The following is a 57,671-nucleotide window of genomic DNA, read 5'->3' on the forward strand; positions in this document are numbered from 1 at the left end:
ACCCTGCCCAACCATCTCACCGAATGGGAGATCCGCCGCATCAAAAGCATGGGCCGCGCCGCCGTGCCCGAGGCGATGCAGGCTTGGTCGGCCTCGCTGCCAGAAGCCGAATGGGCCAAACCCAGCGAGAAGTTGCAGCGCATGAGCAAAATGGTCAAAGACCTGCGCCAGCAAGAGCCGCAGGTCTCGTTGATTCAGCATTTCGTTGAAGTGCAGATCGCTGAAGCGAAACGCGGATGACGCTTCGCGATTCTCGCCCCAAGGATGGCTTTTACGAACTCAGCGTTTATTGTGTCTATCCACATCGCCGCATGATTCCGGACGATGCGCTTGCATCACTTTCTCGAGGCCACTATGGACAAGACTGCCTTTAAACCACTGCTCCTCGCCGCCGTATTGCTGACCTGCACGCCTGTCGTCCAGGCCGCCAGCACCCTGGTGTACTGCTCGGAAGCCAGCCCTGCAGGTTTCGATCCAAGCCAATACACCAGTGGCACTGACTTCGATGCGTCGGCCGAAACCGTGTTCAATCGGTTGACGCAATTCGAGCGCGGCAGCACGGAAGTCGAACCTGGCCTGGCCACCCGCTGGGAGGTGTCCAGCGATGGCCTGAGTTACACCTTCCACCTGCGCGAAAACGTTAAATTCCACACCACCGATTACTTCACACCCACTCGGGATTTCAACGCCGACGATGTGTTGTTCACCTTTGATCGCCTGCTCGATCCGAATCATCCGTTTCGCAAGGCTTACCCGTCCGAGTCGCCGTACTTCAACGACATGGGCCTGAACACCACGATCAAGAGCGTCGACAAGGTTGATGAACACACCGTGCGTTTCAGCCTGAACAACGTCGATGCCGCCTTTATCCAGAATCTGGCCATGAGCTTCGCCTCGATCCAGTCCGCTGAATATGCCGCGCAGTTGCTCAAGGAAGGAAAGGCCGCCGACATCAATCAAAAGCCGATTGGCACGGGGCCTTTCGTGTTCAAGCGCTATCAAAAGGACTCGCAGATCCGCTACAGCGCCAACCCGACGTATTGGAAGCCGGAGGATGTGAAGCTCGACAATCTGGTGTTTTCTATCAACAGCGATGCCGCAGTGCGCCTGCAAAAACTCAAGACCGGCGAATGCCAGGTCAGCGGCTACCCGCGCCCGCAAGACATCGAGCTGATGGAAAAAGACCCGAACATTCAGGTGCTCAGCCAGCCCGGTTTCAACCTTGGTTTTCTCGCCTATAACGTCACTCACACACCGCTGGATCAGCTCAAGGTACGCCAGGCGCTGGACATGGCCATCGACAAGCCGGCGATCATCAAGGCGGTTTACCAGAGCGCCGGGCAACTCGCGCAAAACGCCCTGCCACCCAACCAGTGGAGTTATGACCCCACGATCAAGGATGCACCCTACAACCCAACCAAGGCCAGGCAACTGCTCAAGGAAGCAGGGATCGCGCCGGGCACCGAAATCAGCCTGTGGGCCATGACCGTACAGCGGGCGTCGAACCCCAATGCGCGAATGTCAGCGCAGATGATCCAGGCCGACTGGGCAAAAATCGGGATCAAGGCCAACATCGTCAGTTACGAATGGGGTGAGTACATCAAGCGCGCCAAGAATGGCGAGCACGACGTGATGATTTATGGCTGGACCGGCGACAACGGCGACCCTGACAACTGGCTCGGCGTGCTCTACAGCTGCGCGGCGGTCAACGGCAGCAACTTCGCCAAGTGGTGCGATCCGGCGTATGACACGCTGGTGCAGCAGGCCAAATTGAGCCGTGACCGCGCAGAGCGGATCAGGCTTTATCAGCAGGCTCAGCACATTCTCAAGGAGCAGGTGCCGATTACTCCGATTGCCAATTCCAAGGTATTTCAGCCACTGCGCAAAGAGGTGCAGAACTTCAAACTCAGCCCGTTTGGCCTGACTCCGTTCTATGGTGTCAGTCTGAATAAATAGCAATCAGTAACACTCTCGCGCTAACCGGGTGCATTTCACACGCCCGGCTGCCCTCCTGCGGTGCAGCGAACTCCTCTGAAAACAACCACGCAAACGATCAAATAGGCACGAACGTACATGAATGCGACATTCTTGTACGCTCGTACCACTGTTTGACGATTCCTTGGCGCCACCATCTTGCTTTGGGTACGGCCCCTGCATAAGTATCGGCAGGATCGACTCACGAGGTCGCACCCTCTATCTAAAAAATGACAACAACATGAGGCCACCATGCTCAAAAACGCGGTCATTCCGTTTCTACTCAGCGCAGGTTTGATTGCCAGCGCTCCCTTCGCCCAAGCCGCTACCAACCTGGTGTTTTGCTCCGAAGGCAGCCCGGCCGGTTTCGACCCAGGCCAATACACCACCGGCACCGACTTCGACGCGTCAGCCGAGACCATGTTCAACCGTCTGAGCCAGTTCGAGCGCGGGGGCACTGCGGTCATTCCAGGGTTGGCGACCAGTTGGGACATTTCTCCTGACGTCCTGACCTACACTTTCCATCTGCGCGACGGGGTGAAGTTCCACACCACGCCTTACTTCAAGCCGACGCGTGACTTCAATGCCGATGACGTGCTGTTCACGTTCAACCGCATGCTCAACAAAGACGATCCGTTCCGCAAAGCCTACCCGACCGAGTTCCCGTACTTCACCGACATGGGCATGGATACCAATATCGATAAGGTCGAGAAACTTGACGACCACACCGTCAAGTTCACGCTCAAGACTGTCGACGCTGCGTTCATCCAGAACATGGCCATGAGCTTCGCGTCCATTCAGTCCGCTGAATACGCCGCGCAGTTGCTCAAGGAAGGCAAGGCTCAGGACATCAACCAGAAGCCGATCGGCACCGGTCCGTTTGTGTTCAAGAGCTACCAAAAAGATTCGAACATCCGTTACACCGGCAACAAGGATTACTGGAAGCCTGAAGACGTCAAAGTCGACAACCTGATCTTCGCCATCACCACCGACCCGTCGGTGCGTATGCAGAAGCTCAAGAAAGGAGAATGCCAGATCACCCTGTTCCCGCGCCCAGCCGATCTTAAAGCGCTCGAAGCGGACAAAGAGCTGAAAATGCCGCACCAGGCAGGTTTCAACCTCGGCTACATCGCTTACAACGTCATGGACAAGATCAAGGGCAGCGACACGCCAAACCCGATGGCCCAGCTGAAAGTACGTCAAGCGCTGGACATGGCGGTGAACAAACAGCAGATCATCGATTCCGTGTATCAGGGTGCGGGCCAACTGGCCGTCAACGCCATGCCGCCGACTCAATGGTCGTATGACACCACCATCAAAGATGCGGGCTACAACCCTGAGAAAGCCAAAGCGCTGCTCAAGGAAGCCGGCGTTAAAGAAGGGACCGAGATCACCCTGTGGGCGATGCCGGTTCAGCGTCCGTATAACCCCAACGCCAAGTTGATGGCCGAGATGCTCCAGTCCGACTGGTCTAAGATCGGTATCAAGGCCAAGATCGTCACGTACGAATGGGGCGAGTACATCAAACGCGCCAAAGCGGGTGAAAACGGCGCGATGCTGATTGGCTGGAGCGGCGATAACGGTGACCCGGACAACTGGCTGGGCACCCTGTTCGGTTGCGACGCACTGAACGGCAACAACTTCTCGAAATGGTGTGACAAACCGTACGACGCCATCATCAAGCAAGCCAAGGCAACCCCGGATCAGGCCAAGCGCACCGAACTGTACAAACAGGCGCAACACCTCCTCAAAGACGCCGTGCCGATGACGCCTATCGCGCACTCCACCGTCTACCAACCTATGCGCAGCAACGTGCAGGACTTCAAGATCAGCCCATTTGCTCTGAACTCCTTTTACGGTGTGAGCGTTAGCAAGTAAGGGTGTTGTCACTGCGCTGTTGTACACGGCGCAGTGACATCCACTTCCGGGACTTATAGAAGCTCAGGTCAGTTGGGTAACTGCCGAATCGGCAGTTACCCACACTCTCTAGGTATATTTCCTACAAGTTCTGAAGCACTCGGGACTATTTACTGGACGGCCTGACGAACATACCTTCGAAGGCTTATGGCTTTGCTATTGGCGAACATAACTGAGTGATCAGAGCACACGTCTGGATCACGGATGTTCCGTCGTCGTTTGCTCGATATTCACGCTGGGGCGAGATCTTCGCTTCCGGCAACGCTATTCCGGCGATTTGATGCCTTGCGTGCACAGAGGCATTGAAGCGTGCGCTAGCCGTGTTCCATCAAGCCAGATCACCCATAAGACTGGCCCTTATAAAAGTAGTAAAGGGAGCTTCATATCGTGAGAAAGACCAGTACCGTTCTATTAGCCGTGTCCGTTACCACCTTGGGCGCCATGGCTCATGCAGAAAACGCCAGCCAGGCGTTCGTCCCGACAACGTTGAGTACCTCCAACGCTCAAGACGGCGCCAAAGGCTTTATCGAAGACCAGCATCTGACAGGATCCACCCGTAACTTCTACGCACGGGAACGCAGTACGCGCGAAGACCTCTTCAGCTATCAAAAAAACGGCCAAAAAGTTCCCACCAACCGTCGTGATACCTGGACCCAAGGCACCATCTTCAACTACACCTCGGGCTTCACCGAAGGCACGGTCGGGATTGGCACTGAAGTCGCCATTTACAACGAAGTCGCGCTTGAAGCGGGCCATGCGCGTATCGCCGGCGGCGGAAACCGTACCCTCACCGATAGCAACGGTGATGCCGTCGACCAATGGAGCAAAATGGGCCTGGGCAACGTCAAGGCGCGTATTTCCAACAGCACATTGACCGCCGGTCGCCAGTCCATGAACACGCCGGTCATTGCCTACATTGGCAACCGTGCGCTGCCTTCGAGCTTCAACGGTTTCAGCCTGCTCAGCGAAGAGTTCAACAACCTGTCATTTCAGGCGGGCAGTTTCGACCGCGTATCGCCGCGTACCGAACAGAGCATGACCCGATTCCGCTCCGAGTACGCCAGCAGCACCGCCACCGCCGACCGCCTGAGCATGGCCGGTGTTGACTACAAACCCTCCAAAGCCCTGACGGCCAGCTTCTACGCATCTGACCTGGAAGACTTCTGGAAGCAGTACTACGTCGGCATCACTCACGACCTGGGTGACACCTCGATCGTGGGCCTGACCACCGGGTTCAACTACTACAAAACCAAGGACTCAGGCCAAAGCAAACTCGGCGCGATCGACAACGACACCTTCAGCCTGTCGTTCACCGCGACTCACCTTGCGCACAGCCTGACCTTCGCGTACCAGGAAGTGGCCGGTAACGAGTACTTCGACTACGCCCACGAGACCAACGGTATTTTTCTGGCCAATTCCCTGCTCTCGGACTTCAACGGACCGAACGAAAAATCCTTCCAGATCGGTTACGTGCTGAACATGGCTGCGTACGGCGTACCAGGGCTGAAATTCAATGTGTACGAGGCTCGTGGCTGGGGCATCGACGGTACTCACTACACCGGCACTGCCTACGACGTGAAAAAGATGGACGGTGAGAAACACCAGGAATACGGGATCGGCACCAGCTACACCCTGCAGAATGGCCCCCTCAAGGACACCACTGTGCGCGCGACTTACACCACCCACCGCGCCAGTGAGAATCAAGTCGACGGCAGCCTGAACGAGTTGCGTCTGGTGACCACGATTCCATTCAACATTCTTTAAATCGTCGATAGCGCCTTGTGCGGCTGAAACCCGGAGCCCTCCGCAATCAGCCGCACAGGCCATCACCGCTCATGTGTTTACGGAGGGTCTATATGAAATTGCTTTCTCTACGAACCTCGATTGCGTTAGCTCTGCTCAGCGTCGCCGTCAGTGTTTCAGCCAAACCCCTGGTGGTCTGCACCGAGGCCAGCCCTGAAGGTTTCGATATTGTGCAGTACTCGACGGCCGTCACAGCCGACGCCTCGGCGGAAACTATCCTTGATCGACTGGTAGCGTTCATACCCGGCACCAGCGATACCGCACCGGGTCTGGCCGAACGTTGGGACATCAGCCCGGACGGCCTCAGCTATACCTTCCACTTGCGCCACGGGGTGAAATTCCAGACCACTGATTACTTCAAGCCGACGCGTGAGATGAATGCCGATGACGTCCTGTGGAGCTTCCAGCGTCAACTGGACCCGAAGCACCCATGGCATGATAAATCACTCCTCGGATTCCCCTATTTCGAGAGCATGGGTTTTAATGACCTGCTCAAAAGCGTCGAAAAACTCGACGACTACACCGTCAAGTTCGCCCTGTCCCGTCCTGAATCTCCTTTCCTGCGCGACTTGGCAATGCCCTTTACGTCGATCTACTCAGCCGAGTACGGCGATCAATTGCTCAAGGCCGGTAAAACCGGCGAGCTGAACAGCAAACCTATTGGCACCGGCCCGTTCATCCTGGTTCGCTACGCCAAAGACGCACAGGTCCGTTTTAAAGCCAACCCTGACTACTGGAAGGGGACTGTGCCCAGCGAAGCGCTGATTTTCGCCATCACGCTCGACAACAATACTCGCCTGCAAAAGCTCAAGGCTAACGAGTGCCAGATCGCGCTTTATCCAAAACCTGACGACATTGCCAGCATCAAGGCTGACCCCAATCTCAAGATTGACGAGATGGAAGCCATGATGACCAGTTACATTGCGATCAATACGTCACACCCTTATTTGAGCGATGTGCGGGTGCGTGAAGCGATCAATATGGCCTTCGACAAAAAAGCCTATATCAGAGCCTTGTTCGGTGAAGGCAAAGCCACCGAAGGGGTCAACCCGTATCCGCCAACGCTTCTCGGCTACGCTGCAGATATCCAGAATCCACCTCGTGATCTGGACAAGGCCCGCGCACTATTGAAAGAAGCCGGTGTCCCAAAAGGGCAGGTGTTCACCCTGTTCAGCCGTAACGGTGGTGCCGTCACCAACCCGAATCCGCTGGTCGGCGCTCAGATGCTGCAATCGGATCTGGCGCAGATAGGTATCAAGGTGGATATTCGCGTTCTGGAATGGGGCGAGATGCTTAAGCGCGCCAAGAACGGAGAACATGACATGGTGTTCGCCGGCTGGGCAGGTGACAACGGTGACCCGGACAATTTCCTGACACCGATCCTCAGTTGTGACGCCGCAAAAAATGGTGAAAATTACGCCCGTTGGTGCAACAAGGCATTCGAAGAAGCTATCTCCAAGGCACGCGCGACGACCGACCCCGCAGAACGAGCCGTACTCTACGAGCAAGCCCAGCACATTTTTCACCAGGAACAACCGTGGATAAGTTTGGCCCACCCCAAACTGTTTACGGCGATGCGCAAGAATGTCGAGGGCTATCACATCAGTCCGCTGACCAATAACAACTTCGCCACCACTCGGGTGAAGTAGATAAAAACACCGGTGCCGCTCGTAACCCGAGCTTCACCGGGGCACGCCTAACCGGCTGATGAGGTACACCAGAAGATGTTTAGTTTTATTGCCCGCCGCGTGGGATTGTTGATACCCACCTTCTTCGGCATCACCCTGCTGACCTTTGCCTTGATTCGCTTGATCCCGGGTGATCCGGTCGAAGTCATGATGGGGGAGCGCCGGGTCGATCCGGAAATGCACGCTCAAGCCATGGAACGTCTTGGCCTGAACAAACCCCTGTATGCGCAGTACCTCGATTACGTCGGCAAGCTCGCCCACGGCGATCTCGGCGAATCGTTGCGCACGCGCGAAAGCGTCTGGACGGAGTTCACCGCGCTGTTCCCCGCCACCCTGGAGCTGGCGACTACCGCGCTGATTTTCGCGGGCATCCTGGGCCTGCTGGCCGGGGTGATCGCGGCACTCAAGCGGGGATCCCTGTTCGACCATGGGGTCATGGGCATCTCCCTCGCGGGGTATTCGATGCCGATCTTCTGGTGGGGCCTGATCCTGATCATGTTCTTCTCGGTATCGCTGGGCTGGACCCCCGTGTCCGGGCGCATCGACCTGCTGTACGACATACCGCCGAGAACCGGCTTCATGCTGATCGATACGTTGCTCAGTGATGAAGCAGGCTCCTTCCTAGATGCCCTGCATCACTTGATTCTGCCGGCCATCGTGCTGGGCACCATCCCCTTGGCGGTGATCGCCCGGATGACTCGCTCTTCGATGCTCGAAGTGCTGCGTGAAGACTATGTGCGTACCGCCCGGGCCAAAGGCCTGTCGCCGGCGCGGGTAGTGTTCGTTCACGGCCTGCGTAATGCGCTGATCCCGGTACTGACTGTATTCGGTCTGCAAGTCGGCACACTGCTGGCGGGTGCGGTACTGACCGAAACGATTTTCTCCTGGCCCGGTATCGGCAAGTGGCTGATCGAAGCCATTGGCGCCCGGGACTATCCCGTGGTGCAAAACGGCATCCTGTTAATCGCCTGCCTGGTGATTCTGGTCAACTTCGTGGTGGACATCCTCTACGGCTTTGCCAACCCACGCATCCGTCACCAGCGCTGAGATCATCCTAATGAGCACACCTACTCCCGTGGTAGCAGTCGATCAAAGCCTGCTGTACCCCTCGCCGTACAAAGAATTCTGGCAAGCATTTGCGCAAAACAAAGGCGCCGTTGCCGGTCTGATATTCATGACCTTGATCGTGTTCTGTGCCCTTTTCGCCCCGTGGGTCGCGCCCCATGACCCCACCGAGCAATACCGCGACTTCCTGCTGACCCCACCGGTCTGGCTCGCAGGCGGCCAATGGCAATTCCTGCTCGGCACCGATGAATTGGGCCGCGACCTGCTGTCGCGTCTGATCACAGGCTCGCGCCTATCGCTGCTGATCGGTTTGTCCTCGGTGGTCATGTCATTGATTCCGGGGATTCTGATGGGCCTGCTCGCCGGGTTCTTCCCGCGTATTCTCGGCCCGTCGATCATGCGCCTGATGGACGTCATGCTGGCCCTGCCATCGCTGCTGCTGGCTGTAGCCATTGTCGCCATCCTCGGCCCTGGCCTGATCAACACCATCATCGCAATTGCTGTCGTGTCCCTGCCTTCGTACGTGCGCCTGACCCGTGCCGCAGTGATGGGCGAACTGAACCGCGACTACGTCACTGCTGCCCGTCTGGCCGGTGCCAATCTGCCGCGCTTGATGTTCATCACCGTGCTGCCTAACTGCATGGCGCCGCTGATCGTACAAGCGACCTTGAGCTTTTCCTCGGCGATTCTCGATGCCGCGGCTCTGGGCTTCCTTGGCCTGGGCGTGCAACCGCCAACCCCTGAATGGGGAACCATGCTGGCGTCGGCCCGTGACTACATCGAACGCGCCTGGTGGGTCGTAAGTCTGCCCGGTCTGACCATTTTGCTCAGCGTGCTGGCAATCAACCTGATGGGTGACGGACTGCGCGACGCGCTGGACCCGAAACTCAAGAATGCCGCCTGAGGAGATTCGTATGTCACTTTTAGAAATCAAGAATCTCAACGTTCGCTTCGGCGACGCCAAGGCCGTGCCGGTTGTCGACGGCCTGGACCTCAGCGTGGAAAAAGGCGAAGTACTGGCCATTGTCGGCGAATCGGGTTCCGGTAAATCGGTCACCATGATGGCGCTGATGAGCTTGATCGATCCACCCGGCGTGGTCTCTGCCGATTCCCTGAGCTTCGATGGCCAGGAACTGCTCAAGCTCAGTGCTCGTCAGCGTCGACGGATCATCGGCAAAGACATGGCGATGGTCTTCCAGGACCCGATGACCGCACTCAACCCCAGCTATACCGTGGGTTTCCAGATCGAGGAAGTGTTGCGCCAGCACTTGAACATGTCTGGCAAAGCCGCACGCCAACGCGCACTGGAACTGCTGGAGAAAGTAGAGATCCCCGGCGCTGCTGCTCGCTTGCACGCCTACCCGCACCAACTGTCCGGCGGCATGAGCCAGCGTGTGGCGATTGCCATGGCGATTGCCGGCGAGCCGAAACTGCTGATCGCCGATGAACCGACCACGGCGCTGGACGTGACCATTCAGGCACAAATCATGGACCTGCTGCTGAGCCTGCAAAAAGAGCAGGATATGGCACTGGTGCTGATCACCCACGACCTGGCGGTAGTCGCCGAAACGGCCCAGCGCGTGTGCGTGATGTACGCGGGGCAAGCCGTTGAAATCGGTCAGGTGCCGGGGTTGTTCGACGTCCCCGCTCACCCTTACAGCGAAGCCTTGCTGGCCGCGATCCCCGAACACAGCATGGGCGCAGAACGTCTGGCGACACTGCCCGGCATGGTGCCAGGACGTTATGACCGACCACAGGGCTGCCTGCTGTCACCGCGCTGCCCCTACGTGCAAGACAACTGCCGGACACAGCGTCCAGGCCTGGACTCGAAAGCCCATAGCCTTGCCCGCTGTTTTTACCCGCTGAATCAGGAGCTGGTGTTATGAGCGTCGTTCTTACCGCCCGCGACCTTACCCGTCACTACGAAGTATCCCTTGGCCTGTTCAAAGGGCACGCTCTGGTTCGCGCCCTTAACGGCGTGTCCTTCGAGCTGGAAGCTGGCAAGACCCTGGCGGTGGTCGGCGAATCGGGCTGTGGCAAGTCCACCCTGGCGCGCGCCCTGACCCTGATCGAAGAGCCCTCCTCCGGCTCGCTGAAAATCGCCGGGCAAGAAGTTACCGGTGCCAGCAAAGCCGAACGCAAACAGATGCGACGCGACGTGCAGATGGTGTTCCAGAGCCCTTATGCATCGCTTAATCCACGGCAGAAAATCGGTGATCAGTTGGGCGAGCCGTTGCTGATCAACACCAACCTGACCCGTGCCGAGCGCCGGGAAAAAGTCCAGGCGATGATGCAACAGGTCGGGCTGCGACCCGAGCATTATCAGCGTTACCCGCACATGTTCTCTGGCGGTCAGCGCCAACGTATCGCCCTGGCGCGCGCCATGATGCTGCAACCCAAGGTGTTGGTGGCGGATGAACCGACCTCCGCGCTGGACGTTTCGATTCAGGCGCAGGTACTCAACCTGTTCATGGATTTGCAGAAGGAGTTCAATACCGCTTACGTGTTCATCTCCCACAACCTGTCGGTGGTGCGTCACGTGGCCGACACGGTACTGGTGATGTACCTCGGACGTCCGGCGGAGATGGGACCCAAGGAAGAAATTTATAACCGGCCACTGCACCCTTATACCCAGGCACTGCTGTCGGCGACCCCGACTATCCACCCGGACCCGCTGAAGCCGAAGATCAAAATCATCGGTGAACTGCCCAACCCGCTCAACCCGCCAAGCGGCTGCGCCTTCCACAAGCGTTGCCCCTACGCGACCGAGCGCTGCACTATCGAAGAGCCAGCCCTGCGTCTGCTGGACAACCGCCAGGTTGCCTGCCATCACGCAGAACAGTTCATCGTGTGACGGACTGAAGGCGGTGTGTCAACCACACCGCCTTCGCGAACGTTTGACGCGGTGTGTCTGACACACCGCGCTCAATACACATCCCGTCGATAACGCCCCTGCTCGACTAAACTCGCGACCTCTAGCGCCCCTAGCACGTCGACCAGTACATCTTCGACACCCATTGCCATGCCTTGCAGGCTGCCGCAGATATAAATGACCGCGCCTTCAGCCATCCACTTGCGCAACTCATCCGCAGATTCACGCAAACGGTCCTGCACATAGATTTTCTCGGCCTGATCGCGAGAAAACGCCAGGTCCAGTCGTGCCAGATCACCTGCCGCCAACCAACCTTGCAGCTCCTCTCGGCAATTAAAGTCGTGGGCGATATTGCGCTCGCCGAACAACAGCCAGTTGCGTTGCTGTCCTTGGGCAATGCGCGCTTTAAGCAAACTGCGCAACCCCGCCAGACCCGTGCCGTTGCCCAGCAGGATCATCGGCACCGCCTCGCGTGGCAGATGAAAGCTGCTGTTTCGTCTTAGACGCAGACTGATGGACGCGCTGAGCGTGGCCTGCTCAGTCAGCCAGCCTGAACCCAGCCCAAGGCGGCCATCTGCATGCACTTCCTGACGAACGATGAGCTGCAGGCTGCCGTCCGCCGGAATCGACGCGATGGAATATTCGCGTACGACAGCACTGTCAGGCGGCAGCACTTCGACCAGGTCCCCAGCGTCCCACTCCTGCGCAGTCGGTGGCGTCAGGCTCAGCAAAAACACCTTCGAACCTCCACTGCCGGGGTTCAGCCACTCACGTCGGCTCAATGTCCAATGGCTGAACGCCGGTGCCTGCCAAGCCATCGACGGCGCGCTACCGGTCAATTCCCCGAGCTGCCGTTGCCACTGCTGCAGCGCGACGCTGTCAGCACTGTCGACTTCAATCGGCGCGAACAGCGTGTTACCGCCGCGCTCGGCCAGCCAGCCGTGCAAGCGTCTGGCGAAGCCGCAGAAATGCTGATACTGGCGGTCGCCCAGGGCCAGCACCGCGTAGTTCAGGTTACTCAGCGACAAGGGCTGGCCGAGCAACTTGCGCTCGAAGCCTCGAGCACTGTCGGGTGCCTCGCCGTCACCAAAAGTGCTGACGACGAACAAGGCATTGTGGCTTTGCTTCAAATCCTGCGCCGTGATGTCCGCCAAGCGCTGTACACGCACCGGCAAGCCCGTCGCCTGTAGCTGCCCGGCTGTCTGCCACGCCAGCTGTTCAGCGAAACCGCTTTGGCTGGCGAAGCCGATCAGCCAGGCAGGCGCGTCGCTGGCCGTGCCGACATCTCGCATCAGTTGGCCACGCGCAGTTTTGATCTGGCGTTTCTTGCGCCGACGGTCTAGGTACAACAACCACCCGGTGATAAAAAAAAGCGGCATCATCAGCGATGCAACCGTCACCACCACGCGCCCGACGATCCCGAAATAACTGCCCACGTGCAGCGCATAATTGCTGATCAACACCTGCGCGGAGAGGCTCTTGTCGGCATAGCGGGATACGGCGCCGACCTTACCCGTGGCCGGGTCGAGGGTGATCTGGTTCAGGGCTCGTGGGTGCGGCGAATCCTTGAGCAGGTAATAGACCGTCGCTGCCTGCCCCGCCACAGGGGGCAGTCGCAGGTTCCAGCTGCTCAGTTCAGGGCCTGCGACGCTTTGAATACTGGTCCACACCGCAGGGTAGTCAACCATCGGCAACGGACCTTCTGCTGCCGGCTGCCCACGACTTGGGCGACCGCCGCCGCCCTTGCGCTGCTCGCCAGCGGGCGCGTCGCCCAGCAGTTTAGTCACACCGTTGCTGTACCAGTCGTAGGACCACATCAGGCCAGTCAGCGCTGACACCAGATAGAACACCAGGCACCACGTGCCAAAAACCGAGTGCAAATCCCATTTGAAACCTCGGCCTTTTTTTGCCCAGTCCAGGGTCAACCAAATGCGCCAGTTCAAGGCTCTGCGCGGCCAACGCATATAAAGACCAGACAGACAGAAAAACACCAGAATCAAGGTGCTGGCAGCGGTGACCTGCTTACCGAACTCGCCCAACACCAGGCTACGGTGCAACTGCAGATTCAGACCGAAAAAATCCTGCCCGAAGACCTCTCCCTGCAATTGGCCGGTGTAGGGGTCGAAGTACTTCAGCTCGCCACGACGCTCCCCCGGCGGCGGCGTAAATGCCACCCGTGCAGCCTTGTCACTGTCGGCATCGACCCACAGCGAAGCGACCACCTTGCCCGTCTGAGCCTCAAGTTTGCTGACCAGTTCAACCGGCGATAAAACCCCTGAGACGCGTTGCTCCACGCGTAACTGACTCGGGTTGAGCGCCTCCAATAGCTCGTCCTGAAACGAGTTGATCGCCCCCGAAACACCCATCAAGGCCAGGACCAGTCCGGCGCTGATACCAAAGAACCAGTGCACCTGAAACAGGTTTTTTTTCAACACCGTGGCTTACCTCACTCAACCGCTGCGGCACATCACGCGCCCAGGCAGCATGCATTCTCGATTGCACAGGCAAGCGCCCGGGTCACGTAAATGAACCGGGCGTTGAATGACCATGGCTTAGAAGTGGAAATTGACACCCATCAGCGCGGTACGACCGGCCGCAACGTGCGCGTAGTGGGTCTGGAACACCTGATCGAAATAACGCTTGTCGGTCAGGTTCTGCACGTTGAGCTGCAAGTCGACGTTCTTGGTCAGGCGATAGGTCGCCATCGCGTCATAGCGCCAGTAGGACGGGACTTCCACCGAGTTGGCTTCGTTGCCGAAACGTGAATCGACGAAGGTGGCTCCAGCGCCGAGGGTCAGTTTCGGCATCACGTCATAGGTCGACCACAGATTGAAACTGTTACGCGGGGTGCTTGGCATGTGATTGCCCTGGTCCGCCGCAAGGGTGGTTTTGACCAGTTCGCTTTCCATGTAGGTGTAGCCGCCGTAGACCTTCCACTTGCGGGTGATGTTGCCGGCGTAAGTGAACTCCAAACCATCGACGCGCTGTTCGCCATCCAGGACCTGGACGGTCGCGTTATCCGGGTCGTTGATGCGGGCGTTGGTTTTTTCGGTGCGGAACAGCGCAGCGGTTAACGACAGGTCATCGTTAAAGAAGTCCCACTTGGTGCCCACCTCATAGCTGCGGTTCTTTTCTGGCTCGAGATCGGCGTTGTTGGCGGCGATTTCCAGACCACCGTTACCGCTGGTTTCACCCGCCGGGTTGCTGGAGGTGGACCATGCCGCGTAAACGCTGCCGTTAGGCAGTGGCTTGAAAACCAGGCCAACCTGGTAGTTCAGCAGCCCGCTGGTTTTCTGCCGGGAAAAGGTGCCGGCAGACGTGGTGCGCCCGGCAGTCGCATACCCGCTGGACTCAACGTCGTAGTGGTCATAGCGCAGGCCTAGGTTGAGCGACCATTGTTCGTCGAACTTCAGGGTATCGAACACATACGCAGCGCTGGTTTTGGTGTCGGTATCGGTGAACGCCTGACTGTCCGTGATGGTCCCGTTCCACGCGTCACCGGGCGTCGGGTTGTACAGGCTGGTGCAATCGCCGGACGCCAGCAACGCCGATGAGCATGTCGATGCCATGGCGCCGCCGCTGGCGTTGAGCACGTTGTAGTTGCGGTTGTGGGTGTCCTGATAGCTGAACTCCAGCCCGGTCACCAGGCTGTGCTCAATGAAGCCACTGTTGAACCTGGCGCTCAGGTCCGTCTGGTTGACGAAGCCGCTGGAGGTCGAGTTACGGCTTTTGGCCGAGCGCGAAACGGTTCCGTTTGCCACGTTGCCACGGCTGTCGTCCGGATTAGTGACGATGTAGTCCAGGGTCGAGCGCGACATGCGGAAGCTGTTGGACACCGTCAGGCTGTCGTTCAGGTCGTGCTCGATCCTGATCGTACCGCTGTCGTTGGTGCTTTTGCGGTAATCGCGATCAGTCAGGCCATAGAAATTGTCCTTGCTGACGCTTGCGGGTTTGTCGACATTGTATTTGCTGCGGGCGGTACCGCTATTGGTCAACGGGATGCCGTAGTCCGGCATGTCATTGGTGTCCAGATGGTAGTAGTCGACCCTCACCCGGGTATCGGTGCCCAAGCCAAACGCGAAGGATGGCGCCACGCCCCAGCGGCTGACGTCCACAGCATCACGGCCAGCCACGTTGGCCTCGTGCTTCATCAGGTTCAGGCGGAACGCTGAGGTGTCGGTCATCTGCTGGTTGATGTCCAGCGTATAACGTTGGGTCTGGTCGGAGCCGAAGGTGTAGCCGCCGTTATAGGCGTCTCCCAAGTGGGCGCCCTTGGTGATCAGGTTCAAGCTGCCACCGGTAGAACCCGCTCCGGTGAACGCCGAGCCTGGACCCTTGCTCACTTCCACCGATTCGATGTTGAAGATTTCGCGGCTTTGCGCGGCGATGTCGCGCATACCGTCGATAAATACGTCGCTCTCGGCGTTGAAGCCGCGAATGATCGGCCGGTCGGCGGCGGGATTACCGCCCTCGCCTGCTCCAAAGGTGATGCCGGGCGTGGTGCGCAATGCATCGGCCAGACTGGTGGCCCCGGTGTCGCGGATGACTTGTTGCGGGATCACGGTGACGCTCTTCGGCGTCTCGCGCAATGGAGCGGTGTATTTCTTCGACGCGGAGTCGTCGGCCTTGTAAGCCGTGTCTGTCTGCTCGCCAGTGATAGTGGTGGCACCCAGAGCAACGGCCTTGTCCTCAGTACTCTCAGCCGCCTGAGCCATGTGGCCCACGGACATCGTAGCGATGGCCACGCCGACCGCTGAAGCCAGTGAACGCGACGAGTTGGCAGAAGATTTTAGTTGTTGGCACGACATGGTGAGTTCCTTCCCCAAGGAGTTAAGGCGAAGGAATATAGTGCAAACAGGTATTACTATCAATTGAGATAGATTATTATTCGCAATCTTTCTTCCTACAGGTTCTGCGGCATGCTCCTACATATTCCCGGCTTATTTTCTCGCGAAGAGGTGCTGCGCATCCGCAAGGCTCTGGAGCAGGCGGACTGGGCAGACGGTAAGGTCACTGCGGGCTACCAATCGGCCAAGGCCAAGCACAACTTGCAACTGCCCGAAGGCCACCCGTTGGCGATCGAGATCGGCTCCGCCCTGCTGGATCGACTGTGGGCCAATCCGCTGTTCATGTCGGCAGCCCTTCCGCGCAAGGTGTTTCCCCCGCTGCTTAACTGCTACACCGCCGGTGGCAGCTTTGATTTCCATATCGATAACGCTGTGCGTCAGGCCAAGGGCAGCCCGGAGCGGGTGCGTACCGACTTGTCGTCCACCCTGTTTTTCAGCGACCCTGATGAGTACGACGGCGGCGAGCTGGAAATTCAGGACACCTACGGCACCCGCCAGATCAAACTGCCTGCTGGCGATCTGCTGCTCTACCCCAGTACCAGCCTGCACAAAGTCAATGCGGTGACTCGCGGCGCGCGTTACGCCTCGTTCTTCTGGACGCAAAGCCTGGTTCGTGAAGACAGCCAGCGTGCCCTGCTGTTTGAAATGGACAATGCAATCCAGCAACTGACCCAGGACGTGCCCGATCATCCTTCACTGATCCAGTTGACCGGCACTTACCACAACCTGCTGCGCCGTTGGGTCGAGGTGTGAAGCATGACCTTCTCCCTGCTACGTGAAGAAACTGTGGACGGCGACCAGCTCAGCGCGATGCTGGTGCAAAACCCCGTACGCGCCGCACAAGCGATCCTCAGCGCGGCGAAAGCCAACTTCGTCGACGCTCAGGCGTTGCTGGGACAGATTCTGCTCGACGGCAATGGTATCGAGCGCGACCCGGAGCTGGCGGTGACCTGGTTTCAGATTGCGGCCAGAAACGGCCATGTCATGGCGCAGAACATGTTGGGGCGCTGCCATGAACATGGCTGGGGCTGCTGCGCCAGCCCGCTTAAAGCAGCCGCGTACTATCAAGCGGCCGCTGACGCCGGGCTGGACTGGGGGCTATATAACCTGGGCAACCTATTGGCCACCGGGCGTGGCGTTACCCAGGATCAGCAACGCGCGCTGGCCTGTTACCGCCAGGCAGCCGAATGGGGTCACGCCAAATCCATGAACCTGGTAGGCCGCTATCTCGAAGAAGGCTGCGTCTGTCCCGTTGACCTGCCAGCCGCCCATGAGTGGTATCGGTGTTCGGCCGAAGGCGGCGACTTTCGCGGCCAGTTCAGCCATGCCGCGATCCTTGCGGACAATGGGAAAGTCGACGAAGCCTTGCATTGGCTAAGCATCGCCCTGGAGAACGGCAATCTGAATTTTCTGCGTGTGAGCAGCACGACGCTATCAGGCGCGGCACATTCGGAAATAAGAGCGTTGGCGGTCAAGTACCGCGAACGGATAACGGCACGTGAAAACTCGCTGAAAGCACATAATTAAATAACACACTTCGCTCCCTATAATTACACTTACTCGATAACTACTTACTTCCTACATTCCACGCCCCTTTTTCCATTTTGACACCCCTGCGTGCACGCTCTACTCTCTTCATCAGCAACTAATCAACCCACGAAAGTATTCACAGTGCTCTGTCGAGACTCTCTCTACGAGCCTCATGGATAAACATCAAAAGGAATTAACAGTATGAGCAATGAAGCCCTGTCTTTAAACGGTATAACCGACGATGAACTGGATAAGCTAGCCGATAATGCCGCGACGATACCCGCCGAATTTGTTGGTGCCTCGACCGGCGCCATGAAGGGCGTCAATCGTCCTCCTGGCATCGTCGTGACCAAAGAGCAGATTATCAGTCTACGGCATTACGAATTGCAGGCACTGGCGCTGCCAACGACACTGCAGGACGTAAAAAACTATTTGAAATATGACACCGGTGACGGTGCCGACAACGGACTAGAGCCAGAAGACTTCCAGAAGAGTTTCCTGCTTATCCACAAGCATGCGCAACGCTGGGACCCGCTACGGACGCAACTTAAACTCGTGGGCGGTGAGCTCCGGCTATTTGCCAAAGACATGCAAGTGTACGGCGATTCCATGGAGAAGGTTAACGACGACATCGAGCAGATGAAGGTACTGAAGGAGTACTCCATCGAAACCCTTGAAGATGTGAAAAAGCTCGAACTCGATCTGGGGGAAAAATTTCCTGGCATCCTGCTCAATGAAGCGGACAAAAAAACCGCTTCGGACTTTTCCTTTTATCTGGGGCAAATCCTTGAAACGGTTGAGGCGCGCAAGAACGACGCCGAAGCGATTAAGAAACAACTGGACGATTTTAGCCGTGACTTGAGCATCTATGTGCTCCCCGAGATACAAAAAAAAGTACGTCTGATCGACACCAGCTCGCTCCCTGAATTGACCATGCAACTGACGGCCACCATTGAATTACGCGCCCAAGAAATTGACGAGCTCAATAAAGCCTATGGCGAAGGGGTCAAAAAGGCTATTACTACGGCGCTCGCCGGCGGTGGTTTGATCTTGGGTATCTATTTCGGAATCGAGGCGGACAATATACGTAAGCAGCGAAATGAGCTGATGAAAAAACAGGCACTCGATATTCAGGAGCTTCAGAAGAAGAACAACGTTCTCGGTTCATTAAGCCGTGTCAAATTCGACATGCAAGACTTACAAACCGTTGTATTGGACGCTGATGTCGCCACGCAAAATTTACGACACTCCTGGAACTCGGTTTATCAGTTTATCGAACGTTCTCATTTACACACGCAAAAAATCGATAATGCGTTGAGTGTTCGCCGTTTCATGACCCGTTTCCAACAAGTTATTGAACCGTGGTCTGATATCGAAAAAGAAGCTTCATTTCTGTTGGAAATATTTAACGACGCGGATGAAGAATACAAACGAATTTATGGAGAGCAATAAGATGACCACCACCAATAACGTCGTCACCCTCGGTGCCCATGCTAATTTTGCAGCGCCCGATATGCAGCAACTGACCGGCGCCGTGCGTGCAATCAGGGACTTGAGTGCCAACACCGACGTGCAGTTCCTGAAGGTCAGCTACTTGCCAAACCTGCACGACAAGTTCAAGCGCCTGACCGGAGACGTCTACGACAGTAATAGCCAGGTCCGCGAGTCTTCCCAGAAATTGATGCACCAGCTGATGGCCGCACTCAAGACCGTAAGACTCAATGAAACAGCGCCGGCCCCGTTAACCGACGAGCGTACGGCCGAAAGCATCGAGATGATCAGCGATACCCTTGATGTCGTGAAGTTAGAAGGTGGAAAACTGGAAGCCCGTCTAAGCGCAGTCAGTTGGCCGCTGGATCGTCAAAGTACTGACTCGTTTATCGCTGGCCTGACGGATGACATCACACGCATCACCCAGGACATTGATCAAGCCACCACCACGGTCGATAGGTTGAATGAGCAGCGTAAGGTGCTGACCGCGGGGATTGACGCGCTGGAAACCAAAGACATAACTGCATTCGGAAAAGATAGCATTCTGACTGCCGAGAAGGTGCTGGCTCTGGGGGTGACGCCGCCGGAAGTCGAACTCATCAAGCTAGCCTTGGAGCAGATGAAGAAACTGGTAGAAGAGATTGGAAAAGGTATTACTTTCTTCACTCTTGTCAAAGAACGCGATGCACTGGTAAGTAAAATCAACAGAACTCGCGACACCGACGCTCTAAAAAATAATGAAAAGCGACTCATGGAACAGCGCATCGAGTTTATCAACACGCTATACAGCATTGATGATCAACGAGTGCTATACGTTAATGAGGCCCGCAAGATCAATCTGTCGACCCAGCGGTTCATTGACACCCAGAGTGCCCACTCCGCATCCACTGAAGAACGTGTGGCCGTGTTTATCGAAGGCGCTGTTGCTTTCAGTGACTATTTAAACGTGATCGATAAATCGCCAACGCAATAAGTACGGCACGCCAGCGTGTATGGCTGGGCCGGGCACTGCGGTGAACGGGCCTGGCCTTGTTGTCAAGAGTATTGAACTGAGAAGGGGAAGTGTATGACCGTTTTCTTGATCAACGAGAGAGATATTGCTGGCCTGAATAATTATATGTATTTCTTGAGCGAGCTCCCCGAATACATTGAGTCGTTTAAAATAAACTTCGACCTGGTGAGTCCGAAAGACTATGGCACGTACATCGAACCTGCGCTCGACCATATCGTTCCACAAGCCACAAAGCTATCGAACCTCTGGACCATCAACCGTAAACCTCTGCAACAGCTTCATGGGGAACTGGACGACTCACTCAAAGCACTGATTGCATTTTCCGAACGGGTGTCCGCGCATGTGGGGCGACTCAGCAGCACGGGCAAGAGAAGTTCTATCGGACAAGACGGAGATGAAAATCTGCTGATCGACTTATTCGGTCCGTTGAAAAAAGAGCCGACCAACAGCGTGAACGATATCCTCCGGCAGTGCGCAGAGGAAATAAATCACTATCAGCATATCTTTGTCGAGAAAGGTTCTATCGCTTCCGAACTGGAGCGTTCGGCCTACAGCATTATCCCTCGCATCATTGATTTCATGAACAATCATATCAACGCGCATGGACACTCTGCGTCCTACCCTCCCGATCGGTTGGAAACGGCGAAGAGCCGAGTACTGTTGACAAAAAAACAGTACGAGCAGTATACGTCCTCCGCGTGTAATATGAAGGTTTACTGTTTTCGCATCAACTACCTGATCGCGAGAGCGCAGAACAAATTACCCCTGTTAAACAAGCATTCCACTTGGTCAAACTTTGATCTTTCCATGAGACTGATGTCGGCATCGCTCATGGAGATATTGACATTATCCAAGAGCATGGGGCGTTTGTTAATCATAAATATCTAACATGTAATAGCACACTTAAACGCATAAAAAAACCCATGACACGTCATGGGTTTTTTATTCCAGGAACGTTTACACGTAATAAGATTTCAATGGTGGGAAGCCATTGAACTCAACTGCGCTGTAGCTGGTGGTGTACGCGCCGGTGGACAACCAGTACAAGCGGTCGCCGATGGCCAGGTTCAGTGGCAGGCCATACTTGTAGTTCTCGTACATGATGTCGGCGCTGTCGCAGGTTGGGCCCGCGATGACCACTTCTTCCATCTCGCCATTCTTCTCGGTCCAGATCGGAAACTTGATGGCTTCGTCCATGGTTTCGATCAAGCCAGAGAACTTTCCCACGTCCGTGTAAACCCATCGCTCTACGGCGGTACGCGATTTACGTGCAACCAATACTACTTCGCTGACCAGAATACCGGCGTTGGCAATCAACGAACGGCCTGGCTCCAGAATGATTTCCGGCAAATCGTCGCCGAAGTCTTCCTTGAGGAAGCGGATGATTTCTTCCGCGTAGGTTTCCAGGCTGTTGGTACGGGTAATGTAGTTGGCCGGGAAGCCGCCCCCCATATTGATCAGCTTGAGAATGATGCCGTCTTCTTCTTTCAATCGCTCGAAGATTACTTTGACCTTGGCGATGGCTGCGTCCCACACACTGATGTCACGCTGCTGCGAACCTACGTGGAACGAGATGCCGTAAGGCACCAGGCCCAGTTCACGTGCGAGGATCAGAAGGTCCATGGCCATATCGGTCTGGCAACCGAACTTGCGGGACAATGGCCAGTCAGCCGTGGTCGAGCCTTCAGTGAGAATACGCACATAGACTTTCGAACCCGGCGCGGCCTTGGCAATGTTGCGCAGGTCGGCTTCAGAGTCGGTGGCATACAGACGCACGCCCTTCTCGTAGAAGTAGCGAATGTCTTTGGATTTCTTGATGGTGTTGCCGTAGCTGATCAGGTCTGGACCAACGCCCTGATTCATGACCTTGTCCAGCTCGTAGATCGAAGCGATATCGAAGTTCGAACCCTTGCTTTTGAGCAGGTCGATGATTTCCACCGCAGGGTTGGCTTTGACAGCGTAATAGATCTTGGCGAAATCAAAGCCTGCGCGCAGGTCGTCGTAGGCCTTGCTGATCATTTGGGTATCAATGACCACGAACGGGGTTTCATGCTTGTCGGCGAACGCTTTCATTTTGTTGAAGGTTTCGCGCTCAAAATAGTCTTCGACCTGGATCGTCATGCTGGGAACTCCTACTGGCAAACTAAATTAATCAATGGGTGCAAATGAACGTCCTCCGTGTGTATCCCCACTTTGGTTCGCCTACTTCCCAAGGCATGTCCGCCGAAAGCAAAAAAGGTCAACCGGGCCCTGAGGGCGTCTGGGTGACCTTGCTGTCTCGTCGTCAGTACTTGAGCCGGATGGATCGTTTCCAGCATGGACGTTCGGCGCGAACTTTAGGACTTGAGGCGCTTGAGATCAACAAAAAATGTCGCGTTTTTGCACACGTCCGTCGCCAGACGAGGATCACTGACTTATGTAACGGACCGATGTGACAGCCTGATGTTCCCCGAGCCGGGATTTTCAGGGGAACCGAATCGCCCAAAGTCGCGGACCTGCGCGATCCGTTGTAGGAGCGCGCGTGCCCGCGATGGCATCAGATCAGACTGGCGCTGCCTGCTCAGCCAACTCTGCAGGCGAGGTGATGCTGGTTTTGCCGCCCTTCGAACGGCCCGAACTCAGGTACTCGGCAATCGATTCCTGGGTAACTTCACCGAGGAATACGCGCTCGGCGTCCATCACCGGCAACCATGACCGATTGAACTCGTACATGCGCGACAGCAGTATCCGCAGGTGTTCGTCGAACGCGGCGGTAGCATTGAATTCGCGCAGGTACTGTGCGCAAGTGCCTTGCTGACGGTGCAGGTCGCGTCGGCGGACATAGCCCAGGCCTTTGTTATCGGCATCGGTGACCACCACGTAGCGGCGGTCTAGTTCGTCCATCAACTCCAGCGCTTCGGCGACCGGGGTTTCCGGGCTGACGGACGGTGCGTTGTCGGCAGCATCTTCGGCGCGGACCAACAGCAGGCGTTTGAGCGTGCTGTCCTGCCCCACGAAGTTGCTGACGAAATCGTCTGCCGGGTGTGCCAGCAAGGTGTCTGGATGATCGAACTGAATCAGCTTGCCGCCACGGAAGATCGCGATCTTGTCGCCCAGCTTGATCGCTTCGTCGATGTCGTGGCTGACCATGATCACGGTCTTGTTCAGCGCCCGTTGCATCTCGAAGAACTCGTTCTGAATCATCTCGCGGTTGATCGGGTCGACCGCGCCGAAGGGTTCGTCCATCAGCAACAACGGGGCATCGGCCGCCAACGCACGAATCACGCCAATTCGCTGTTGCTGACCACCGGACAACTCACGCGGGTAGCGGCTCAGGTACTGCTTGGGCTCAAGCTTGATCATGCTCATCAACTCGCGGGCACGGTCGTGGCATTTCTGTTTGTCCCAGCCCAGCAAACGCGGAACGATGGTGATGTTTTCTTCGATGGTCATGTTCGGGAACAGACCAATCTGCTGAATCACGTAGCCGATATTGCGACGCAGGGTCACTGCATCCAAATCAGCGGTGTCTTCGCCGTTGATCAACACCTTGCCGGAAGTCGGCATGATCAGCCGGTTGATCATTTTCAGCGTGGTGCTCTTGCCGCACCCAGAAGGCCCGAGGAATACACAGATCTCGCCTTCGTTGACGGTCAGGCTCACGGAATCCACGGCGATGACGTCTTTACCGTTGGTGTGAAACGTCTTGGTCAGGTTCTGAAGTTCGATCATTTGCTTTGGATTCATCATTTCAATAGACCTTTTGGAGTCAGCGTGCGTTGCAACCATTGCAGAAGCAGGTCGGCGAAGATGGCCAGAAGACTGACCAGTACGGCGCCGACGATCAGCATCGACATATCGCTGCGGCTGATTGAAGCGAGAATAAGTACACCCAGGCCACCGGCACCGATGGTCGCGGCAATGGTCATGACGCCAATGTTCATCACCACGGCAGTACGCACTCCGGCGAGAATCACTGGCACGGCGATGGGCAACTCGACCATCCGCAGGCGCTGACCGAAGGTCATACCGATGCCTTTGGCCGCTTCACGAATGCCAGGGTCGACCCCTGTCAATGCCAGGTAGGTGTTACGCATGATCGGCAGCAGCGAGTACAGAAATACCGCGGTGATCGCCGGCATCGGCCCGAGGCCCTGGCCGAACTTCGAATAGAACGGCAGCAACAGACCGAACAAAGCAATCGAGGGCACGGTGAGCAGAACCGTGGCGCTGGCTTGCAGCGGACCGGCCAATGCCGGGAAGCGCGTCATTAATACGCCCAACGGGACGCCAACCACGATGGCCAGGGTCACGGCGATCCCGACCAGGGTGATGTGCTGCCAGGTCAGGTGCAGGACCAGCGGCCAGTCCAGATGGGAGAAGGTGCTGAAGATATTCATTGCTTCTCCTTATTGTCTTGAGGGACAGGGTGCAGTGGGTGCTCGCGCAGAAAGTCCGCAGCAACGATAGAGGGGCTGTCGTGATCGACATCGACCCGCGCATTGAGCGCGCGCATGGTGGTGTCATCCAGCAGTTCGGCCAGCGGCTTTAGCTGTGCAGCGAGGTCCGGATGAGCGTCCAGGTATTCCTGGCGAATCACCGGTGCGGCGGTGTAGTCCGGAAAGTAATGTTTGTCGTCTTCGAGCAGCTTGAGCTGGAACGCGTTCAGGCGCCCGTCCGTGGTGTAGACCAACCCGGCGAAAACCTGGCCGTTACGCAGCGCGGTGTAGACCAGCCCGGCATCCATCTGGCGGATGCTCTCGCGGTTCAGGTTCATGTCGTATTGCTTGACCATCCCAATCAAACCGTCGGAACGGTTGGCGAACTCGGTATCCAGCGCAACGATGTGTTTGTCTTTCACCTGGTCTTTCAGGACGCGGCTCAGGTCGCTGATGGTGTTGATCTGCGGGTACTGGTCAGCGACTTTTTTCGGCAACGCCAACGCGTAGGTGTTACTGAATTTCGACGGCGAGAGCCAGACCAGCCCCTTCTTCGCATCCAGCGTTTTGACCCGTTCAAAGGTCTGCGCGCTATCGAGTTTTTCGTCGACATGGTTGTAACTCACCAGGGATACCCCGGTGTACTCCCAGATCAAATCCAGTTGCCCGCTTTCTTGCGCACTACGTGCCAGAGTACTACCCAGGCCACCGGTCACGTTGACGTCGTAGCCCTTAGTGCGCAAATACTGAGCGGTGAGTTCCGCGAGGATCGTTTGCTCGGTAAACACTCGGGCACCGACGCGGATTACCGGCTTTTCAGCCGCTTGGGCAAATCCCGAGAGCAGCAAGGCAAAGCCTATAAATAAGCATGATCTTTTCATTGGAATTCCTTTCAATCAGCGGGTCAGACCGCGTTCCAGCCAGAGTCGGCTCGCCAGTGTCACCACGCCATCAAGCAGCAGTGCGAGCAAGGCGGTACACGCCGCGCCGAGCAATAGCTGCGGCTGATTGTTCAAGGCGATGCCGGGAAAAATCAGACTGCCCAGACTGTTGGCGCCAATCAGAAAGGCCAGCGGGGCCGTCCCGACATTGATCGCCAAGGCCACCCGCACACCACCGACAATAATCGGCACGGCATTCGGCAATTCGACACGCAGCAGCACCTGGGTGGGTGTCATACCGATGCCGACTGCGGCTTCCTTGAGTGAACCCTGAACATTTTTCAGGCCTTCATAGGTGTTGCGCACGATGGGCAACAATGAGGCGAGGAACAGGGCGAAGATGGCCGGTCCGCTGCCAATCCCGAGAATACCAAGGGCAATGGCCAGCACGGCGAGAGGTGGGACGGTGTTACCAATATTGAAAATCTGCATGAAGCGTTCGGCGCGGCCAACCATGTTCGGTCGGCTGAGGGCAATGCCAGCCGGGATTCCGACCAACAGGGCTGCCAACATTGAAAGCATCACCAGAATCAAATGGGCTTGCAGATAAAACAATAGATCGTCTTGGTACTGTAAGAGGGTACTGATGCCGATCCAGTGGATCAGCAGGGCCAGAAATGCGATGACAACCGCACCTCCCAATAGCCCCTTGCCATAGCGATTAGCCACAGGCGGACTCCTTATTTCAGTCGGCAAACGCGTTGCAAGGCCAGCCAATACTGGCAGCACACAAACGTTCGCGAAGAGCAGCGGGTGGGTCGCCGTTAAGGGGTTAACCTCGGCGAAAACACAAGCCATAAGCGCAGCTTCGTCAAGCTAACTTGCTGATTTTTCAACCCCTGACGTTGGCTGTAACAGGGGAGTGGACGTCTCCACGACCTGAAAGGTTCCCACGAAAGACACTATTTCGCCACCTTTGATCGACTGAGCGGTTCGGTTATTGCATCAATTTGGGCTATAATCGGCGCCCTTTTTTGAATCACCTGCCAGGCGATTTCCCATGAGCAACCAGGCCGCCGAAGTCGCGAAACGCCGCACTTTCGCCATTATTTCCCACCCGGATGCGGGTAAGACCACCATCACCGAAAAATTGCTGTTGATGGGTAAGGCCATTGCTATCGCCGGCACGGTGAAGTCACGTAAATCCGACCGCCATGCGACGTCCGACTGGATGGAGATGGAGAAACAGCGCGGGATTTCCATCACCACATCGGTCATGCAGTTCCCGTATCGCGATCACATGATCAACCTGCTCGACACCCCGGGCCACGAAGACTTCTCCGAAGACACCTACCGCACCCTGACGGCAGTGGACTCGGCATTGATGGTGCTCGATGGTGGTAAAGGCGTCGAACCACGGACCATCGCGTTGATGGATGTCTGCCGTTTGCGCGACACACCGATCATCAGCTTTATCAACAAGCTCGACCGCGACATCCGCGACCCTATCGAACTGCTCGACGAAATCGAAGCCGTCCTCAAGATCAAGGCTGCGCCGATCACCTGGCCCATAGGCTGCTACCGCGATTTCAAGGGCGTGTACCACCTGGCCGACGACTACATCATTGTCTACACCGCCGGTCACGGCCATGAGCGTACCGACGTCAAGATCATCGAAAAGCTCGATTCGGATGAAGCCCGCGCCCACTTGGGTGATGAGTACAAACGCTTCGTCGATCAGCTCGAATTGGTGCAAGGCGCCTGCCACGAGTTCAACCAGCAAGAGTTCCTCGACGGCCAGTTGACCCCGGTGTTCTTCGGCACGGCACTGGGTAACTTCGGTGTCGATCACGTACTGGACGCTGTTGTGAACTGGGCACCTCAACCGTTGGCCCGGGTTGCCAATGAGCGCACGGTAGAACCGAACGAAGAAAAGTTCAGCGGTTTCGTGTTCAAGATTCAAGCGAACATGGACCCTAAACACCGTGACCGTATCGCCTTCATGCGTATCTGTTCGGGTCGCTATGACAAAGGTATGAAGATGCGCCACGTGCGTCTGGGTAAAGAAGTGCGGATCGGCGACGCGCTGACGTTCTTCTCCTCCGAGCGTGAGCAGTTGGAAGAAGCCTACGCTGGCGACATCATCGGCCTGCATAACCACGGCACGATCCAGATTGGTGACACCTTCACCGAAGGCGAGAACCTGGGCTTTACCGGTATCCCGCACTTCGCACCGGAACTGTTCCGCCGCGTGCGTCTGAAGGATCCACTCAAGTCCAAGCAGTTGCGTCAGGGCTTGCAGCAATTAGCCGAAGAAGGCGCCACGCAGGTGTTCTTCCCGACGCGCAGCAACGACATCATCCTCGGCGCCGTGGGCGTTCTGCAGTTCGATGTGGTTGCCAGCCGCCTGAAGGAAGAATACAAAGTCGAGTGCGCCTACGAGCCGATCACCGTGTGGTCAGCCCGCTGGATTGAATGCAGCGACAAGAAAAAGCTCGAGGAATTCCAGATCAAGGCCGTGGAAAACCTTGCAGTCGATGGCGGCGGTCACCTGACCTACCTGGCACCGACCCGGGTCAACCTGGCCCTGATGGAAGAGCGCTGGCCCGATGTGAAATTCCGCGCAACGCGTGAGCATCACTGACAGTCTTGTCGGCAGTCAGCTCAGGCACGAAGATGGCTCCAGCGGTCGCTATTGCAGCTGTCCCGCGCGCCCCAGCCAGCCCGGCGCAGCTTTTTGCAGCCACTCGCTGGCGACCGGATTGTGCCTGACGCGGCTGTCGAAAAAGGCCTGGCTGATCACCTGAATGGCGGCGACTTGTTTAGGGTCCGGAACAGGCTCGGCACCGACCGGGCTGTGACTGGAGCTTGCAGATCGGGCGCTTTTGCCCTTGGCATGACTTTTCCCGCCAGGGGTGTGCTCGTCGCCTGGCGGCTTGCTTATACCTTTTCTGTCAGGGGGAATAGGTACCAAATCAGAGCCGGACAAGGTTTTGTAAGTAGAGCGCGCCAGCTTCAGACGATAGCTGCCAGCAACCGTCACCGACTCGCCGAGTAATTCCCTCTGTTGGTAAGAGCTGACCCAATTAAAGGGGTCTTCGTCGTCCGGGCTGGTTATCGTCAGTACCGGCGAAGTTATGCGAGCGAACACCTCAGGCCTGGCCCCGACGTCAACATAAGGACTGAGCAGCAGCAAGGCTTTGGGCTGAATATCAACGCCCGATGCGACTCCCGCTTCTCCCGCGCCAGCCACCGCAGCGGCGGTCTGCGCACCCAAGTCAAAACCGGCCACGACCACTTGGTTCCAGTCGATGGAAGCAAGTTGCGCATCACCTTTCGCTGCCCGTGCCCGTACTTCAGTCAGCACCTTTTGCAGGGTTGCCAGACGGTCGCGCAGGGCTGGACCGGAGTAGCGATCAGCCGCCAGCTCACGAAATACACCCGCTTGGGCCTGACTCGTGGAATAGAGTGCCGGGCCGTAGTATTGCCCCTGAATCGACAACACCGCGTACCCGGCCTGCGCCCAGGCATTACGCCACTCTTCACCTGCCGTGGCGGACTCGCCGAGGCCCGGCAAGTAGATAATCAGCGGTAAACGCTCGTGGGTGTCGGGCGCCAACCAAGCAACATCGACCGATTGCCGCCCGAGCTGCCAGGTCTCATTCCAGTTGGAAATGTCGTTGCGGGCAGGTTGATAGGCCGTGGCCAGATCCTGATTAACCAATTCGGCGAATTTGATGTGCGGGTCAGCTGGGTCGCTGGCGCAGCCAGCTATCAGGCCCAGGGTGCCGATCAGCACACTTGCAGCAAGCCAGTGTCGCGGTTGAAGAATCATATGCCCCACAAAGTTCATCCCTATCAGTTGGCTCGGCCATAACGAGCAAGCCTAACCGTACCGGCCTCATGCAACGAGTGGGACACGGTAAATAATAGGTAAATCATCCCTACGCGGCGTAGTTCGCCAACTTCTTTTGGATGAAATCCAGAAAGCATTGAATGCGCAGCGCCAACTGCGAGTTCCGGTAGTACACCGCATGAATCGGTTGCCGATAACCGCTGTTGGCTTCCGGCAGAATCACCTGCAGGCGCTTAAGGCGGATGTCTTCGTGAGTCATGAAGTGCGACAGGCAGACAATGCCCTCCCCGGCCAACGCCAATTGACGCAAGGTCTCGCCACTGGAGGCGGACACCGCAGGCTGGATCTGCAATCGATCACCCTCAGCGTGACGCAACGGCCAATGGTTCAAGCTTTCTGTCTGGGTAAAGCCGAGCAAAGCATGGCTTGCCAGTGCCTCAACGGTGGTCGGCGTGCCATGTTTTTTGAGGTAAGCCGGGCTGGCGAGAATACTCAACGGACTACTGCCCAACGAGCGCGCATGCAGCGTCGAATCGGCGAGGACACCAATGCGAATCGCCACATCCGTGCTTTGCTCAAGCAAGTCGATGACCAGGTCGTTGCTGTTCAGTTCAAGCTGAATGTCCGGGTACAGCGTGCGGAACTCGGCGACGTAAGGCACCACCGCGTGCAGCATGAACGGCGACGCGGCGTTGATCCGTAAACGGCCGGAGGGCACGTGTTGGCGCAGGGACAAGCGTTCTTCAAGTTCATCCATTTGCGCCAGAATCTGCTTGGCTTTTTCGAGGAAAAACTTGCCCTCTTCCGTCAAGTCCATGCGTCGCGTGGTGCGATTGATAAGGGTGGTTTCCAGCTTCGCCTCAAGCCGCGACAATGTCCTGCTGATCGCCGAAGGGGTTTGCCCCATGTGTTCGGCAGCAGCGGAAATCGAGCCGCTTTCAATCACCGAAACGAATACCTGCAACTCATCTGATCTGGCTTTCACTTTTGTCTCCTGCTCAAAACCGGCTAAATATTAGCCTTGTTTTTCGCAAAAGACAGGCTGTTCATTCGCGACGCATGTCCCTGGTTGCGCCTACAGAATCAGATGCTGAATACGTCAGCCAGATGCCGCTCATAGCGCTTCACATCAGCCTCTATGGCCGGGACTTTCATCACGTCGACAGAGAGGAACGTCGGCAACGCTGTCAGGCCCAAAAACTCGTTGGCTTTATGGAACGGGAAGTACACCGCATCCACGCCTTCCCCTTCGAAGAAATCGCTCGGGTCATCGAATGCTTGCTGTGGCGCGTTCCAGGTGGCGGAAATCATGTACTGCTTACCCTGCAATAAACCACCGCTACCGTATTTCTGCGATGCATCGGAGCGGGTACGACCGTCGTTGGCGTACAGGCTGCCATGACCTTCGGTAAACACTTCATCGACGTACTTCTTCACAGTCCACGGCGCGCCCATCCACCAGCCTGGCATCTGGTAAATGATCACGTCGGCCCAGATAAATTTGGCCACTTCTTCAGCCACGTCATAACCGGCGTCGATTTGGGTTTCTTTGATATCAAAACCGGAGTGATCAAGGAACGCCACTGCCGCATTATGCAAGGTGGCGTTATACAAACCTTCGGAGTGCGCGAATTTTTTGCCGCCGTTCAATAACAGAATTTTTTTCATGAAAGGTCTCATCAGTATTCAATTGCAAGCCGCACTGCAGACGCGGCTGATTGAGGAGGTTAAAAAATTGACTGACGGCAGAGTACCGATAAGACCGCGAATGAATAAGCCGCAGCCGGGCAAAATACTTTTGACTCAAGCGCACGAATAGCACTTAGATTATTGCTGCTGGGTTTTGAGGCATCGCGTGCGGGCCCCGCGCTTCTGGATAGCTCAGTGTCGAGCACAGACAATTGCCCCTGACGTAACCGACCTATGGTGTCCGAGCGCGGACTGCACCGTCTGACAACCGCGCCCCCACCCTTGGAGTTGTCATGTCTACGCCGATTACCGTCCTTCGCAATACTCACCCACTGCCCCTGCTCGACGCCTGCAAATGGGAAAAACTCGAAGGTGACCCGCACACCGTCAACCTCAACGCCTACACCTCCGAGGATGGCAGCAAGATCATGGGCACCTGGATCTGCACCCCTGGCAAGTGGCGGGTGGATTATGTGAAGTGGGAATACTGCCATTTCCAGGAAGGCTACTGCATCATCACCCCTGACGGCATGGCGCCGATCCACCTGCGGGCGGGCGATATTTTTATTGTTGAGCCTGGAATGAAGGGGACGTGGGAAGTCGTTGAGACTGTGCGCAAGTATTTTGTTTTTGCTTGAGCTGTTGTTTATCGATCAGCGCCAGTCATGGTGAAAACATCAGCCGTGACCAAGTAGACCGGAGAGGTCCAGCGACGGCTGTACGTGGAACGCTGGCCGCGCCAGGCGCTCGGAAATGAGTGCCTGGCGCGATCCGCGAGTGCCCTCGGACGCTGCAGGCCCGGACTACTACCGACCACATCGGCTTTCAAGATGGACTTCGAGCTACACACCACTAGCTGCGCATTCGAATGCAGCCTCATAGTGCTTCGGTTTGATGCCCTGCCGCCCATCTCGAGTGATGCCTTTATGATCGGAGCGCCCCCTGTGAGCCTGCAATTACATCACTTTGAAAGTGCCCATGCCGTATAGCGTCTTGATGCTGGTGCATGTCACGGCGGAGGCGTTTTCCCAGGCATTGGATTGGTAGTCCATTGGCTGGGCCCGCGCCCGCGTTGCAATCGTTATGACCAGCCATCACCACGCAATAACATTACTTCATAGCACCTGACTTCATGGCGCCAGGAGCCATAGAGTCAGCAGCTTTAGTGCCTGGAGCCATGGCGCCTGGAGCCATGGTATCAGCCGCCATGGCGCCAGCAGCTTTGGTGCCTGCGGCCATAGAGCCATGAGCCATGGTATCAGCCGCCATAGAGCCATGAGCCATAGTGTCAGCAGCCATGGCGCCAGCAGCTTTAGTGCCAGCCGCCATAGAGCCAGGAGCCATAGTGTCAGCCGCAATGGCGCCAGTGGCCATCGAAGAGAACGCGAGTGCCACGGCAACGAGTTTAAGAATGTTCATGATGACTTCTCCAGAGCAATGAGGGGTAGTCCGCATGCCAGTGCGCTCGAGCACTGTACTTACGATCCGTAAGGTAGTTCGCCGTCGCTCGCCATCTGGTTACAGCGATCTGGAAATATTTTTTCGAACGTTTTTTCTGGCCTGCTCCGTCAACCCCGGCAAGAATGTTTGCGGTTTTGGCGTAATCAACGCTCACAGCAGTTTCGATCCCCGCTCGCTGCGAGATGGCCAGCGGAAGGCCGTGCTAAAAAATAATTCACCTATTGTGTAACCAGAGCGAGCGATGGACCGAACTACACATAACGAGTCGTTACGCAGCCGCGAAATATATCTTCAAGCGCTGTTCCTCGCAGGACTGAGGGGTGATGAAACGGCCTACCGGACGTTTCTTTCTGAATTGAGCACGCATCTACGCGGCTTTCTCAGGGCCAGGCTTCAGCGCCAGCCGGGCGAAATCGAAGATTTGCTGCAAGAGGTATTGCTGGCCGTGCATAACGGACGCCAGACATACCGGGGCGAGCAGCCTTTGACCGCCTGGGTTTTCGCCATTGCGCGTTATAAACTCACGGATCTTTTCCGGGCACGTTCGCGTCACGACGTATTCAATGACTCCATCGACGATGCGATGGAGCTGCTTGCCGAGTCACATCTAGAGCCTGCGCAGGCTAGCCGCGACCTGGACAAACTGCTTGAGCAGTTACCCGACCGTCAGCGCCTACCCATCATGCACGTGAAACTCGAAGGTTGGTCGGTCGCAGAAACAGCTCAGATGACGGGATTGTCCGAGTCAGCGGTAAAGATTGGCGTACACCGCGGGCTCAAAGCCCTGGCGGCAAAGATCCGAGGCACACGATGAAAACTGATGATCTTGTTTCACTGCTCGCCGCTGGCGTCACACCAATAGACCGGTGGGCGCTTGCCAAGCGCTTCGGCATCGCAGTCCTGATTGGAGTGCTCGGTGCGGGCCTGCTACTGGTTTCGACCCTGGGTGTGCGCGCAGACCTCGCCCAAGTATCAGTAACCGCAACTTTCTGGGCAAAAACCGCCTTCCCGCTGAGTCTGGCGATCGGGGCGCTGTTGATGGTAACCCGCTTGGGCAGACCGGGCATGAGCAGCGGATACGGCGGGTTACTGGTCAGCGCTGCAGTCGCCGCGGTCTGGTTGAGCGGGGTTTATGTGCTGGCCGTCGCGACGCCCGGCACACGGGTCTCCATGCTGCTCGGCAAAACCTGGCGAGTGTGTGTGCTGAATATCATGCTGCTCTCGATCCCCGGATTCATCGCGGTGTTCTGGGCGCTGAGAGGCCTTGCACCGACCCGTTTGGCATTGACCGGTGCCTGTGGTGGCTTGCTCGCGGGATCGATGGCGACCCTCGTCTATTGCCTTCATTGTCCCGAGACGGGAGTGCCGTTCTGGGGTGTCTGGTACACGCTTGGCATGTTACTGCCAACAGTCATCGGCGCAGCATTGGGGCCACGCTGTCTGCGCTGGTAACCAACGCATTCACCGTGCGGGCTTATCCAGCACGTTAGATACATTCAGACGTTGACGAGTGCGGGAACGACCTCCGGACGCGTTCGAAAACGGTTGAACCAGAGGTAAACCACCGGTGTGGTGTACAACGTCAACAGTTGTGAGACCGCCAGACCGCCGACGATGGCGATACCCAGTGGCTGCCGTAATTCAGAACCGGCGCCATGACCGAACGCCAACGGCACTGCACCCAGCAATGCGGCCAGCGAGGTCATCAGGATCGGTCTTAGGCGTAGCAGACAACCCTCACGTACGGCCTCGCGAGGCGACAAGCCCTGCGCTTCTGCCGCCAGCGTAAAGTCGACGATCATGATCGCGTTCTTCTTGACGATGCCAATCAGCAGAATGATGCCAATCATCCCGAGCACCGACAGGTCTTGTCCGCACATAATCAACGCCAACAGCGCTCCGAAACCCGCCGATGGCAACGTGGAGATAATCGTCAGCGGATGGATCGCGCTTTCGTACAGGACGCCCAGCACGATATAAACGGTCAGGATCGCCGCAAGAATCAGCCATGGCTGGGACTTTAGTGAGTCTTGAAATGCCTGAGCGGTCCCCTGAAAACTACCCACAACACTGTCAGGCAACGCCACCGCCAGCGATGCTTGCTGAATCGCGGTAACGGCCTCGCTCAAGGCGTGTCCCGGTGCCAGGTCGAACGACAGCGTGATCGCCGGGAACACACCTTGATGGTTGATGATAATCGGCATCAGTTCGTTCTTGATGTCGGACAGCAGGTTCAACGGCACCAACGTGCCAGAACTCGAACGGACGTACAGATGACCCAGTGTCGCAATGGACAACTGCCAGCGCGGATCGATCTCCAGGATGACCTGATTCTGGTCCAGTTGCGTGAACATCGTCGCCACCTGACGCTGGCCGAAGGCGTCATACAACACGTCGTCGATGGCCTGTACCGAGACCCCCATCCGAGCCGCCGTTGCCCGATCGATCACTAGGGTTGCCTGTGTCGCCGCGTGCTGTTGATCGGAGGTGACATGTTGTAGCTGCGGCAAACCCTTGAGCTTTTCCAAAAACACCCCGCTCCAATGATCCAGTTCAACACTGTCCGGGTCCTGAAGGGTGTATTGATACTGCGTCTTGCTGGCCCGCCCGCCGACTTGTATGTCCTGGTTGGCTTGCATGAACAGTTTGATCCCGGGGACTTTGTCGAGCTGCGGCTGTAACCGGGCGATCACCTGCTGGGCAGACGTGGTGCGATCGCTGAAGGGTTTGAGGTTGATCATCACCTTGCCCTGGCTGATCGTAGGGTTCGGTCCGATCCAGAAATAGACCTTGGCCACGGCAGGGTCCTGGCCGACGATATTCGCGAGAAGAGCAACCTGATCACGCATCGCCTTGGGCGAAATATCCGGTGCAGCTTCAGCCACGCCCTGAATCAAGCCATTGTCCTGTTGCGGGAAAAAGCCCTTGGGTATGTAGACATACAATGCCGCCGTCGCCACGAACGTCGCCATCGCGACCGCCAGGGTCAAGCGTTGATGGTCGAGCACCCAGTCAAGGCTGCGGCGATACCCATTCAGGATGCCGGTAAATGCGTTTTCACAGCCCTGCGAGAAGCGCCCTGGACGGGATTCCTCCTCGTGCTTGAGTAACCAGGCGCAGAGCATCGGGGTGATTGTCAGCGACACAATGCACGACATTAAAATGGCCACACTGACGGTCACCGCAAACTCACGCATGAGCCGCCCGACGATGCCGCCCATCAGCAGAATTGGCAAGAACACGGCAATCAGCGACACCGTCATCGAGACAATGGTGAACGCCACTTCACGCAGCCCATCCACCGCTGCCTGCATTCGGGACTTTCCCATCTCCAGATGGCGGACAATGTTTTCCATGACCACGATGGCATCGTCGACCACAAACCCCACGGCAATCGCCAGTCCCATGATCGACAGGTTATCGAGGCTGTAGCCGAGCAGGTACATCACCGCGAAAGTCGCCACCAACGACAACGGAATCGTCAGACTCGGAATCAGCGTTGCGGTCGCTTTGCGCAGAAAAACGAAAATGACCACGACAACCAGTGCAATAGAGAGCATCAGGGTGAACTGAACGTCGTTAACCGACGCTTCGATGGTCTGCGTACGGTCGCCCACCACTTGAACCTGAACATCGCGAGGCAATGAAGCGGTCAGCTCCGGCAGCCGTGATTTAATCGTCTTAATCGTCGACAGAACGTTGAAACCAGGCTGTTTATGGATGTCGACAATGATAGTCGGCTGTCCACCGATGGCCGCTGCTTGCCGGGTGTCTTCGGCACCATCGATGACCTTACCCAGGTCGCCCAGCTTGATGGGCACACCGCTTTTGTAGGCCACGACCTGATCACGATAGCCCTTGGGATCAAGCAATTGGTCAGTGGCGCCAAGGGTGATCGAACGGTACTGGCCATCAAGGCTGCCTTTGGGCTGGTCGAGGGTACTCAGGCCGATCACACTGCGCACATCTTCCAGTGTCAGACCGCGAGCGGCCAACGCGTCCGGGTCGATCTGGATACGCACGGCAGGTTTTTGTTCGCCATGAAAATCCACCATGCCGACCCCAGGCAGCTGCGACAGCTGCTGGGCCAGGTAGTTATCGGCATAGCGGTCCAGCTCGGGCAAGGTGCGGGTCGGTGAGGTAAGGGCCAACGACAACACCGTGAACTCCGCAGGGTTGACCTTGTTGAACGTCGGCGTGCTGGTCATGGTTTTTGGAAGCGTGGCACTGGCAGTATTGATCGCCGACTGCACGTCCTGGGCAGCACCATCAATATCGCGGGACAGGTCGAATTGCAGCACGACCTGGGTTTTGCCCGCCGCGCTGGTGGAGGTCATCGAAGTGACCTGTGGTATCGCCGAAAACGCTCTCTCCAGCGGGGTCGCCACCGACGTCGCCATGGTTTCGGCACTGGCCCCGGACAATTTCGCAGTGACTTGAATGGTCGGAAAATCCACGGTCGGCAGTGGGGCCACGGGCAACTGGAAGTACGCGAAGCTCCCCAGCAGCATCACCCCCACCGCCAACAGGCTCAGACCTACGCGACGCGGGATCAAGCTCGACAGTGCGTTCATCGAGGAACCTCTATAACGGCGGTCGATTGCGATTCAGCCAGTGTTTGTGCGGCGCTTGCTTCGGACTTGATCGCCGCGACCCGAATACCCGGTGCGATACGCGACTGCCCCTGCACGACGACGGTTTCACCGAGAGCCAGACCTTGGCGAATCCATTGTTGATCGGCCACTACCGACGAGGCATCCACCTGACGTGGCTCCACCCGTTGATCAGCATTGACGACGTACACGAACGAACCTTTCTGACCTTGCTGAACAGCGGTAGCTGGCACCACCGTGGCACCGCGCTGGGTGTGCAAGAGCAACCGCGCGCTGACCAATTGACCAGGCCACAATTGGCTTTGAGCATTGTCGAACTCGGCCTTGAGCTGGATCTGCCCACTGGCCGCCGACACCTGACTGTCGATGAAACTGAGATGACCGGTCGCGATCTGCTTTTTACCGTCCCGCGTTACAGCCACCACTTGCAATGCCTGTCGACCGTTCTCCTCGAGTATTTCGGGCAGGTCGTCCTGGGAGACAGAAAAGGCCACAGAAATCGGATTCATCTGGGTAATGGTGACCAGCCCGCTGGCCTCCGCGCCATGCGCAATTGAGCCAACGTCCAGCAAGCGTTGGCCGGTGCGCCCAGTCAGCGGCGCCATGACGTGGGTAAAGCTCAACTGCAGCCGGGCGTTATCGAGCACCGCCTGATCCGCTTGAACGGTGGCCTGCTGGGCCGCCAGTTGAGCGCGGAAGGTGTCCACATCCTGCGTAGGTCCCGCCTTGGCCTGCGCCAGCTTGATGGCCCGATCAAGATTGACACGCAGGTTCGCCAGTTGCGCCTGATCCTTGGCCACCAAGGCCACTGCCTGCGCTACCTGGGCCTGATAGACCCGGGGGTCGATCTGCGCCAGTTGACTGCCCTCGGTGACCATCTGGCCCTCGGCGAACAGCACCTTCTGCAACTCACCATCGACCCGAACCCGCACGTTTACGCTGTTGAGCGGTTGCACGTTACCGATTGCTTCGAGCCATATAGGCAGGTCCTGTTGCTGGACTTGCTGCATGAGTACAGGGACTGCGGAATCCTGTTGGCCAATCGGCGCGGCCTGGGTTCGCCCCGCCCACGCGAAACGAGCCAGTAAAATCACGACGATCATCACGATGACCAGCCCAGGAAAACGCCAACGTGTAGGCAAAGCGGATGGCATGAAGTTCATGGATGGTCGGCCTTAACGGTGGGTGAAGAAAACACTGAGGTTTTCGAATAGGCGGTAATGGTTGCGGGCGTGAAGTCCCCCCCCAACGCCCGAAACAGGCCGACTGCAGACTGCAAATGCTGCAAGCGGACCTGCAACAGACTGTCTTCGGCCTGGTATTGGGTGCGCTCGACAATGAGCAGTGTCTGGAAGTCGGTGGAGCCCAGCCGATAACGGACCTGAGCCAGCCTGGCGGCTTCACGCGCGGAAGTGACTGCGGCCTGATTAAGCCTGTAGGTCTGATCAAGCTGATGCGCGGCGCTGAGCTGCGTCTCCACATCTTGCAGAGCCTCAATCACTGACTCCCGGTAACTGGCGGTCAACTCCTGAGCATGGGCCTGATCGACATTCAATTGACCTGTGAGCCGGCCGCCCGCGAACACCGGCTGGGCCAGCGTGCCGATGGCACTCCAGATGCCGCCGCCCGCGAGAGTGTCGACACCCCCCATCAGATCCAGCGAAATATTGGGAAGAAACGCCGCCCGTGCGACACCTACATCGAAGTTGGCCGATTTCAACCGAGCCTCCGCTGCTTGCACGTCCGGGCGTTGCCGCAACAGGCCGATGGGCAATCCCATAGCCGGGTGCGGAATCGCAAGGTCTTGCAAGCCGGTTTGATTAACCTGGAAACCTTGCGGTGGGACACCCACCAATACCGCAAGCTGATACAACGCCTGATCGCGCTGCTGACGCAATGGCGGCATCGCAGCCTGAAACGTCTGCAAGGCATTGCGTTGCTGTTCTACCTCAAGGTTGGAAACCACGCCTTGGCTGGCCTGGACCTCAACCAGTTCAAGCACCTGCTGCGCATCGTCGGCGATCGATTGAGCAAGGCGCAGTCGATCATCCAGCGACAGCACCTGAAAATACGTGGTAGCTATGGTCGCGCCCAAGGTCATTCGAAGCGTCTGGGCGTCGAACACACTCGCATTCGCCAGCGCGGTGGAAGAATCAGCCGCCGCCCGCGATTTGCCCCAGAAATCAGCCTCGTAGGTGGCATCGGCAAACACGCTGCGTTTTGCGGTGGTCCCGTAATTATCCTGGCGCTGAACATTACCGCCGAGGGACAGCAGCGGGTACTGCGCAGCCCCCGCTACCTGTGCAAGGCCCCGCGCTTCATCGATCCGGCTCATGGCGGCCTTGAGCGTATAGTTTTCGCTCAGCCCCTTGGCGATCAGCCCGTCGAGTTCCTGACTGTGAAACTCTTTCCACCACAGCCCACCTGACGCTGGCGCCTCAGCGCCCCCCTGCGCCCCCGTCCACGCAAGGGCGAGCGGCACGTCGGGCTGGCTGTAGGAAGGCACCAGAGAACATCCCCCGAGCATCAGCCATCCAGTGAACACCAGGGACCGGACTGCCCGTCCTGATCTGATCGTTCGCCCTGGAGATAAACGCTGCGTGAGCGCCGACGGTAGTGTTGCGGCTGGCATGTGCTGATTGTCTCCGTTAACCCTTGTGGCATAACCCACTAATGGCACGAAGATAGCGAACGACGACTGTCAGAGCGGTCCTCTGTACTTAAACAATTGTTTAAGTAGCCCATCCGCACAACATGACTTTGAGCGCGCAGGATGCTGAACCGGGTTGTCAGATCGATTTGATGGGGTGATTTGATGGGGTGACGTCATTCGACACGAAGGTGAATGGATCTTGCGCCATCAATACCCTCAGCCCGCTCGTTGAGACGTTCAACGAGCGGGCCGGTGGCTATCAGGCTTGCCGCTTTACTCAGCCTTGCGATACGACTCGATAATCGCCGAGAAATCCTTGCCACCTTCGCCACGCAGGCTCATCGCCTGATACAGCTGTTGAGCCACCGCGCCGAGAATCACCGGCTGATGGGCGACCCGCGCGGCTTCGGTCGCCAAGCCCAGGTCCTTGAGCATCAGCTCCGCCCCGAAGCCACCGGTATAACCGCGTGACGCTGGCGCGGTTTCGACGATACCCGGCCATGGGTTATAGACCTCGGAACTCCAGCAACGCCCAGTGGAACTGTTGATGATACCGGCCAGAACGCCAGTATCGATCCCCAGCGAATTGCCCAGAGCCATGGCTTCGGCCACGCCGATCATGGAAATCCCCAGCAGCATGTTGTTGCAGATCTTGGCGATCTGCCCGGTGCCGACGTCACCGCAGTGGACGATGTTCTTGCCCATCTGCGCCAATACCGGTTTCAGTACTTCGAAGTGCTCTGCGCTGGCGCCAACCATGAAGGTCAGGGTCCCGGCTTGCGCACCGCCGGTGCCACCTGAAACAGGGGCATCACCCAGCACCACGCCTTGTTTGGCCGCAGTCGCCGCGACATCACGGATCGTCTGTGGATCGATCGTGCTGCAATCCACTGCGGGCACCCCTCGGGCGATGCCGGCCAATACGCCATCTTCATTCAGGTACACGCTGCGCACATGCGCTGCAGCCGGCAGCATGGTGATGACCAGCTCACTGCCCTTCGCCGCGTCCTTGGGCGAGGCGCTGATGTGACCACCCAGTGCGGCGAGCTCGGCCAGCACTGTCTGGTTGAGGTCAAACAGGTTCAGCTGATGACCGGCCTTGATCAAATTGCGGGCCATGGGCGCGCCCATGTTGCCGAGGCCGATGAATGCAATTTTCATAATCGTTCTCCTGTCAGGCGACTTAGCGCAGGTTGATCGTGGTGTTCACGCCATCGTTCACGCTGTCGTCGTCGAACCAGCGGCTGGTGACGGTTTTAGTCTGGGTGTAGAACTGCACCACTTGCTTGCCGTACGGACCCAGATCACCCAGTTTCGAACCACGCGAGCCAGTGAAGCTGAAGGATGGGACAGGTACAGGGATCGGAATGTTGATACCCACTTGGCCCACATCGATCTCACTCTGGAATTTGCGCGCCGCTGCACCACTTTGGGTAAACAGGCCTGTGCCGTTGCCGTACGGGTTGGCGTTGACCAGGGCAATCGCCTGATCGAGGGTGTCGACTTCCAGCACGACCAGTACCGGGCCGAAGATTTCCTGGGTGTAGATCTGCATTTCGGTGGTCACACCCGAGAACAAGGTTGGGCCAATGAAGTTACCGTCTTCAAACCCGGGTACCGAGACATCACGGCCATCCAGTTCCAGCTTGGCGCCTTCGCGAACACCGCTTTCGATCAGGCCCAACACACGTTCCTTGGCCCGCTTGGAAATCACCGGACCGACATCAGTACCGGCTTCGCTACCGGCATTGACCTTGAGTTTCTGCGCCAGAACCTTGAGGTCTGGCAGCCATTGTTTTGCCGCGCCCACCAACACCACCACAGACGTCGCCATGCAGCGCTGACCGGCGGCACCGAAGCCGGCACCGACCAACGCATTCAGGGTCTGCTCGCGATTAGCATCGGGCAGCACCACGGCGTGGTTTTTCGCGCCCATCATTGATTGCACGCGTTTGCCGTGTTGACCAGCAAGGTTGTAAACGTGAGTACCCACTGCGGTCGAACCGACGAAGGACACGGCCTTGATGGCTTTGTGGGTGCAGATCCCGTCCACCACTTGCTTGCCGCCGTGGACCACGTTAAGCACACCGGCTGGTACGCCCGCCTCGACGGCCAGTTCCACCAACAGCATAGTCGACAGCGGGTCTTGTTCCGACGGTTTGAGGACGAAGGTGTTACCGCAGGCGATGGCCATCGGGAACATCCACAGTGGAATCATTGCCGGAAAGTTGAAAGGCGTGATCCCGGCGCAAACGCCGATCGGTTGACGCAGGGTGTAGGTATCAACACCGCCCGCGACGTTTTCAGCGAACTCGCCCATCTGCAAAGTACCGATGGAGCACGCGTGTTCGACCACTTCCAGACCACGGAAGATGTCGCCTTCCGCATCGGCGATGGTCTTGCCCTGTTCTGCACTCAACACCACAGCGATGCGTTTCGAATGTTCGCGGATCAACGCCTGGAGCTTGAGCATGATGCGCATCCGCGCACCAATGGGGGTCAAGCGCCAGGTCTTGAAGGCTTGCTCGGCGGCCGCAACCGCAGCATTCAATTCAGACTCGGTGGCGAAGGGAACTTGCGCCAGCACTTCCTGAGTTGCCGGATTAACGATGTCGTGCCATTCGTTGGTCTGAGAATCGACCCACTCACCACCGATCAGCAGTTTGACGCGAGCCACGGCGGTGCCGTTTTTATTGATGGAAGGATTGAGCGAAGCGTTCATTGGAGTTCTCCTGGATTCGAGCGGCCCGATGCGGGCGGCAAAAAAAGTCAAAGCATGCGGCGGCTATAAGGTTCTGTGCCGTGCCGGGTCTGGTTTCATCAGGGCGGTGCAGAACAATGCCACCACGCCCATGCCGATCAGATAAACGATGACGTAATGAGGGCTACCATCAGCGTAGGCCAACAATTTGGTGGCGATCATCGGTGCGAAACCACCTCCCAGCACGCCGGCCAGTTGCACCGACACAGAGATGCCGCTGTAACGAATTTCTGCCGGGAATTGCCGGGCGAACAACAGCGATTCAGGCGCATACAGAATCGGAAACACCACGCCGACCGCCAGCACCATGGCCCACCAGACCAACAGTGGCTCGCGTGTTTCGAGCATGGCGAAGAACGGGTAGACGAATGCGCAAAGCAGTAATAGCCCGGCGAAGTACAAGCGACGTTGCCCGACCTTGTCGGACAGGTGCCCGCAGAGTGGCATGGTGATCAGTGATAGGGCCGCGCCAGCCGTGATGGCGTTGAGCACATCGCCACGCGGAATCTGCAACTGGTTGGCCGCGTAGGCCAGGGCGAACGTCACCGACATATAGAACCAGGCATTTTCTGCCGTTCGGGCGCCGATGATGGTCAGGGTTTCGCGCGGATGATTGCGCAGCACCTGAAACAGCGGGATCTTGACCGCGATATTCTGCTTTTTCATTTTTTCGAAGTCGGGTGATTCCGGAACTTTCAGACGAATCACCCAGCCGACGCCGAGCAGCACGATGCTGGCGATGAACGGCAGGCGCCAACCCCAGCTGAGCATGTCCGCTTCAGGCAATTTGGCAACCAGGCCCATGGCCAGCGATGCCAGCACCAGACCGGCACCCACACCGGTTTGCGGCAAGCTGCCGTAAAAGCCTTTCTTGCCTTCGGGCGCATGCTCAACGGCCATCAACACCGCCCCGCCCCACTCGCCGCCCACCGCCATGCCCTGGAGAAAGCGCATGAGCACCAGAATCAATGCGGCCCAGTAGCCGATCTGATCATAGGTGGGGATCAGGCCGATGATGATGGTCGGTATCCCCATCATCAGCAGCGTCAGTAACAGCATCGACTTACGCCCGATACGGTCGCCGAAGTGGCCGAAAATCACGCCGCCCAATGGCCGGCCGAGAAAGCCCACGGCATAGGTAGCGAAAGCTGCCAACACACCGCTGATAGGGTCCAGGGCGGGAAAGAAAATCTTGTTGAAGATGAGCGCGGCAGCCGTGCCATAGAGGAAAAAGTCGTACCACTCGATGGTCGTACCGGCCATGCTCGCCATACCGGCAAGCCGATAAGGTTTGGCCTTTTTCGCAGGGTTGGCACCGATTGCGCCAGCGTCCGCCGTTGTAGCGTTCTTCATAAACTCCTCCGCTTATTATTTTTGTGCAGGGTGTTATGGCAGGTGGGTGTTGCCTGGGATGTGGCTCGCGGCCTTGCGGGTCTTGCTCCTGAGCCGCTGATCAAGAAGTTGGTCATGGGCGTGTTTTGGAGTATAGATGTGCAAACTTCTAATAAGAACGCTCATAAAAGCCGGATCAATATGCAAAAAAACATCACGTCCTTGAACCTCCTAAATTGGGACGACCTGAAGTTTTTCCTTGAGGTCGCCCGCACCCGCAAAGCCAGCACTGCGGCCAAGCGCCTGGCGGTGGACTACACGACGGTGTCCCGACGGATCAATTCGCTGGAGGGATCGCTGGGGACATTACTGTTCGAGAAATCGCGCACTACCGGTTTTATCCTGACGCCCGAAGGCCAGCGCCTGCTCGGTTATGCCGAGTCGATCGAAAGCACGCTGCACCTGGCCTGCGAGCAGGTGTCAGGCTCGGGAGTGGCCCTGTCCGGCCATGTACGCATGGGTTGCACCGAAGGGTTTGGCAGCTTTTTCATCACGCCACAGCTGACGCACTTTCTCGACGCGTACCCGGCTATTTCGGTGGATATCCTGCCGCTGCCACACTTCATCAGCCTGTCCAAGCGCGAAGCCGACATCGTCATCGCCCTGGAGCGCCCCGAACATGGACCGTATGTCTGCTGCAAGCTGTGCGACTACAGCCTGCGCCTATATGCCACCCAGGAATACCTCGACCGCCATCCACCGATCCGGCGCAGCGCAGACCTGGCTGACCATCAGTTCATCAGTTACGTTGACGACCTGGCCTTCAGCTCGGAGCTGCTTTATCTAAGCAATTTACTCCCCGGCGCCAACGCGCATCTGCGCAGCACCAGCGTCATTGCCCAGTACGTAGCGGCGCTGCAAGGTCGGTCACTGGCGATCCTGCCGTGCTTCCTGGCAGCACAAGACCCGCGCCTGCTGCCCGTTCTGGAAAGCGAAGTGAAGATCACACGACAATTCTGGATGTACTGCCGCGAAGACCTGAGGAAGCTCAAGCGGATCACCCTGTTGTGGGATTACATCCGGGCGGTGACCGAGAAAAACAGCCAGCTTTTACTGGGTGAAACGAAGAAAATGCTGTTTGCAGACCAGCCGGGTGAACACTAACCCTGTGTAGGAGCGGGCTTGCCCGCGATAAGCCGGGCTCACGGCGGATCGCGGGCAAGCCCACTCCTACAGTTGATCTGTGTCTAGATAGTTTAGAAATCTCTGAACTATGGATTTGAGCTTTCCTATTCTTCCCACTCCCGCGCCACCCCTAAGATCCATTCCACCAAGGGACCGGATACCCAGAGATTCGGCCTAAAGATTACCCCTTCGCTACTGCCCATCGTTGCCGACCCGGCTTATGCCGTCGTCGCGCTGTGCCGTAGCCCGAGGAATCTTTGAGGTCATCAATGAAACTGGATATTTTCCGCACACTCTGGGGCTATACCGCGAGCAAAACCCAGGCGCTGGAAGAGCGGCTGGATGCTGGCTTCGACGGTATGGAAGCGCGTCTGCCGCTGGAAGCCAGCGAGCGTGCAGAGTTCTCGGCGTTTCTAAGGGCCAACCAACTCGGCTATATCAGCACCGTTTTCACCGCCTACAACGTCTTGCCCGAGCAGGCGGCACCAGTCACTGAACACTTGGTCGACCTGGACAAAAAACTCGCCTGGGCCGCCGAACTGTCGCCGCGCTTCGTCAATGTGCTCGCCGGCAATGACCGCTGGCAGTTGCCACAGCAGGTCGACTTTTTCGGTCGGGCGCTGGAACTGGCACGCAAACACGGTCAAGTGTGCAGCTTCGAAACCCATCGCTCGCGCTCGCTGTTCAATCCGTGGATTACCCTCGAACTGATCCGCCAACTGCCTGATCTGTTGTTCACCAGCGACATCAGCCATTGGATCGTCACCTGCGAGCGCCTGCTCAACGACCCCGAGGACGACCTCAGCGCGTTCGTTGATCGCGTGCATCACATTCAAGCCCGGGTCGGCTATGACCAGGGCCCACAGGTCCCGCACCCGGCCGCGCCGGAATACGCCAAGGAGCTGGCCTTCCATCAGCAGCATTGGGAAGCGATCTGGCACTCGCAAAAAAGACGCGGCTATCAGGTTAGCACTCTGACCCCGGAATTCGGCGCCGACGGTTACTTGCATCACCTGCCCTTCACCAACGTGCCCGTGGCCGATCTGTGGTCGCTGAACGTGTGGATGGGCCAGACCGAGCGCGAGCACTTCCAGCGTTTCACTCAATCGACTTGTCTTTGAAGGAGCGTTTTCGTTATGCCTGATCTCTCCCAAACCTCGGCACCCTCGGTCGCGGCCAACTTCAGCAGCATCCCCGTGGTGGACATTGCCGGGTTGTTCAGCACCGACGTCGCTCAGCGTCAGGCCGTCGCCGCAGCGCTAGGTGCTGCCGCCCGCGAGGTCGGTTTTCTGTACATCAAAAACCACGGCATCGACGCGCAGCTGATCACTGGCCTGTATCAAGCGGCCAAGGATTTTTTCGACCAGCCCTTCGACACCAAGATGCAGCACTACATTGGCACCTCAAAGACCCATAAAGGCTTCGTGCCCGAAGGTGAAGAGGTTTACGCCAAGGGCAAGCCCGACCATAAAGAAGCCTTCGACATCGGCTTCGAAGTACCCGCCGATGACCCGTTGGTGCTGGCCAATACGCCGCTGCTGGGGCCCAACGAGTGGCCGCTGCTGCCCGGTTTCAAAACGTCGGTGCAAGCCTATTACGCCGCAATTTTCGCCCTTGGCCGCAGGCTGTTCGGTGGCTTCGCCCTGGCATTGGGCCTGGAAGAAGACTACTTCGACGCGATGGTCACGCGCCCACCGTCCAAGCTGCGGCTGATCCATTACCCGTTCGACGACGCTGCGCAGGACGCGCCCGGTATTGGTGCACACACCGATTACGAGTGCTTCACAATATTGCTTGCCGACAAGCCGGGTCTGGAAGTCATGAACGATCTGGGCCTGTGGATCGATGCGCCGCCCATTGAGGGCGCCTTTGTGGTCAACATCGGCGACATGCTCGAGGTCATGACCGCTGGTACGTTCGTTGCTACGGCTCATCGGGTCAGAACGGTGAGTGAGGAGCGTTACTCCTTCCCGCTGTTCTACGCCTGCGACTTCCACACCCAGATCAAGCCGCTGCCCAGCTTCGCTCAGGCCGGCAAAGACTACGAGGAAATCGCCATCGGTGAACACATGTTCGGCCAGGCCCTGCAGACCTACCAATACCTGCGCAAACGGGTAGAAAACGGCGAGATAGCACTGCCGGAAAAAGCCCGCAAACCGTCGAGCTTCGGGCACCTGAAAAACCAGACCCCGGACGCTCCCTAAATGCAGTCCTGTCACGATCCCGTTAACCCATGTCGCCTTTTTTCTACTGTGGAGTCACCGACGATGCGCAACAAAAACAACACCGCTGTTCGCTTGACCGTACTTGCCGCCGCCGTGTTTGGCGCCACCCTGGCCCACGCCGCTACAACGGTGACGCCGGGGCAGTTCAAGGTGGGTATGGAGATTACTTACCCGCCGTTCGAGTCCTATGACAAAGACAAGAACGTGGTTGGCTCCGACCCCGAGCTGGCCAAACTGCTGGCCAGGCACATGGACCTCAAGACCGAATTCGTCGACACCAAGTTTCCGAGCCTGATCCTTGGCCTCAACTCCGGCCACTACGATGCGATCATCTCCGGGATGTACATCACCCCTGAGCGCCAAACCCAGGCCCAAACCATCCCCTACGCCAAAACCGGCGCTGCGATCATGGTGCTCAAGGACAGCCCGCTGAAACCGAAAACCCCGGAAGACCTGTGCGGCCTGAAAGTCGGCCTGGAAAAAGGCACGACCTGGGTGGCGCAGTTCAACAAGCTGTCCACTGACTACTGCGTGCCGAACAACAAAGGCGTCATCGCGGTCAGCGAATTTCCGTCAGCACCGGAAGTGACCCAGGCGCTGCTGTCCGGCAACGTCCAGACTCAGGTTGAAATCGATGGCGCGGCAGGCATGATCGCCGAGCGCACCAAAGGCCGTGTGGTGGTCAGCACCGAGCATTCCATCTATCAACAGACCCTGGGCATCTTCGTCAAAAAGGGTAACGAAGCGCTGTATCAGGCGTTGCTTAAAGCCTTCGACGACAGCAAGAAAAGCGGCGAATACGCGGCCCTGTTGAAGAAATACAACCTAGAAGAACCCACCCACTGATTTTTCCCTGTGTGACCTGCCGGCCCCCTGTGAGGCCGGCAGCTTGAGGTGTACATGCAATTTGAATGGTCGTACTTTTTTTCTCTGTTCTCCGTGTCGGATTTCTGGGAAGCCTGCATCACGGTGATCGAGCTCAGTGCCTTGGCCTGGTTCATCGGCATGCTGCTCGGTTTTCTGCTGGCCTCGGCCAAACTCTCGACCTCACGCTGGTTGAGTGTGCCCGCGTCGATTTATATCTGGTTCTTTCGCAGCATCCCGCTGCTGGTGTTGGTGGTGTTCGTCTACAACCTGCCCCAACTGTTTCCGTTCACCCGCGAAGTGCTGTCCAACCCCTTCTATTCCGGCTTGTTCGCCTTGGTGGTGACCGAGGCGGCGTACATGGCGGAGATTCATCGTGGCGGCCTGATTTCAGTCGCCAAAGGGCAGAAGGAAGCCGGTCGGGCACTGGGTATTGGTCTGATTGGCATGCAACGGCTGATCGTGATCCCACAAGCTTTTCGGATTTCCCTGCCAACCCTGATCAACGAATACATCACCGTGGTGAAACTGACGTCACTGGTCTCGGTCATCTCGCTGACCGAGCTGCTGACTGTCGGCCAGCGCCTCTACGCGCAGAACTTTCTGGTGATGGAAACCCTATCAGCCGTGGCGGTGTACTACGTGTTGATCGTCAGCCTGTTCGGCTGGTTGCTGCAGCGGCTTGAGCAACATCTGGAATTGAACAACCGCACGCCACAAACCCTCGACGCGGCCGGCGTCGCTCAATTGCGCGCCAGCCTGATACCGACATCCAGCGTCGTCCGTCCGCAAAACGGCATCGGTGCCGCACCCGCGCTACAGCTGCATAACATCCACAAAAGTTATGGTCAGCATGACGTGCTCAAAGGCATCGATCTGGACGTGAACGCCGGCCAGGTGATTTCCATCATCGGCCCGTCCGGCTCGGGCAAGACCTCACTGATCCGCACCATCAACAGCCTGGAGAGCATTGATCAGGGCGAGATCATCCTGTTCGGCGAAAGCTTCATCCATGCCGGCGACAACCTTAACAGCGCCCAGATCCGTTACGGCGTGCAGCGCATCGGTATGGTTTTTCAGAGTTTCAACCTGTTCCCGCACCGCACCATCGTCGACAACATCACCCTCGCACCGTTCTACCACGGCCGCGAACAGCCACCGAGCGAACAGCGCGCCTATGCACTGCTGGACAAAGTCGGCCTGCTGGCCCACGCCCACAAATACCCGCATCAGCTGTCTGGCGGTCAACAACAGCGCGTCGCCATTGCTCGTGCCTTGGCGATGGACCCGCAGATCATGCTGTTCGACGAACCCACCTCCGCCCTTGATCCAGAGTTGGTGGGCGACGTGCTCAACGTCATCCGCGACCTGGCCAAAGAGGGCATGACCATGCTCATCGTCACCCACGAAATGGACTTTGCCCTGTCGATCTCCGACCGGATAATTTTTATGGAGGACGGGCTCATCCAGGTCGACGCCACGCCGCAAGTGATCAGGGCGCATGACGCGGGTGAGCGGGTCAGGCGGTTTATGGGGTTACATCCGCTATAACCCCAGCATCAAACCGCTCAGGCGCTTGACCTTGCGCCTGAGCGCCTCGTCGAAAATGCCCTGGCGCGGCTCGATCAGGCTGAACCAGTGCTTGGCCCGCGTGATGCCGGTGTAGATTAGCTCTTTGGTCAGTACCGGATTCAAGGACTCAGGCAGGATCAGCGCGGTGTGGGCGAACTCCGAGCCTTGAGATTTGTGTACGGTCATCGCGTACACGGTTTCAACATCGTTGAGCCGGCTGGGCAGCACGAAACGCACGCCGCCACTGCCGTCATTGCGCGGAAACGCGACGCGCAGCACCTGGCGTCCCGCCTCCTCGGTGCTGCGTTCAGGCAAGCGCAGGGCGATGCCGATGTCGCCGTTCATCAAGCCCAACCCGTAATCATTGCGCGTCATCAATACCGGACGACCTTCATACCAGTGCTGGTCGCTTTCGATCAGGCCCGCGTTGAACAGCGCCTGAGTGATGCGTTGATTCAGCCCTTCAACACCCCACGGGCCTTTCCGCACCGCGCACAGCAACTGGAACGAATCGAACGCTTCCAGCACCGAACGCGCCCAGAGTGTCCAGCATGGATCTTCAAGCGCGGCCCCTGCGGCTGGCCGCTGATCGGCCAGCACACCCAGATAATGCCGATAACCTTGCGGGCCTTCGGTGCCCTGTCCCAACCCCTCCAGCAGCAAGCGCTCCAGCGAGCGGTCCTGCTCACCCTTGAGCGCCAGTGCGAACAAGTCATTGTGGCTGCGCGCGACTAGCAATGCCCGTGCGTCTTCGGCCTGTTGTTGATTGACCAGCCGGGCCAACTGGCCGATACCGCTGCCCTGCACAAAACGCCGGGAATGGCGCAGCATCACCACTTGTTGGGCCAACGGGAATTGCGTGGCGTCACCTTGCTGCAGTCCGCTTTTGCCCAGGTCTTCGCCGCTGACCGCTTGCAGCCAGGCTTGGGTTTGCGGGCTGTAGAGGCCCGCCTCCGCATCGCGGCACAAATCACCCAACACGGCACCGGCTTCCACCGAGGCCAACTGGTCTTTGTCACCAAGCAAAATCAGGCGCGCATGGGCCGGCAACGCAGCCAGTAGATTGGCCATCATTTCCAGGTCGATCATGGAAGCCTCATCGACCACCAACACGTCCAGCGGTAGCGGATTACCCGCGTGATGGCGGAAATGACGAGTGCCCGGACGGCTGCCCAGCAGACGGTGCACGGTGGTCACGTCGCTGGGGATTTTTTGCCGCACGTTTTCAGCCACTTCAAGGGACTGGACTTGATGACTGATGGACTCGGTCAACCGCGCAGCCGCTTTACCGGTGGGTGCCGCCAGACGAATGCGCAACGGCTGGCCGCTCTCCACGGCAGGCGCCTGCAACAACGCCAACAGCCGCACCACAGTCGTGGTTTTACCGGTACCAGGGCCACCTGTGATGATGCTGAAGGCGCTGCGTGTCGCCAGCGCGCACGCCAGCTTTTGCCAGTCGATCAGCGCATCAGGAGCCGGATTGGCCTTGCCGAACAACGCATCGAGTCGTTGCGCCAGATCTGTGGGCGCGGCTTCCTGTTGCGCCAGACGCTGACGCAATGCAGCGGCGATACGTCTTTCGTAGCTCCAGTAACGACGCAAATACAGACGCCGACCCGACAGCACCAATGGCCTGTGCGCAGCGGCCTCGCTGTGATCATCGGCCTGCGCCACCAAGGCACTGCCAGCCAACGCCTGACACCAGGCGCCACCGTCCAGCGCCACCAGCAATTGCGAGGGCAACAGCATCGGACCTGACTGCAGATCGCCCTCAGGTGGCAACGACAGGGCGAAGTCCGGCTCCTTCAGTGTTTCATGCAGGTCCAGGCAGACGTGCCCATGACCCAGTTGATGGCTGGTCAAGGCCGCTGCCAGCAGCACCAGCGAATCCGCCTGCGGGTCCAGTTCACTGAGGAACGCGACAAAGGCCCGATCCAGCGCCCGCAGCCAGCCACGTTCGACCCAGCGTTCAAGCAACAGCAGCAGATCGTCGACACGACTCAGCGGCGTCAGCTCGGCCAGGCTTTGTGCATCCAGCGGTGTGGGCAACAGTTCAGCGAATGAACGACTCATGCGGGCTCTCCTGACAGCACATCTTCCTGGGGCAACGACTTGCCTTGAAACAGTCGATCCAGACGCTCGATCAGCTCACGCGGCGGACGGGTGAAGTAGGCGCCCTGACTCGGCGCACGGGTGCCGCGCAGGAACAGGTACAGCGCGCCGCCCATATGCCGGTCGTAATCGTAGTCAGGCAGACGCGCCTTGAGCTGGCGGTGCAGGGCCAACAGGTACAGCACGTATTGCAGGTCGTAACGGTTGTCCAGAATCGAGGCGGTCATCGCTTGCTCGGTGTAGGCCTCTTCATCAACGCCCAGCCAGTTGGACTTGTAGTCAGCCACGTAATAACGACCCTGGTGCTCGAACGTCAGGTCGATAAACCCTTTGAACATGCCGTTGAGCGATGCCGCTTCCGCCGGTGCTCGCGGCGCGCCGTCATGGGTGTAGCGCCGAACCAGCGCATCCATCCGTGCCACGTCGACCTTGTGACAGGCGAACCAGAACTCCATTTCGACCTGATACTGACCCAACTGCCCCAGCGACATAGGCTGGTCATTAGCCTCCAGACACAACGGCACATTGAGCAAGTGCGTCATCCAGTCGGTGAGCGTCGGAATCCAGCCCTGCCAGCCACGCCGATTGCAGCGGCTGCCGATGGCTTTTTCCAGCTTGACCGGGTCGGCTGCCGCTGCGGCAAAACCTTCACGCCCGGCCCACTCCAGCAAGCCGTGCAGAAAGGTCCCGGGATTAGGTCCGCGCGGGAACCGATGGATGTCGCCACCACTGACCAGCACCTCGCGAGGTGCATCGGGATCGAGTCGTTCGTCGTCGAACAGTTTTTGCGCCTGCGGGCTGTCCGGGGATTCGTCGCTGCCTGCGGTGAGGGTGTCGCCAATACGCAAGGCGCTGTAAGACGCAATCCACCAGTTTTCGGCCGCGCGGCGTTTTGGCAGGCGTGGTTTAAGCAATACGGCTTCGTTGCGCGGCGGACTGAACGTGATGTTCGTCGGCGCAGGCATGGCTTCGACGCTGAGGGCCGTGCAGTGTTCTTTCAGTTGGTGCAGCCATTGGCTCAGCCCTGCGGATTCGGTCAACGGCGTCCCGCCACCCAGCAAATAACCCAGCGCAGAGCGGTGCAGCGTCGAGCTGTTAGCGTTGCCACGCTTGAGGTCCGCCACACCCAACCAGCAGACGAATTCTGCTCGTGTGAGGGCGACGTAGAGCAGGCGTAAATCTTCTGCGAGACGCTCGTTATCTGCTTGTTCGATCAAGGCCGCCGTGGGCTTCAGACTGATCTGTGCCCTTCCGTCCGCATCATGAAAGTGCAACGGCAAACGGCTGCCATCCACCGGTTTTGAGGAGCAGATGAACGGCAGGAACACCAACGGGTATTGCAGGCCTTTGGACTTGTGGATGGTCACCACTTTGACCAATTGCTCGTCGCTTTCCAGGCGCAGGATCTGTTCTTCACCGGCCTGACCGGACAACGCCAGATGCTCGCCTAGATGGCGAATCAGTGCTTGTTCGCCATCCAGTTCGGCAGCGGCTTGTTGCAGCAGTTCAGACAAGTGCAGCAAGTTGGTCAGCACGCGCTCGCCGTCGTTGCGGCTGATCAACGCCTGCGGCAATTGAAAGTCGTGCAACAAGCGTCTCAGCATCGGCAGCACACCTTGGCTGCGCCAGATCGCACGATAACCACGGAACTGCATGACGCGTGCTTCCCACGCCAATTCGTCCTGATTCAGACGCTCAAGCTCGGCCAGTGACAGGTTCAGAGTGATGCAGGCCAAGGCGGCGCGCAGGGTGCGTTCGGAGTCCGGTTCGGCGCAGGCTTTGAGCCAGCTCAGGACGTCGTGGGCTTCCTGGGCGGCGAACACCGAATCCTTGTCCGACAGATAAACACTGCGCACACCACGGGCCGACAGCTCTCCGCGCACGGCCTGCGCCTCTTTACCGTCGCGCACCAGGATCGCGATATCGGCGGGCAGTAAACCGCGCAGCGCTTTACCCTGCAGGCCGAACCCGGTGAGACCTTGCTGGCCTTCATTGAGCAGGCGCACGATTTCGCTGGCACAACTGGCGGCCAGCTGTTGTCGATAGGTCGCACCAGAGACCGGCTGATCACTTTCCAGCTGCCAGACATTCAGCGCGGCGGGGGCATGACCATTGACCTGAAACAGTTCTTTGCGCCCTTGGGATTTGGCAGGTCCGAACGGCACCTGATTGTCAGCGCCGTCACGGAACAGAAAGGCGCCACGCCCCTGCTCACGTTGCTCGGCGCGTTCGAATACATGATTGACGGCCTCGACCATGGCGTGACTGGAGCGAAAGTTTTTATCCAGCGTGTGCCAGCGCCCAGTGGTGGCAGAGCGCGCGCGCAGGTAGGTGTAGATGTCAGCGCCACGGAACGCATAAATCGCCTGCTTGGGGTCGCCGATCAGGAACAGCCCGGTCTCGCGGCTGTTCTCTTCGAGTCGGTAGATGCGCTCGAAAATCCGGTACTGCACGGGGTCGGTGTCCTGGAACTCATCGATCAGCGCGACGGGGAACTGTTCACGAATCAAGGTCGCCAGACGCTCGCCCCCGGCGCTGCCCAATGCCGCATCGAGCCTGAGCAGCATGTCGTCGAAACCCATCTCTGCCCGCCGACGCTTCTCTTCTTCGAAGCGCGCGCCCACCCATTGCGCGGCGTGTTCAAGCACGGCAGCATCGGGCGTGGGTAAGGTGTCGAGACTGGCCTTGAGTTCGAGCATCGCGTCGAGCGCCGGGTGCGATGGTGCGTCGCCCTTCCACGCTTCGGCAAAGCCATCGGGCGTAAGGCGAGTGAAGCCAGTGCCCAGATCGAGTTCTTCCTGATCCTCGTCAGCCGCCCACGCGGTGAGCTTCTCGAACCAGGGTTTGAAATAGCGCTCCTGCATCTTGCGACCATCGACGGCCTTGCGTGTGACAGCGTCAATGCAGATCACCTGTAGCTCGGCGGCCCAATCGACCCAAGGGGCTTTCAGGGCCTGCAACGCTTCGCGACGTTGCTGCAATGTCGCCGCGATCAGCTCCGCAGGTTCTTGGGTTGTATTGCCTCTTTCGCCGTCGCCAGCGTTGCCGAACAGGGCTCGAACCCTCGGCAGCAATGCCGCAGGACTGCCCCAATGAGCGCGCACCCACTTCAGCGCATCACCGTTCATGGGATAGCAAAACCGGCGCCAGTAATCGCGCAGCACTTCACTGAGCAATTCGCTGTGATCGGTTTCCAGGGTCTGGGTGAACAGGCTGCCACTGTCGAAGGCGTGCTCGCGCAGCATGCGCTGACACCAACTGTGGATAGTCGACACCGCAGCCTCATCCATCCACTGTGCTGCAATATCCAGGCGATTGGCGCACGCAGGCCATTGCTCGGCGCTGTACTGATCGCGTAACTCAGCGATCAGATCATCGGGTGCAGCCATCTCATCACGAAAGAACCGTGCAGCTTCTGCCAAGCGCGTGCGAATACGGTCGCGCAGTTCTTTGGTGGCGGCATCGGTGAAGGTCACCACCAGAATTTGCGGCGGCAGTAGCTCGCGGCCGAAACCCGATTCGCCGCCATGGCCGAGGACCAGGCGCAGGTACAACGCAGAAATGGTGAAGGTCTTGCCGGTGCCGGCGCTGGCCTCGATCAACTGGCTGCCGTGAAGAGGGAAGCGCAGGGCCAGGGATGCCGTCTGTTGTTGGGTCGGCTGTTCTGTTTGATTGAGGTTCATGTGCTGGCCTCCGCGGTGGACAGGGATTGCCAGGAGGCTTCGAATAACGGTCGATACAGCGCGTCACACCAACCCACAAACTCTTCGTTGTCGATCAGTGCAGCAAAGTCGGGGAACTGACGGGCGAGCGCCGTGCTTTCGCGACGCTCACCATTGGTGGTCTGACCATCGCCTTCGTAAGCCTTACAGGCTGCTGCCTCTGCCTTCGCTTCGTCACTCTGACCGAGCCAGGCAAACGCGGTTTTTACGGCCACGGGCAGTGGTCGCTGCATACCGGTTTGCCAGGCCATCAACAGATGATTAAGCGCAGTCGCCGCAGCGTCTTTTTCCAGCGGGTCCAGCAACAGGGTTTCATCGCTGGCGACCAACGCCGTGCTCAGCGATAGACCACACGCGCAGGCCACCAGGTGAATAACCCAGGGCCGCGTCAATCGATGCCACTTGCGGGTTCTCTTCGAGCCAATGGCGTTCGGAATTGCGGTCACGGCCAACAACCCACCGCTGCTGTTTTTATGCAGCCCGCTGAGCCAGCCGTCCAGACTCACCTGCTGGTGAGCAAAGCTGACAGGCAATGCACTGTTCAGCGGTTCGGGCCACTGGCTCAGCAGGTCGTGATAACGCTGGAGCAGGTCAGGTAACGGCTCGATCAGCTCCTCTTGCAGACTCGCACCAAAACCGGCCATGGGCAGCAACCCACTGCCTTGCAGTCGTCGGGCTTGGGACAGCAAGGCGTCGTCGATCTGCTCGGGTCGAGCCAATGCTGCTTCAAGCAGGCTTTCACTCAGGCTGTATCGCTCAAGGGCATCGAGCACGAAGGGTTCTTCATCCGCGAGGGGCGCTTCGGCCACTTCGAAGAAAATCTTCAATCGCTGGCTGAAGAAGTGCCGGACGGGATTGCGCAAAAAATCTTGTAATTGCGCGAGGCTCAGCGGCTCCTCCTGCTGATGCTCCGACAGTGCTGGCGCTTCGACAGCCGGGATGTTCGACTCATGCAGCATCTGCCATTCGCGAGCAAAGCTGAAGAAACCGCTGCCGTCATGGAAATACTGTGCACTGAACGGCTGCAAGGGGTGTTCGAGGGTCAGCTTGTGGAGCAACTGTTCGCCGGGATTACGTTTCTCCGTGTCTTCTGGCTCTGCCGCGCCGACCGGCTTCCAACCGCTGGCGAGATGATCGCGAAGTTGACCAATCAGCACCGACGCCGGACGTTCGCTGTTGTCGCGGATGCTGCGCCCGACCCAACTGATGTACAGCTGATCGCGGGCAGAGAGCAGCGCTTCAAGCAGCAAGTAACGATCATCTTCACGCCGGGAGCGATCACCGGGACGGTAGTCGCTGCCCATCAAATCGAAGTCCAGCGGCGGTTGTGCCCGTGGGTAATCGCCATCGTTCATGCCCAACAGGCAGACCAGTTTGAAGGGGATTGCCCGCATGGGCATCAGGGTGCAAAAGTTAACCGAGCCTGCCAGAAATCGCTGAGACAGACGTCCTTGGTCAAGGCCGGCCAACCAGGCTTCGCGGACGACGGTCAGGGGAAGTTCGTCGAGCAAGCCAACCGCTTCACACGTTTCCAGCCAGGTTTCACGCAGTTGCTCAAGTTGGCCAAGCAGGTAGTCGTCATGCTCACTGTCGGCCGCGAAGAACACGTGCATCAGGGCTTGCAGGCGCGCGCCCCAAACGTGAGGCGGCGCCGGGAGCGAGAGCTCACTATGAGCGACCTGTAGGGCATCGATCAGTGAGACCAGTGGGCCAATCAGCGCGGCATCAAGCCCGCCAATCTCATCGTACGGTTCAATGCCGTCATAGGAGGCACCCGCCCCAACGGCGTAACCCAGCAGCATGCGACGCAGGCCGAAATGCCAGCTGTTCTGCTCCAGTTCATCAGGCAAACCCAGGCCCGCGCGCTGCTTGGCGTTCAAGCCCCAACGAACACCTGCCCCTTCAATCCAGCGATGCAGCGTCGCAAGGTCACGCTCTTCGACGCCAAACCTTGCACGCAGCGCCGGGACGTCCAGCAGGTCAAGGATTTCACTGACCGGGAATCGACTGTCCGGGATCTTCAGTAGATGTTCGACTGCAATCAACAACGGCTCACGGCCGCGCTGACCCTGGTCCGCCAGAGTGAACGGAATGAAACGTCGATCATCACGCTCGAGCTGGCCGAACA

42 protein-coding genes and 1 pseudogene (1 of these 43 running past the window's edge) are annotated in these 57,671 nt (G+C 58.0%); 23 read left to right on the plus strand and 20 right to left on the minus strand.

The window, feature by feature from the left end; translation table 11 throughout:
* The 9 genes and pseudogenes from QN399_RS22320 to QN399_RS22360 form a co-directional block, all read left to right on the plus strand.
* Nucleotides 1-240 (plus strand): annotated as a pseudogene (locus QN399_RS22320) (hypothetical protein); the annotation flags it as partial.
* A gap of 114 nt (nucleotides 241-354) precedes the next feature.
* Nucleotides 355-1,956, plus strand: coding sequence for an ABC transporter substrate-binding protein (locus tag QN399_RS22325; protein WP_330201683.1), 1,602 nt, complete (start codon nucleotides 355-357; stop codon nucleotides 1,954-1,956).
* A 270-nt stretch (nucleotides 1,957-2,226) separates the two neighbouring features.
* Entirely contained in the window at nucleotides 2,227-3,852 is a 1,626-nt protein-coding gene (locus QN399_RS22330; RefSeq protein WP_322278190.1) for an ABC transporter substrate-binding protein, read from the plus strand.
* A 426-nt stretch (nucleotides 3,853-4,278) separates the two neighbouring features.
* The gene (locus QN399_RS22335) at nucleotides 4,279-5,655 is read left to right on the plus strand and encodes an OprD family porin (protein WP_322278189.1); all 1,377 of its coding nucleotides are present in this window, start codon (nucleotides 4,279-4,281) and stop codon (nucleotides 5,653-5,655) included.
* Between the two features lie 92 nt (nucleotides 5,656-5,747).
* On the plus strand, nucleotides 5,748-7,343 hold the full coding sequence (locus QN399_RS22340; RefSeq protein WP_322278187.1) for an ABC transporter substrate-binding protein: 1,596 nt from the start codon (nucleotides 5,748-5,750) through the stop codon (nucleotides 7,341-7,343).
* A gap of 75 nt (nucleotides 7,344-7,418) precedes the next feature.
* Nucleotides 7,419-8,429 (plus strand): ABC transporter permease subunit, encoded by a 1,011-nt coding sequence (locus QN399_RS22345; protein ID WP_322278185.1) that lies wholly within the window; start codon nucleotides 7,419-7,421, stop codon nucleotides 8,427-8,429.
* Between the two features lie 10 nt (nucleotides 8,430-8,439).
* On the plus strand, nucleotides 8,440-9,351 hold the full coding sequence (locus QN399_RS22350; RefSeq protein WP_322278183.1) for an ABC transporter permease subunit: 912 nt from the start codon (nucleotides 8,440-8,442) through the stop codon (nucleotides 9,349-9,351).
* Between the two features lie 10 nt (nucleotides 9,352-9,361).
* Complete coding sequence (locus QN399_RS22355) at nucleotides 9,362-10,333, plus strand: ABC transporter ATP-binding protein (protein ID WP_322278181.1); 972 nt, start codon at nucleotides 9,362-9,364, stop codon at nucleotides 10,331-10,333.
* The gene (locus QN399_RS22360; RefSeq protein ID WP_322278179.1) at nucleotides 10,330-11,301 is read left to right on the plus strand and encodes a peptide ABC transporter ATP-binding protein; all 972 of its coding nucleotides are present in this window, start codon (nucleotides 10,330-10,332) and stop codon (nucleotides 11,299-11,301) included. The genes QN399_RS22355 and QN399_RS22360 overlap by 4 nt, the downstream gene beginning before the upstream one ends.
* 71 nt (nucleotides 11,302-11,372) lie before the next feature.
* Here the strand turns inward: QN399_RS22360 and QN399_RS22365 are convergent, their stop codons facing one another.
* On the minus strand, nucleotides 11,373-13,754 hold the full coding sequence (locus QN399_RS22365) for a sulfite reductase flavoprotein subunit alpha (RefSeq protein WP_330201684.1): 2,382 nt from the start codon (nucleotides 13,752-13,754) through the stop codon (nucleotides 11,373-11,375).
* Between the two features lie 117 nt (nucleotides 13,755-13,871).
* On the minus strand, nucleotides 13,872-16,127 hold the full coding sequence (locus tag QN399_RS22370) for a TonB-dependent siderophore receptor (RefSeq protein ID WP_322278173.1): 2,256 nt from the start codon (nucleotides 16,125-16,127) through the stop codon (nucleotides 13,872-13,874).
* A 111-nt stretch (nucleotides 16,128-16,238) separates the two neighbouring features.
* Here QN399_RS22370 and QN399_RS22375 point away from each other — a divergent pair, with 111 nt between their 5' ends.
* The 5 genes from QN399_RS22375 (at nucleotide 16,239) to QN399_RS22395 (ending at nucleotide 21,087) form a co-directional block, all read left to right on the plus strand.
* A complete protein-coding gene (locus QN399_RS22375; protein ID WP_322278171.1) occupies nucleotides 16,239-16,919 on the plus strand; it encodes a Fe2+-dependent dioxygenase in 681 nt (226 codons plus the stop codon).
* Nucleotides 16,920-16,922: 3 nt separating this feature from the next.
* The gene (locus QN399_RS22380; protein ID WP_323569331.1) at nucleotides 16,923-17,693 is read left to right on the plus strand and encodes a tetratricopeptide repeat protein; all 771 of its coding nucleotides are present in this window, start codon (nucleotides 16,923-16,925) and stop codon (nucleotides 17,691-17,693) included.
* A 204-nt stretch (nucleotides 17,694-17,897) separates the two neighbouring features.
* Nucleotides 17,898-19,148 (plus strand): alpha-xenorhabdolysin family binary toxin subunit A, encoded by a 1,251-nt coding sequence (locus QN399_RS22385; RefSeq protein WP_323567048.1) that lies wholly within the window; start codon nucleotides 17,898-17,900, stop codon nucleotides 19,146-19,148.
* 1 nt (nucleotide 19,149) lies between these two features.
* Complete coding sequence (locus tag QN399_RS22390; RefSeq protein WP_322278164.1) at nucleotides 19,150-20,160, plus strand: alpha-xenorhabdolysin family binary toxin subunit B; 1,011 nt, start codon at nucleotides 19,150-19,152, stop codon at nucleotides 20,158-20,160.
* A gap of 93 nt (nucleotides 20,161-20,253) precedes the next feature.
* Complete coding sequence (locus QN399_RS22395) at nucleotides 20,254-21,087, plus strand: hypothetical protein (protein WP_322278162.1); 834 nt, start codon at nucleotides 20,254-20,256, stop codon at nucleotides 21,085-21,087.
* Between the two features lie 69 nt (nucleotides 21,088-21,156).
* Here QN399_RS22395 and QN399_RS22400 read toward each other — a convergent pair whose 3' ends face one another.
* The 5 genes from QN399_RS22400 to QN399_RS22420 all read right to left on the minus strand — a co-directional run bounded on the left by QN399_RS22400 (nucleotide 21,157) and on the right by QN399_RS22420 (nucleotide 26,227).
* Nucleotides 21,157-22,320 (minus strand): type III PLP-dependent enzyme, encoded by a 1,164-nt coding sequence (locus QN399_RS22400; RefSeq protein WP_322278159.1) that lies wholly within the window; start codon nucleotides 22,318-22,320, stop codon nucleotides 21,157-21,159.
* A gap of 420 nt (nucleotides 22,321-22,740) precedes the next feature.
* Complete coding sequence (locus QN399_RS22405) at nucleotides 22,741-23,910, minus strand: ABC transporter ATP-binding protein (protein WP_322278495.1); 1,170 nt, start codon at nucleotides 23,908-23,910, stop codon at nucleotides 22,741-22,743.
* A gap of 14 nt (nucleotides 23,911-23,924) precedes the next feature.
* Nucleotides 23,925-24,578 carry an ABC transporter permease gene (locus tag QN399_RS22410; protein WP_322278157.1) on the minus strand — a complete coding sequence of 218 codons (654 nt, stop codon included), beginning with the start codon at nucleotides 24,576-24,578 and terminating at the stop codon, nucleotides 23,925-23,927.
* On the minus strand, nucleotides 24,575-25,498 hold the full coding sequence (locus QN399_RS22415; RefSeq protein WP_322278155.1) for a glycine betaine ABC transporter substrate-binding protein: 924 nt from the start codon (nucleotides 25,496-25,498) through the stop codon (nucleotides 24,575-24,577). The genes QN399_RS22410 and QN399_RS22415 overlap by 4 nt, the downstream gene beginning before the upstream one ends.
* A gap of 15 nt (nucleotides 25,499-25,513) precedes the next feature.
* Nucleotides 25,514-26,227, minus strand: coding sequence for an ABC transporter permease (locus tag QN399_RS22420; protein ID WP_323567047.1), 714 nt, complete (start codon nucleotides 26,225-26,227; stop codon nucleotides 25,514-25,516).
* A gap of 331 nt (nucleotides 26,228-26,558) precedes the next feature.
* Here QN399_RS22420 and QN399_RS22425 point away from each other — a divergent pair, with 331 nt between their 5' ends.
* A complete protein-coding gene (locus QN399_RS22425; protein ID WP_322278150.1) occupies nucleotides 26,559-28,142 on the plus strand; it encodes a peptide chain release factor 3 in 1,584 nt (527 codons plus the stop codon).
* Nucleotides 28,143-28,190: 48 nt separating this feature from the next.
* On the opposite strand, the gene QN399_RS22430 is transcribed toward QN399_RS22425, so the two are convergent.
* The 3 genes from QN399_RS22430 to QN399_RS22440 form a co-directional block, all read right to left on the minus strand.
* Nucleotides 28,191-29,333, minus strand: coding sequence for an alpha/beta hydrolase (locus QN399_RS22430; RefSeq protein ID WP_323566254.1), 1,143 nt, complete (start codon nucleotides 29,331-29,333; stop codon nucleotides 28,191-28,193).
* 109 nt (nucleotides 29,334-29,442) lie between these two features.
* The gene (locus QN399_RS22435) at nucleotides 29,443-30,339 is read right to left on the minus strand and encodes a LysR family transcriptional regulator (RefSeq protein WP_322278146.1); all 897 of its coding nucleotides are present in this window, start codon (nucleotides 30,337-30,339) and stop codon (nucleotides 29,443-29,445) included.
* Between the two features lie 98 nt (nucleotides 30,340-30,437).
* Nucleotides 30,438-31,022 carry an NAD(P)H-dependent oxidoreductase gene (locus tag QN399_RS22440; RefSeq protein ID WP_322278144.1) on the minus strand — a complete coding sequence of 195 codons (585 nt, stop codon included), beginning with the start codon at nucleotides 31,020-31,022 and terminating at the stop codon, nucleotides 30,438-30,440.
* A gap of 314 nt (nucleotides 31,023-31,336) precedes the next feature.
* Between QN399_RS22440 and QN399_RS22445 the strand changes: the two genes are divergently transcribed.
* Nucleotides 31,337-31,681 carry a cupin domain-containing protein gene (locus QN399_RS22445; protein WP_322278142.1) on the plus strand — a complete coding sequence of 115 codons (345 nt, stop codon included), beginning with the start codon at nucleotides 31,337-31,339 and terminating at the stop codon, nucleotides 31,679-31,681.
* Between the two features lie 472 nt (nucleotides 31,682-32,153).
* On the opposite strand, the gene QN399_RS22450 is transcribed toward QN399_RS22445, so the two are convergent.
* Nucleotides 32,154-32,462, minus strand: coding sequence for a hypothetical protein (locus QN399_RS22450; protein ID WP_322278140.1), 309 nt, complete (start codon nucleotides 32,460-32,462; stop codon nucleotides 32,154-32,156).
* 283 nt (nucleotides 32,463-32,745) lie between these two features.
* Here QN399_RS22450 and QN399_RS22455 point away from each other — a divergent pair, with 283 nt between their 5' ends.
* Nucleotides 32,746-33,318 (plus strand): sigma-70 family RNA polymerase sigma factor, encoded by a 573-nt coding sequence (locus tag QN399_RS22455; RefSeq protein ID WP_322278138.1) that lies wholly within the window; start codon nucleotides 32,746-32,748, stop codon nucleotides 33,316-33,318.
* The gene (locus tag QN399_RS22460) at nucleotides 33,315-33,956 is read left to right on the plus strand and encodes a DUF1109 domain-containing protein (RefSeq protein ID WP_322278136.1); all 642 of its coding nucleotides are present in this window, start codon (nucleotides 33,315-33,317) and stop codon (nucleotides 33,954-33,956) included. The genes QN399_RS22455 and QN399_RS22460 overlap by 4 nt, the downstream gene beginning before the upstream one ends.
* Nucleotides 33,957-34,000: 44 nt before the next feature.
* Here the strand turns inward: QN399_RS22460 and QN399_RS22465 are convergent, their stop codons facing one another.
* The 6 genes from QN399_RS22465 to QN399_RS22490 all read right to left on the minus strand — a co-directional run bounded on the left by QN399_RS22465 (nucleotide 34,001) and on the right by QN399_RS22490 (nucleotide 43,884).
* On the minus strand, nucleotides 34,001-37,078 hold the full coding sequence (locus QN399_RS22465; RefSeq protein WP_330201685.1) for an efflux RND transporter permease subunit: 3,078 nt from the start codon (nucleotides 37,076-37,078) through the stop codon (nucleotides 34,001-34,003).
* Nucleotides 37,075-38,280, minus strand: a complete 1,206-nt coding sequence (locus QN399_RS22470) for an efflux RND transporter periplasmic adaptor subunit (RefSeq protein WP_322278132.1) — start codon at nucleotides 38,278-38,280, stop codon at nucleotides 37,075-37,077. Before QN399_RS22470 ends, QN399_RS22465 begins: the two co-directional genes overlap by 4 nt.
* Nucleotides 38,277-39,644 (minus strand): efflux transporter outer membrane subunit, encoded by a 1,368-nt coding sequence (locus tag QN399_RS22475; RefSeq protein WP_330201686.1) that lies wholly within the window; start codon nucleotides 39,642-39,644, stop codon nucleotides 38,277-38,279. The genes QN399_RS22470 and QN399_RS22475 overlap by 4 nt, the downstream gene beginning before the upstream one ends.
* 399 nt (nucleotides 39,645-40,043) lie before the next feature.
* The gene (mmsB, locus tag QN399_RS22480; RefSeq protein ID WP_322278127.1) at nucleotides 40,044-40,931 is read right to left on the minus strand and encodes a 3-hydroxyisobutyrate dehydrogenase; all 888 of its coding nucleotides are present in this window, start codon (nucleotides 40,929-40,931) and stop codon (nucleotides 40,044-40,046) included.
* Between the two features lie 22 nt (nucleotides 40,932-40,953).
* Complete coding sequence (locus tag QN399_RS22485; RefSeq protein WP_322278125.1) at nucleotides 40,954-42,492, minus strand: CoA-acylating methylmalonate-semialdehyde dehydrogenase; 1,539 nt, start codon at nucleotides 42,490-42,492, stop codon at nucleotides 40,954-40,956.
* A 63-nt stretch (nucleotides 42,493-42,555) separates the two neighbouring features.
* Nucleotides 42,556-43,884, minus strand: a complete 1,329-nt coding sequence (locus QN399_RS22490) for an MFS transporter (RefSeq protein WP_330201687.1) — start codon at nucleotides 43,882-43,884, stop codon at nucleotides 42,556-42,558.
* Nucleotides 43,885-44,064: 180 nt separating this feature from the next.
* Between QN399_RS22490 and QN399_RS22495 the strand changes: the two genes are divergently transcribed.
* From QN399_RS22495 to QN399_RS22515, 5 genes are all read left to right on the plus strand, one after another.
* Entirely contained in the window at nucleotides 44,065-45,027 is a 963-nt protein-coding gene (locus QN399_RS22495; protein ID WP_322278494.1) for a LysR family transcriptional regulator, read from the plus strand.
* 290 nt (nucleotides 45,028-45,317) lie between these two features.
* Nucleotides 45,318-46,169 carry a TIM barrel protein gene (locus tag QN399_RS22500; RefSeq protein ID WP_330201688.1) on the plus strand — a complete coding sequence of 284 codons (852 nt, stop codon included), beginning with the start codon at nucleotides 45,318-45,320 and terminating at the stop codon, nucleotides 46,167-46,169.
* 15 nt (nucleotides 46,170-46,184) lie between these two features.
* A complete protein-coding gene (locus QN399_RS22505; RefSeq protein WP_322278119.1) occupies nucleotides 46,185-47,252 on the plus strand; it encodes a 2-oxoglutarate and iron-dependent oxygenase domain-containing protein in 1,068 nt (355 codons plus the stop codon).
* A gap of 63 nt (nucleotides 47,253-47,315) precedes the next feature.
* Entirely contained in the window at nucleotides 47,316-48,119 is an 804-nt protein-coding gene (locus QN399_RS22510) for an ABC transporter substrate-binding protein (protein WP_322278116.1), read from the plus strand.
* A 54-nt stretch (nucleotides 48,120-48,173) separates the two neighbouring features.
* Nucleotides 48,174-49,688, plus strand: a complete 1,515-nt coding sequence (locus QN399_RS22515) for an amino acid ABC transporter permease/ATP-binding protein (protein WP_322278113.1) — start codon at nucleotides 48,174-48,176, stop codon at nucleotides 49,686-49,688.
* On the opposite strand, the gene recD is transcribed toward QN399_RS22515, so the two are convergent.
* The 3 genes in view from recD to recC are tightly spaced (each overlapping or abutting the next) and all read right to left on the minus strand, a layout consistent with a single transcriptional unit that may run on beyond the window.
* Nucleotides 49,683-51,782 carry an exodeoxyribonuclease V subunit alpha gene (gene recD / locus QN399_RS22520; RefSeq protein WP_330201689.1) on the minus strand — a complete coding sequence of 700 codons (2,100 nt, stop codon included), beginning with the start codon at nucleotides 51,780-51,782 and terminating at the stop codon, nucleotides 49,683-49,685. The two genes, QN399_RS22515 and recD, sit on opposite strands and share 6 nt — an antisense overlap.
* Complete coding sequence (gene recB / locus QN399_RS22525) at nucleotides 51,779-55,504, minus strand: exodeoxyribonuclease V subunit beta (RefSeq protein ID WP_330201690.1); 3,726 nt, start codon at nucleotides 55,502-55,504, stop codon at nucleotides 51,779-51,781. The genes recD and recB overlap by 4 nt, the downstream gene beginning before the upstream one ends.
* Nucleotides 55,501-57,671, minus strand: the 3' portion of a protein-coding gene (gene recC, locus QN399_RS22530) for an exodeoxyribonuclease V subunit gamma (RefSeq protein ID WP_330201691.1). The gene runs 1,315 nt beyond the window's last position; the window shows 2,171 of its 3,486 coding nt (coding positions 1,316-3,486); its start codon lies off the right edge, out of view; it ends in the stop codon at nucleotides 55,501-55,503. Before recC ends, recB begins: the two co-directional genes overlap by 4 nt.

Origin of the sequence: Pseudomonas sp. 10C3 (assembly GCF_036346185.1) — a bacterium.
Lineage (GTDB): Bacteria > Pseudomonadota > Gammaproteobacteria > Pseudomonadales > Pseudomonadaceae > Aquipseudomonas.

Excerpts from the sequence above, each read along its gene's own strand:
- QN399_RS22325 (WP_330201683.1), top strand. The coding sequence starts at position 355 with ATGGACAAGACTGCCTTTAAACCACTGCTCCTCGCCGCCGTATTGCTG.
- QN399_RS22330 (WP_322278190.1), top strand. The coding sequence starts at position 2,227 with ATGCTCAAAAACGCGGTCATTCCGTTTCTACTCAGCGCAGGTTTGATT.
- QN399_RS22340 (WP_322278187.1), top strand. The coding sequence starts at position 5,748 with ATGAAATTGCTTTCTCTACGAACCTCGATTGCGTTAGCTCTGCTCAGC.
- QN399_RS22345 (WP_322278185.1), top strand. The coding sequence starts at position 7,419 with ATGTTTAGTTTTATTGCCCGCCGCGTGGGATTGTTGATACCCACCTTC.
- QN399_RS22350 (WP_322278183.1), top strand. The coding sequence starts at position 8,440 with ATGAGCACACCTACTCCCGTGGTAGCAGTCGATCAAAGCCTGCTGTAC.
- QN399_RS22355 (WP_322278181.1), top strand. The coding sequence starts at position 9,362 with ATGTCACTTTTAGAAATCAAGAATCTCAACGTTCGCTTCGGCGACGCC.
- QN399_RS22360 (WP_322278179.1), top strand. The coding sequence starts at position 10,330 with ATGAGCGTCGTTCTTACCGCCCGCGACCTTACCCGTCACTACGAAGTA.
- QN399_RS22370 (WP_322278173.1), bottom strand. The coding sequence starts at position 16,127 with ATGTCGTGCCAACAACTAAAATCTTCTGCCAACTCGTCGCGTTCACTG.
- QN399_RS22375 (WP_322278171.1), top strand. The coding sequence starts at position 16,239 with ATGCTCCTACATATTCCCGGCTTATTTTCTCGCGAAGAGGTGCTGCGC.
- QN399_RS22380 (WP_323569331.1), top strand. The coding sequence starts at position 16,923 with ATGACCTTCTCCCTGCTACGTGAAGAAACTGTGGACGGCGACCAGCTC.
- QN399_RS22385 (WP_323567048.1), top strand. The coding sequence starts at position 17,898 with ATGAGCAATGAAGCCCTGTCTTTAAACGGTATAACCGACGATGAACTG.
- QN399_RS22390 (WP_322278164.1), top strand. The coding sequence starts at position 19,150 with ATGACCACCACCAATAACGTCGTCACCCTCGGTGCCCATGCTAATTTT.
- QN399_RS22395 (WP_322278162.1), top strand. The coding sequence starts at position 20,254 with ATGACCGTTTTCTTGATCAACGAGAGAGATATTGCTGGCCTGAATAAT.
- QN399_RS22400 (WP_322278159.1), bottom strand. The coding sequence starts at position 22,320 with ATGACGATCCAGGTCGAAGACTATTTTGAGCGCGAAACCTTCAACAAA.
- QN399_RS22405 (WP_322278495.1), bottom strand. The coding sequence starts at position 23,910 with ATGATCGAACTTCAGAACCTGACCAAGACGTTTCACACCAACGGTAAA.
- QN399_RS22410 (WP_322278157.1), bottom strand. The coding sequence starts at position 24,578 with ATGAATATCTTCAGCACCTTCTCCCATCTGGACTGGCCGCTGGTCCTG.
- QN399_RS22415 (WP_322278155.1), bottom strand. The coding sequence starts at position 25,498 with ATGAAAAGATCATGCTTATTTATAGGCTTTGCCTTGCTGCTCTCGGGA.
- QN399_RS22425 (WP_322278150.1), top strand. The coding sequence starts at position 26,559 with ATGAGCAACCAGGCCGCCGAAGTCGCGAAACGCCGCACTTTCGCCATT.
- QN399_RS22430 (WP_323566254.1), bottom strand. The coding sequence starts at position 29,333 with ATGATTCTTCAACCGCGACACTGGCTTGCTGCAAGTGTGCTGATCGGC.
- QN399_RS22440 (WP_322278144.1), bottom strand. The coding sequence starts at position 31,022 with ATGAAAAAAATTCTGTTATTGAACGGCGGCAAAAAATTCGCGCACTCC.
- QN399_RS22445 (WP_322278142.1), top strand. The coding sequence starts at position 31,337 with ATGTCTACGCCGATTACCGTCCTTCGCAATACTCACCCACTGCCCCTG.
- QN399_RS22450 (WP_322278140.1), bottom strand. The coding sequence starts at position 32,462 with ATGAACATTCTTAAACTCGTTGCCGTGGCACTCGCGTTCTCTTCGATG.
- QN399_RS22455 (WP_322278138.1), top strand. The coding sequence starts at position 32,746 with ATGGACCGAACTACACATAACGAGTCGTTACGCAGCCGCGAAATATAT.
- QN399_RS22460 (WP_322278136.1), top strand. The coding sequence starts at position 33,315 with ATGAAAACTGATGATCTTGTTTCACTGCTCGCCGCTGGCGTCACACCA.
- QN399_RS22465 (WP_330201685.1), bottom strand. The coding sequence starts at position 37,078 with ATGAACGCACTGTCGAGCTTGATCCCGCGTCGCGTAGGTCTGAGCCTG.
- QN399_RS22470 (WP_322278132.1), bottom strand. The coding sequence starts at position 38,280 with ATGAACTTCATGCCATCCGCTTTGCCTACACGTTGGCGTTTTCCTGGG.
- QN399_RS22475 (WP_330201686.1), bottom strand. The coding sequence starts at position 39,644 with ATGCTCGGGGGATGTTCTCTGGTGCCTTCCTACAGCCAGCCCGACGTG.
- mmsB (WP_322278127.1), bottom strand. The coding sequence starts at position 40,931 with ATGAAAATTGCATTCATCGGCCTCGGCAACATGGGCGCGCCCATGGCC.
- QN399_RS22485 (WP_322278125.1), bottom strand. The coding sequence starts at position 42,492 with ATGAACGCTTCGCTCAATCCTTCCATCAATAAAAACGGCACCGCCGTG.
- QN399_RS22490 (WP_330201687.1), bottom strand. The coding sequence starts at position 43,884 with ATGAAGAACGCTACAACGGCGGACGCTGGCGCAATCGGTGCCAACCCT.
- QN399_RS22495 (WP_322278494.1), top strand. The coding sequence starts at position 44,065 with ATGCAAAAAAACATCACGTCCTTGAACCTCCTAAATTGGGACGACCTG.
- QN399_RS22500 (WP_330201688.1), top strand. The coding sequence starts at position 45,318 with ATGAAACTGGATATTTTCCGCACACTCTGGGGCTATACCGCGAGCAAA.
- QN399_RS22505 (WP_322278119.1), top strand. The coding sequence starts at position 46,185 with ATGCCTGATCTCTCCCAAACCTCGGCACCCTCGGTCGCGGCCAACTTC.
- QN399_RS22510 (WP_322278116.1), top strand. The coding sequence starts at position 47,316 with ATGCGCAACAAAAACAACACCGCTGTTCGCTTGACCGTACTTGCCGCC.
- QN399_RS22515 (WP_322278113.1), top strand. The coding sequence starts at position 48,174 with ATGCAATTTGAATGGTCGTACTTTTTTTCTCTGTTCTCCGTGTCGGAT.
- recD (WP_330201689.1), bottom strand. The coding sequence starts at position 51,782 with ATGAGTCGTTCATTCGCTGAACTGTTGCCCACACCGCTGGATGCACAA.
- recB (WP_330201690.1), bottom strand. The coding sequence starts at position 55,504 with ATGAACCTCAATCAAACAGAACAGCCGACCCAACAACAGACGGCATCC.